Raw genomic sequence first — 57,671 nt, 5'->3', positions numbered from 1 at the left:
GTAAGGTTTTATCAGCCGGAATGCACGCAACAATATTTCCAGTTTTATCCCCAGTTAGGACGAGTGTTTTAAAAATTTGCGCGGGATTATTCCCAGTTTCTAACGCAACATGAAGCGCGTCCAATGCGTCTTCACTCCACGCATATTCACGCAATTCATAATGAACCTTCTGTTTATCTAAAATCCGACACGCATTTGTCTTTTTATTCAAGTCTTTCACCTCGGTTTATTTGAAATTATGTACATATTATGACACTTTTTGTAAAATAGTTGGCATTTTATCTCTCGTTCTGTACAATGAAATGGAATTCAAATAAGAAAGGGAGATTTAATAATGAAAAAAGGGTTATTCAGTCTGGTTCTTGTTCTTGCTATGGCACTCGTTTTAAGTGCATGTGGTGGCCCATCAAGAGTAGAACCGAAAAAAGCAGGGGAAATTACAGTTAATGCCGTAGTTTACAACAAAGATACAGATAAAATAAAAGATGTATACGGTGAAGACGGTTCAAAATTCGAGAAAGAATTTGAAAAGGGCTTTAAAGAAAGCTTTATCAACACATTTGCAGCAAGTTTTTCTAGTGATGTAAATATTGATAAGCAAGTAGATGATTTCTATAAAGCACTTCGCAAACAAGTAAACGAAAAAACTTCATACACTACTAAAGTAACAAATGACGACAAAGAAAGTCCAGAAATTCAATTTGCGGTTAAAGGACTTGATATGAAGGGCGTTCAAGCAGAACTAGTAGAAGAATTAACAAAAGCAGTAACAGCCGATCCATCTATTGCAACAGATGATCAAAAAATGGCTGAAAAAACAATGGAAATCTATACGAAAGCTGTTCAAAATGCAGGCGCAGTATCAGAACCAAAAACAGTTACACTTAAACTAAAAGCAGATCCAAAAGATGATTCTTTATGGCAAATGCAAAACGATGTGGCATTCATGCAAGAATTAACTACAGCATTTTTCATGGCTGGAATGTAAGCTTTTAAATTAGGATGCACCAGCAACTTTCGGGTTGTTGGTGTTTTTTATTTTACAAGGAAATGTTATTCAACTGGAACTAAAAAAACAGAGATTACCGTATCTCTGTTTTCCTTTTAAAAATAATAAATCCCCGTCACAATCAATGCAACAACCACAATCCCTGGAACCAAATTCGCGACCCGGATTTTCGTCAAACCGAGCAGATTCAAACCAATCGCCAAAATCATAATTCCGCCAGTGGCAGTGAGTTCTTCGATTATCAGTGCCATCAAATCGGCGGGAATGAATTGATTAATTTGTGTTGCGAACAGCGCGATAATGCCTTCAAATAAAAATACTGGAATAGCCGAGAGCATAACGCCCCAACCAAGTGTTGTACTAAGAAGCAGGGCGATAAATCCATCCATCACCGATTTCGTATAAAGGACATCATGATTTCCACGAATGCCACTATCAAGCGCACCGATAATACCCATCGCGCCAATTACGAAAATAAGCGTCGCTGTCACAAATCCCTTCGAAACATTACTTTTTCCTTTTGCTCCGACTTTACGCTCAATCCAGTGACCAAGCTGATTCAGATGAAAATCTATATTAAGCCATTCCCCAATAACGGCTCCAAAACAAATACTTAAAATGACAATGAGCGAGTTACTCGTTTTAAATGCCATTTGAATGCCAAGGACGATAACGGATAAACCCATCCCTTTCATGACAGTATCTTTCATACGTTCAGGGATATTATGTAATTTCATGCCAAGAACAGACCCAACCAAAATCCCAAGCCCATTCACTAGCGCACCAAGTAAAACCATTTTTTTCCTCCCTTTTTTAGCATATAGCCCTAGTATACAGGAATTTTCTGCCAATTGGGAGTTTTATTTCGCATAAAAAAGTCGAAGGAAGCGTTTTGCTCCTTCGACTTTAGCGTTATTTTCCAGCTACTGTAAAGCGTTCATTTAAGTGATTTGGTCGTTCGATTTCATCCAAAACAGCAATCGCGTAGTCTTCCATACTAATAAAACTATTGCCCTCGCTATCAAATAAAAGATGATCTCGACCTAATTGATAGTCGCCAGTACGTTCACCCGGCTCAAACATCGCAGAAGGGCTAATATAAGTCCAACTGAGCTCTGCTTTATGTGCTTTTAAATGTTCCAGTTGTTTCGCTTGCGCACTTGCAGTCGGATAATACGGCGCTTCCCGAAGACCTTTTGATTCTAAAAGGGTATTGCCATCTTCGTCAACTTGCAGACTAGCTGCTCCGCCAACGACAAGTAAGCGCGGCGAAACGGTTCCATTTAAAACAGAAATTAAATGATCAAGCGAAGTAACATGTTTTTCTGCTTCTTCTGGACTGACCCCGTAAGCATCGACAATGACATTTTGATCGGCTAAATCTGAAAGTGTTAAATCAAAAATATCTTTTTGTAAAATATTAATATCTTTATGTGTTTGTGTGATTTTCCCGGCGTTTCTAACAATTGCTGTGACTTCGTGACCACGGCTTTTCGCTTCTTCTAAAATTCTCGAACCAGCTCGCCCCGTAGCACCAATGATACCAATTTTCATAAAAAAAGCCCCCTATTCATTTTTATGGAATAGATTCTCGCTTGATAGAAGAATTATTCCCGAAAGAGGGGGCCGGAAAACATTTATTTTTTTGCTGCATTTGCTAGTTGTTTAATTTTGGCTGCGGAATAAATGTGGGAAATCGTGAAGATAATCAGTGCTAGCCAAATGAACATAAAGGCGAATAATTGGATATGATCGAAACTTTCTTTGAATAGTAAGACGCCGAGTGCGAGCATTAACGTTGGTCCGATATATTGCAAAAAGCCGACCATCGTGTAGCTGATTTTCTTCGCGGCTGTGGCAAATAAAAGTAGCGGGATAGCTGTGACGACACCAGCACCGACTAAAATAACATTGGTTTGCGCTGCGTATTGCATTAATCCATTTGTTGCGAAAAAGACCACATAAATGAGCGCGAATGGTGTAATAATCATCGTCTCAAGTGTTAAGCCAGTCCAGACAGAAACGGAAACAACCTTTTTAATCAGCCCGTAAAGCGAGAACGTCACGGCCATACCGATTGCCGCCCAAGGAACGGAACCAAGATGCCAAGTAAGAATCAAGACACCGATAGTTGCAGAAATAACGGCGATAATTTCCCCACGACTTAATCGCTCTTTTAAAATAACCGTTGCTAGAAGTACGTTTACAAGTGGATTTATGTAGTAACCAAGACTTGCTTCCGTTACATGACCACTATTCACCGTGTAAATGAATAAATACCAGTTTGCTGTAACTAAAAAAGCCGCCGCGATAATGGCGATAAGCGTTTTTGGTTTAAGCAACACATCTTTTGTTTCTTGAAAAACCATCGAGGCTTTTCGCAAACAAACGATCAAAAATAGCATAAAAATAAAAGACCAAATAATTCTATAGGCCAAAATCTCCATTGGTGGAACATTTGTAACTAGCTTCCAGTAAATTGGAAGAACGCCCCAACATACGTAAGCGAGAGCTCCAGCGATGATTCCGCCTAGCTGTCCATTTTGTTTATTTTCCATAGCGATGTTAGCCCCCTTTTTAAACAATAGAACTATTTTAGCTTAAAAGGGCGAATAAAGCTACAAAAAAAACTACGAATAGCTAGCCTATTCGTAGTTTTTTTTATTATTTGCTTGCTTCGATTTGGATGTTTAATTTTACTTCGTCACCGATAAGTACGCCACCAGTTTCTAACGCAGCATTGTAATTAAGGCCAAAGTCTTTGCGGTTGAATTTACCTTTTGCTTCAAAGCCAGCTACCATGTTACCAGTGTTTGGATCTTTTCCAGTTCCTTCGTAGCTTACTTCTAGTGTAAGAGGTTTAGTTACGTCGCGAATAGTTAAGTCACCAGTCACTACGTATTCATCATCACCATCAGCAGTGATTTTTGTTGCAGTGAAAGTAACGTTTGGATATTTTTCTACATTAAAGAAGTCTTCGCTTTTCAAGTGACCATCACGTTGAGCTTGGCGAGTGTCAACAGAAGCAGCTGCAACGGAGAAGTTTAATTTTGCCGATGTTAAATCTTCTGGATCCATTTCGATGTCTGCTGTGAAATCGCTAAATGCACCTTTTACTTTTGATACCATCATGTGCTTTACTTGAAATTCGATTGAACTATGCGCTGGGTCTACGTTCCATTTTTCTACTGTCATTGTTTCATTCCTCCAAATATGTTTTTTTATAAAAGCATTCTCTTATAATCTAGCCTAAATCAATTAAGCTTAAACCTTTGAAAAAATACTTTTACGCCTTAGAAAAGCAATTGCTTAACTGTTTATGAATAAACTATATCACACTTACTTTTAATAAGCAACTATTAAAACGTAATGCAAATATATTTTTTTCGTAAATATGATTGAGTTTTTCTGCCAAAGTGCGTAGAATAGGTTAAAAGAGGAGGTTGGATGATGGTAGGAATTAATACAGATACAGAAAATATTAGTGAACTATTAAAGACGTATTGGTCGATTCAACGGATTTCAGCGGGATATGCCGATCAAAACGCGGCGAGTTTAGGACTAACCATTCAGCAACTTGCGATGATAAATGTGATTTACAGCACACCAGGAATTTCGGTGGCAGATCTAACGAAACGATTAATCATCACGGGAAGCTCTGCAGCAGCGAATGTGGACGGGTTAATTAGCCTAGGTTTAGTGGTAAAATTAAATAAAACAATTCCAAGTGACAGCATGGATTTAAAATTGAAGCTCTCAAAAAAAGGAGAAGACTTATCAAAACGCTCCACTGCAAACGCTTTTATGTACAAAGCAATGATGAAAGTGTTTGAAAATCTTTCCGAAAATGAAATAGAAGACTTAATTCGCCTTAATAAAAAAGTAGAAACCTTGCTGAAAAAGAGCAAATAAAAACATCTCCTGTATCATTCAAGTAAAAATGAATGAACAAGAGATGTTTTTTTATTTTTGATCAAATTTGCAGTCTTCCAGTGGAATGACTTTTGTTTTATTGGTAAATTTATACGATAACCAGAAAACGAGGAAAATAGGGAGGCCGATATAAGAAATACCGATTTTTTGCCACCAAGCCACATTGGTAAATTCTGGTTTTAAAAACGCCGCGTAATCCTGACCAACAATAACTAAAATACATAAAATCAGCGCTAAAATTGGACCGAATGGGAAGAATTTCGCTTTATATTTTAGTTCGTTTAGGTCATGACCTTGTTTAACAAAAGCTTTTCGGAACCGGTAATGACTGACCGCGATTCCAACCCAAGCGATAAATCCAGTTAAACCGGACGCTGATAGCAACCACGTATAAATCACAGTACCATTTTCAGTGAGCGTTGTAATGAACGTCATCGCGCCAACAATCGTAGTGACGATTAAAGCCGCCATCGGAATACCACGACGGTTTACTTTTCCTAAGAAACGAGGTGCTTTTTTATCACGAGCCATTGCCCAAAGCATCCTTGTTGAAGCGTAAAGACCTGAGTTACCAGCGGATAGCACAGAAGTTAGAATAACCGCGTTCATCACCGAAGCCGCGAACGCAAGGCCAGCTTTTTCAAAAACGAGCGTAAATGGACTAATTGCCACATCCGTCGCCTCAGCACTAAGTAAATTAGGATTAGTATAAGGAATAATCATCCCGATAATGAAAATCGCGAAAATGTAAAATAACAAAATCCGCCAGAAAACTTGTTTAATCGCTTTTGGCACGCTAGTTTCTGGAGTAGCACTTTCACCAGCCGCAATCCCAACCATTTCCGTCCCTTGGAAAGAAAATCCGGCAATCAAGAACGTACCTAATATCGCGAAAAATCCACCTTTGAATGGGGCATCGCCAGCAGTAAAGTTAGAAAAACCGATGGCTTCGCCGCCAAGAATTCCGACAATCGTTAGCACACCGACGATAAGGAAAATAATGACAGTAGCTACTTTAATAATCGAGAACCAATATTCCGATTCCCCGTAAGCTTTTACCGATAGTGCATTTAAACCGAAAATCAAAATTAAGAAAATCGCGCTCCATAACCAAGCAGGGGTGTTCGGTAACCAAAATTGAACAATAATCGCCGCTGTGGAAATATCGACCGCCAGCGTAATCGCCCAGTTAAACCAATAATTCCACCCAAGTGCAAAACCGAAAGCCGGGTCAACAAACCGACTAGCATACGTACTAAACGAACCGGAAACCGGCATATACGTAGCCATTTCTCCCAAACTCGTCATTAAAAAGTACACCATAATTCCGATTGCGATATAAGCAACTAATGCTCCACCAGGTCCGGCGGTATGAATCGCATTTCCACTTGCTAAAAATAATCCTGTTCCAATCGAACCACCAATGGCTATCATGGAGAGATGCCTTGTTTTTAAGTCACGACGTATTTCGCCGTGTGTTTCTTTTTTCACTATTAATCTCCCTTTCTTTTATCAGAGGAAGTGCGCAAAAACAGCCAATCTGCAAGAAATTGGCTGTTACGTATTTTACCAACATCATTTTGTCAGATAGCACACCTATAAGAAATTTCGACAAATTCTTATAGCAGTCCAGCCCCTTTAGGAAACTGTCCCAACAACTATTTCTAAACAAAGAGAAAATAGTCACTTCGGCGATCAACCTGTTCATTTTTTGTCAGTGGCGTCTTTGTTTCGCCTCGAAAAAATTACTAGTGTGTCTCGCAACCTCTACCTCACCATTTGGATGAGGGTTTATATTTGATTATTTACCCATAATAACGGAAAATGGGCTATTTTGCAATACGTTTTAGTAAAATTGTAGTGCTTCTTTGATAGTGCTGTAAGTAGTTAGGCTGGCTAGACTTTCTTCGTAGCGAATTAAAGTCATCGCGAATTTGGGCGAAATACCGGTGATAATGAGTTCGACACCAGTTAATTTCATAAAGCCATGGAATTTCACGAGGTTCATCACGGCGTCTTCGTTAAATTCAGCTAGGCCAGAAAGATCCATAATTAAATAGTCTTCCTTACCATGATCCATATATTCGCTTACATATTCCGACATATGCTGAAAACGGTCATGTGTTAAAGAACCAATTAGTGGCAGTACACAAATATTTTCTTTAATCGGGACAATCGGTGTGGAGAGTTTCTCGATTTCACGTAACGATTTTTCGAGTTCCAGCTGATAATCATGTTCGTTCGTCACGTCTTTTTGAATACCAACAAAATACAAATGTTCATTATCATCGTAAATCGGTTCAATCGTAAGCTCATTCATAAAAGAAGTGCCATCTTTTCGGTAATTTTTTAGTAAAACATTCGCAGTGGATTTTTGGTCTATGGCTTGACGGATTTTTGCAACCTCTTCTTTGTCAGTATCATCTCCTTGCAAAAAGTGACAATTGGAGCCAATAGCTTCTTCTTTCGCATAACCAGTAATATTTTCAAACCCGTTGTTCACAAAAATGATGGGATTATCTTTTTGCTCAGGATCTGTAATAATTACTCCTACGCTAGACAAATTTAATGCTTTTAAAATAACATCGAATTTTGGATAAGCGGTCATCTGCGTGTTTCTCCCCCTTTGTACATACAAACCTATCATACCACGCAAATGAGTGAAAACCAAAATGCCAACTTGTGAAATTTATCGTGTGTGAGCAGAGGATGGGAAATCGCGCCAGGCTAGGTGTATAATAGAGTTAGAGGTGATTAGTTATGTATATAACATTTACAGAGAACGCCAAGAATCGGCTTGATGCACTACGATCGAATTTAGAAGGGCAGTTGCATTTGTATTATGATACGGAAGGCTGTTCTTGTGAAAATAGTGGTATTTTTACACTTCGATTAGTAGAAGAGAAAACCGCCGAAGACGACGAAATTGAATCCAACATTGGCCCAGTGCTTATTAAACGTTGGACGGAAATTTTTTTAGAAGAAGCGTTGATTATTGATTATGATGACACGCAAAAAACACTGATTTTAAAAAGTGATGGCCAGTATTATAACTGCAATCTGTTGCTTGTAACGGATAAAGATGAGGTCATTAGTTGCCCAGTAACTTTATAATAGAAGAGAAGCCTAGAGTAAATTTTTATTCTAGGCTTTTTTATGAAAATTTCATGAGAATGTGGTGAAACTTTAGACATATAGTTACACTGACCTCGGTTTTGTAGTAACATGGAATAGGAAGTTTATACATATGGAAGGAGTGTCATCATGGAACAACCCTCAGTTGATGAACTGAAAAACTGGCGAAATGTTATGCTACTTCACCGTTTTGCGCTAGAAGAAGTGAACACGAAACTTAAAATATTGAATGAAGAATTTCAATTTATTCATGATTATAATCCAATGGAACATTTGAAATCGCGAGTGAAATCACTGGAAAGTATCGGAGCAAAATTAGAAAAGAAGCAGGTTGATATTACACCGGAAAACGCGCTCAAATATGTACATGATATTGCGGGTATTCGGATTACTTGTTCCTTTGTATCAGATATTTTTAGAATTCACGAGATGCTTGCTGGACAAAGTGATATTACGATTAAACGAGTGAAGGATTATGTAACCAATCCGAAACCGAATGGCTATCGGAGCTTGCATTTACTTTGCGAAGTACCTGTTTTCCTGACAAATCGTTCAGAGAAAATGACGGTGGAAATTCAAATTCGGACAGTTGCGATGGATTTTTGGGCGAGCTTGGAGCATAAAATTTACTACAAATATCAGCAGGAAGCGCCTGAGGAACTCGTCAATGAATTGCAAGACGCCGCACGAATTATTACGCATTTAGATGAAAAAATGAAAAACTTAAATGATCAAATTGATAAGTACAAAAAAGAGAAAGAAAAGTAACTTCATAATTAGCTTTATTTCTTTGCGAATGGGATGGATGCAAAGAAATAAAGCTGTTTTATATTTGCGGGATAATCTATTTTGCTTCATAATAATATAGAAGAAAAAGGAGAGGGGACGATACATATTGGAGATATTTTTATATGTTTTAGCATTACTAGTTGCAATTTTTATTTCTAATTTATTAAACCGATTTGTGCCTTTTGTATCCGTACCACTGATTCAAATCGGCCTAGGTGTGATTATCGCGATTATGCCGATTACTTTTGATTTAAAACTCAATCCGGAACTTTTTCTTGTGATGTTTATTGCGCCTTTATTATTTAATGACGGAAGACAGACGGATAAAGCAGCACTTTGGGGAATGCGAATGCCGATTTTGGTCCTTGCGCTTGGCCTTGTGTTTGCAACGGTTGTGGTGATTGGTTATTTTGTTCATTGGATGATTCCGACAATTCCACTTGCGGCGGCGTTTGCTCTTGCAGCAGCTCTTGCGCCAACTGATGCAGTAGCAGTAAGCTCACTTTCCGGACGAATAAATTTGCCAAAACGGATTATGAATTTGCTTGAAGGAGAAGCGCTTATTAATGATGCTTCTGGCTTAGTTGCGTTCCAATTTGCGATAGCGGCGATGGTTACTGGTGTTTTCAGTTTAATGGACGCGAGCATTAGCTTTTTTGTGATTGCAATCGGCGGTATTTTAGTTGGGTTAGCACTAAGTTGGTTGAAATTCAGACTGTTAAAATGGGTTCGAGGCCTGGGAATGGAAGACGTTACGTTCCATATGTTAATCCAAATTTTGACGCCTTTTATTATTTATTTAGTTGCAGAGGAATTTCATGTTTCAGGCATTTTAGCGGTAGTTGCGGCTGGAATTATGCACTCAATGGAACAAAAGAAAATGGATCCGCAATTGGTAAAATTAAATGTCGTTTCGCAAAGTACTTGGTCAGTAATCATTTTCGTTTTAAATGGGTTAGTATTTTTACTGCTAGGTACGCAGCTTCCTGCAATTACAGAAGTTGTATGGAACGATTCCGGTAGCAGCAATTTACAAGTAATGGCGTATATTTTATCGATAACGGCTGCGCTGATTATACTGCGTTTTATCTGGGTGTATATCTCGTGGAGCATCGGGGCGAAACAGCGACAGAAGCAAAATAAAAAGACACAATTTCCGAAGATTAGGCCAGTAATTTTAACATCACTTTCTGGTGTTCGAGGAGCAGTTACGCTTGCCAGTGCGCTCGCGATTCCGTTTTTCTTAGATGACGGTTCACTGTTTCCGCAACGCTCACTGATTATTTTTATTGCATCTGGTGTTATTCTTTGTACGCTAGTCATTGCGACATTCATTTTACCGTTACTTGCCAAAAGTGAAGAAGTGACAACCGAGGATGAACGAGCGGAAATAGCGACACGAATTCGGATTCTTAGAAATGTTATTCGTGAATTAAAAGAACAAACATTGCCAGAAACGAAAGCAGCAACAGATGAAGTGATTGAAGACTACCGAAGACGGATTTATGACTTGCAGCAAAATAGTCAATCCAATCGGGGGATGGACGAAAGAGAGCGCGCTAAACGGTTAGAAATTATCCAGTGGGAACGCGAAAATACGCAAAAAATGACCGATGAAGGACTCATTGTTGCAACGGATAGCTACCGGTACCAGCATTATCTTAATATGATGGAACAAGCGATTAAACAACGATTCCGAACAAAAATTAAAACCGCATGGATGTTTCTTTATCGTCTAGGCATGCTTGTCATTCACCCGAAAAAATGGGGCAAAATAACCCATAAAGTGAAAAAAGGTATTTCTAAAGATAGCGAACGTTTCCAAGCGATTCGTAAATTAAGAGAAGAAAATGAAATACTGATTATTTCTAAACTCAAAGAACAATTAACAGATGAAAATGCCGATATTATTGGGCCACTAATTACCGAACATACGATGTTTTTAGAACGTGTTAGAAAAGAACATAGTCCACGAGGCAAACGCGCGAAATTCGAACAAAAGAAACGCGAAGTCCAAGTAGTGGCTTTCCAATTAGAACGCGATATTATTCAAAATATGTTTGAAAAAGGCGGAATTTCCAGAGACTTAGCCCGGGAACTACGCCAAAATTTAAATATGATAGAAACGTATTTATATGATGATTTTATAGAGTAACAGAAAATCCCTAAGAACCATGCATCGTTCTTAGGGATTTTTATTTAGGATGAAATTTTTTTCAAATCTTCAGCAAGGTTTTCTATTTCTAAATGGAAATTTTTTCTGCCATTATTTAAAACGATAGCCGCATTACGAAGCTTAATTTTTTGCTCTTGACCAGTTTCTAAGTTGAGAATGCTTATTGTGTAATAGGGCAGAAATGAAATCGTCCGACCGTGCAATTTCGTATCACATTCCAGCATATATTGGCTAAAAGGATATTTTTTATCCACAAATCCTCTTTTATAAAATAGCGAGCGATTATTAATAGAAACAGTCCCATTGAAATAAGTACTGCTGACACAGATAATATATAGACTAAAGACAACATAGATACCGATAAATGGCCAAATACGCAACGACTCAAAAGTAGCAAGAATGTAAAATCCAATGCCAATAATAGCCAAGCCAACAATGAATGTAAAAAATGTTTTGATATTCATATTATATTTGAAGAAAGGATAGTTTTTCATATTTGTGTACCACCTAAGATGTTTTAGTTAAGATTGATAGTGCTCGAGTTGATTACGTAGTTCTTCCATTTTTTCTTGCAAATGCTTTTCACCATCATTATATTTACGCGCGGCATTATAGACTCGAATAAGTTTTTCCGCACGAGTGTCTCTACTTATGATAACGATTCGATAGTAGGGTAATGCTCTCGATGCGCCTTTAAAGCGAATTAGTTTTGCATCGCATTCGATAATATATTCGCTATAGGGGTACGGTTTTTCTTTATAATAGAACGCTTCTTCACTAACAGAAATGTCACCAGGAAAAAATCGTTTGAGAAAGAAAACTGTGGTGGTGGCGAATGCGAAAAGAAAAGCAAAAAATTCCCAGCGCATATGCAGCGTAATTGCGAGAACCAAGAAAGTAATCAAAGCACAGATAAACATAACGATTAAGATGACTGTAGATAGATTGAGATTATTTTTCGAAAAGCAATATTTTTTCATGAATGTTTGTCCGCCTACGTTGATTTTATAACAAAATTCTAGCACTAAAATCAAACCATGTCTATCGTAGAAAAAATCGAAAAAACTATTGTTCATATGGCAGCTTTGTTGTATAATGTAGCTTGCTGTAAGTAAACTTTGTGTTTAATATTAGTAAACTTCTGTGACTTGAGGTTTACTATCACTAAACTTGAAAGAAAGGACATCGACATGGAAATTGGCAAACGCATAAAAAATCTGAGGCTCAGTAAGAATTTGACGCAAGAAGAATTAGGCGAACGGACGGATTTGACGAAAGGATATATTTCTCAGCTAGAACGAGATTTAAGTTCTCCTTCTATTGAAACGTTATTTGCTATTTTGGAAGTGTTAGGTTCCACTCCGAAAGATTTTTTTGATGAAGAAGAACATAATCAAAAAGTAATTTACGGAGAACTAGAGCATACTTTCTTTGAAGATGAAGAAAAAGGATACAGAATTAAGTGGCTCGTTCCAGAATCGAACGAAAAAGAAATGGAGCCAGTGCTGCTTGAAATAGAGGCAAACAGTTGTTTTAAAAGCTTCGAGCCATCACTTTCAGAAACTTTTGCCTATGTGCTAAAAGGGGAAGTGACCGTGATACTTGGTCGAAATGAGTATCTAGCCAAAAAAGGAGAAGCTATTTATTTTCACGCCGCAGATGAGCACCAAATTATTAATCGATCAAATGAACAAGCAACACTCATCTTAGTAGCGACAGATTCATATTTATAAGGGAGGTAAATGATTGTGACAGAAACAATTATTCGTTTTGAAAATGTAACAAAACAATTTGATAATGATCCACCAGTGCTTGACAATGTCAGCTTTGAAATAGAAAAAGGGAAATTTTATACTTTGCTCGGCCCATCTGGTTGCGGTAAAACAACTATTTTACGCTTAATCGCCGGTTTTTTAGAAGCTTCAGAAGGACAAATTTTCCTTGGTGAAAAAGTAATTAACCAAATTCCAGCCAACAAACGGCCGGTAAATACCGTTTTCCAAGATTATGCTTTATTTCCGCATTTAAACGTGTACGAAAATGTTGCTTTTGGACTTCGTATTAAAAAGTTGAAAAAAGAAGCAATTGACGAAAAAGTAAAAGAAGCTTTGCGCTTTGTTAACTTAAAAGGCTACGAAAAAAGAGAAATTAGCGAAATGTCTGGCGGACAAAGACAACGTGTCGCAATCGCGCGAGCAATCGTCAATGAACCAGAAGTTATTTTGCTTGATGAGCCACTATCAGCACTTGATTTAAAACTACGCACAGAAATGCAATATGAACTACGCGACTTGCAAAAACGTCTTGGAATTACATTTATCTTTGTAACGCATGACCAAGAAGAAGCACTTGCAATGAGCGATGAAATTTTTGTACTCAATAAAGGTGAAATTCAACAAAGTGGGACACCGATTGATATTTACGACGAGCCAATTAATAAATTTGTCGCAGATTTTATCGGCGAATCCAACATTGTTAATGGCAAAATGATTCAAGATTTCGAAGTGGAATTTGTGGAAAGACGTTTTGAATGTGTCGACCAAGGTTTCCGTCCAAATGAAGTCGTGGAAGTAGTTATCCGTCCAGAAGATTTAGAGATTACTTCAGCTGAAAAAGGCCAACTGCAAGTAACGGTTGATTGGATGCTGTTCCGCGGTGTGCATTATGAAGTAGGGTGTATCGATATTGATGGAAATGAATGGCTTGTTCACACAACGAGAAAAGTTCGTGTGGGTGATAAGATTGGCTTAGCGTTTGAACCAGAGGCAATTCATGTTATGCGTCTCGGGGAAACGGAGGAAGAATTCGATAAGCGGCTTGATAGCTACGATGAGGTGCAGTAATGAATAGACGCACCCGTACAGTTTATCTTGTTCCTTATGTTCTTTGGATTTTACTTTTTGTTGTTGCACCGATTTTATTGATTGTGTATTATTCGTTTTTTGATGTTGACGGCAATTTTACTGTAGATAATTATATTCACTTTTTCACCCCTGTCTATTTAAAAATGACGGCGAGTTCGTTCTGGTATGCGTTTTTAATTACGGTTTTCACACTGCTGATTTCGTACCCAACGGCTTACTTGTTAACGAAACTAAAGCATAAACAACTTTGGCTATTGCTGATTATTTTGCCGACTTGGATAAATTTGTTGCTTAAAGCGTATGCCTTTATTGGGATTTTTGGCACATACGGGGCGGCGAATCAGTTTTTAGAAATTATCGGAATTGGTTCGAAACAGATTTTATTTACCGATTTTAGTTTCTTATTTGTATCGACTTATATTTTTATTCCGTTTATGATTTTACCGATTTTTAATGCGATTGAGGAAATTAATCCAACGTTGATTCAAGCATCGCGCGACTTAGGTGCATCAAGTTTGACGACGTTTAGACGAGTAATTTTTCCACTCACTGCTGACGGCGTAAAATCAGGGTGTCAGGCTGTTTTTATTCCAGCGTTATCACTCTTTATGATTACTCGATTGATTGCGGGAAACCGTGTGATTACGCTCGGAACAGCGATTGAAGAACATTTCCTTGTCACGCAAGACTGGGGAATGGGCTCGACGATTGGCGTATTTTTAATTATCGCGATGATTTTAATAATGTTCCTAACAGGTTCGAAAAAGAAAAGAGGTGCGCGTAAATGAAGAAAAGTAAATGGGGTACAATTTATTTAGTGCTTGTTTTTGTGATTTTATATGCGCCGATTTTCTATTTGATTTTTTACTCGTTTAATAAAGGCGGCACGATGCATAACTTTAGCGGCTTCACGCTTGGATATTATAAGGAAGTTTTCCAAGATACGCGTTTACTGATTATCGTGCTAAATACGTTTGTGATTGCGCTACTTTCTTCTGTGATTGCGACTATTATTGGGGTTTGCGGGGCGTTGGCGATTAAATTTATGCCAAAACCATTCGCGAAAAACTCGCTTTTAAGTTTGAATAATGTGTTGATTGTTAGTCCGGATGTTATTATCGGTGCTAGTTTCTTGATTTTCTTCACGATTTTAGGTGTGAAATTAGGCTTTATCTCCGTACTTGTTTCGCATATTGCCTTTAGTATTCCGATTGTCGTGTTGATGATTTTGCCGAAGTTGCAAGAAATGAGCCCGACGTTAATGGATGCGGCACGCGATTTAGGTGCGAGCCAGTGGCAAGTTCTTTCAAAAGTGATTCTGCCGTATATTATGCCAGGCGTTCTAGCTGGATTTTTCATGGCGTTGACATACTCGCTAGATGATTTTGCGGTCACTTTCTTTGTAACAGGAAATGGTTTCTCGACTTTAGCCGTAGAAATTTATTCCCGTGCAAGACAAGGGATTTCGCTTTCTATCAATGCTTTATCGACACTAATTTTCCTATTCACGATTATTCTCGTGATCGGTTATTACTTTATTAACCAACGCAATACAAGTAAAAATATTCGGACGGGGGCGACGAAAGAATGAAGCAACTGCTGAAAATTTTTGTACCAGTAATTGTTGTCGCGCTCCTAATGATGCTACTTGCAACGACGATGAACCGTTCGGAGGGCTACGCTGGGAGTAATACGCTGACGATTTATAACTGGGGCGATTACATTGATCCATCGCTCATCACTAAATTTGAAGAAGAAACAGGTATCAAAGTCATTTACCAAACATTTGACTCTAATGAAGCGATGATGACAAAAATTGAACAAGGTGGAACGACCTTTGATATTGCGGTGCCAAGTGATTACGCGATCAGTAAAATGAAAGAAGAAAATTTACTAATTCCGCTTGATCATTCCAAACTACCAAATGAAAAATACCTTGATCCGCGTTTTATGGATTTGTCGTTTGATGATAATAATAAATATTCGATGCCGTATTTCTGGGGAACACTTGGAATTATTTATAATAAAGAAATGTTCCCGGATAAGAATTTCGATACGTGGAATGCATTATTTGATCCTGAGTTGAAGAACCAAATCTTGCTGATTGACGGGGCTCGTGAGGTGATGGGGCTTGGGCTGAATAGTCTAGGTTACTCGTTGAATGATACGAATAAAGCCCACTTACAAGCTGCCAGAGATAAACTAGAAACGATGACGCCGAATGTTAAAGCGATTGTTGGTGATGAGATTAAACTTCTTATGGCGGACAATGAAGCGGGAGTCGCGGTTACTTTCTCCGGAGAAGCAGCGGAAATGCTAAGCGAAAATGAAGATTTAGAATACGTTATTCCAAAAGACGGTTCCAATTTATGGTTCGATAACATGGTCATTCCTAAAACGGCGAAAAACGTCGATGGCGCGCATAAATTTATTAACTTCATGCTAAAACCAGAAAATGCCGCAATTAACGCCGAATATGTCGGCTACGCAACACCAAATGCAAAAGCGGTTAAATTGTTACCAAAAGAAATTTCCAGTGACGAACGTTTTTATCCGGATATGGACGAACTGAATAATTTAGAAGTATATGATAACCTTGGTAAACGAATGCTGTCGTATTATAATGAATTATTTTTGGAGTTTAAGATGTACCGGAAATAAAGCCACCAGTATCTTCACGCAAGTTCACACCCAAGTCAAAACACGAACATTAAGCAAATTACTTGTGGAATAGATCAGCTATCCGCTAAAATAATGTTACGCAATTTTTTTCGAAAAGGAGAAATGGTTATGACAAAGGAGAAAGTGTTATGGGGTTACGATGAAAAGACTGGACCAGAAATGTGGGGGCATATCTGTTCTGACTTTGAAATCGCACATACTGGAAAGGCTCAATCGCCAGTAAATGTTGAACAAGCTGACGTTGTAAAATTAAAACCATCAACAATGAAATTTTACTATAAAGAAACAGACTATACGATTAGAAGAATTGAGCAATCGGTACATGTTTTTCCGCATGATAAAGAACAAGGGTTACGCTTTAACGGCGAGTATTATCCGCTTGTATCGTTTCATGCGCATATTCCGGCAGAGCATTTGCTTGACGGTTATATGTATCCAATTGAATGGCATTTTGTACACGAAAAACCAGACGGCACAACGCTTGTAATGAGTGCTTGGATGGATATTGATAATACAAATAATGTCGAATTCAAAAATTTACCAACCTATTTCCCAGAAGTGTTTGCTGATTTTGAAACAGAACGGGAAATTACTTTAGATGTGAATGAATTTATGCCAGAAGAGCGTGTTTTCTATACGTACCAAGGTTCACGGACAACACCACCAACCGTGGAAGGCGTAACTTGGATTGTTTTAAAAAATGCGAAGACGCTTGGCCAAGAAGATTTCACTGAATTTGAAAAAGCAATTGGCAATACAAGTCGACCAGTGCAAGATTTGAATGGTCGTGAAATTACTTTTTACAATTAAAAAACTAGAAAGCCTCGCTCGAATCTTGTATAGTATAGACATAGATTCTGAGTGGAGGCTTCTTTTTATGTATGAAAAAGCGAGACAAATGATGATCGAAGCGCATAGTGGACAAGTTCGCAAAATTACTGGCGAGCCTTATTTTTCACACCCTTTGAATGTAGCGAGAATTTTGCGCCGTGCTGGTTTCCGTGAAGAAGTTGTTGTCGCTGGTTTGCTGCATGATGCCGTTGAGGATACGGAGATGACGGATCAAGATATTCGCGCGACTTTTGGCGATGTTGTTGCGGATTTAGTAGCTTCTCATACAGAGAATAAAACGTTATCGTGGGAAGAACGAAAAGCGCATACGATTGAACAGGTGCGCACTGGAAACTTAGAAGAAAAAGCATTAATCGTGGCGGATAAATTAGATAATTTAACCTCTGTCAAATATGCGTTAAGTTCAGAAGGAAAGTCTGTCTGGGGCTATTTTAAACGCGGATACGAGCTGCAAAAATGGTACAATGAAGGGATTAAAAATAATATGGAATACGGGATAAATCCGGCCGAAATCCCCGCTTTCTTTAATGAATATGCCCGACTAGTTAAGTGGATTTTTAAGAAGTAAAATTTTATGATTAAATATCTGTCAAATTAGGTAATTAGAATTAAATTGATAAGTTTTTAGAAAACAAGTTTCTTTTCCCGAAAAACTATTGTAAAATGAAAGCGTTATAAAACTTACGCGAAGGGAAGTTTTTTGAATGGTTTATGGAGCAATTGAAGCAGGTGGAACTAAGTTTGTCGTAGCGATTGGAGAAAAATCAGGGAAAATTATTAAACGCGCGAGCTATCCGACAACGGAACCAGCAGAAACAATGAAAGCAGTCATTCAATTTTTCAAACAGTATGAAGATGAATTAAAAGCAATCGGAATTGGCTCGTTTGGACCAATCGATATTCGGAAATCAAGTGCTACATACGGTTACATCACGCAAACACCAAAACTAGCATGGCGCAATTATGATATCGTTGGCGCTATGAAAAAAGAATTTAATGTCCCAATCGGTTTTACAACGGACGTTAATGCAGCCGCTTTAGGTGAAGTAAACCTAGGCGCAGCAGCAGGTTTGGATAGTTGTATTTACTTAACTATTGGAACTGGAATTGGTGGCGGAGCAGTTGTCGCTGGGAAAATTCTCGAAGGTTTCTCTCACCCAGAAATGGGGCATATTATGGTGCGCCGTCATAAGCGCGACCGTTTCACAGGCAGCTGTCCAAGCCATAGCGACTGTTTAGAAGGCCTTGCAGCAGGTGGCGCGATTGAAAAACGTTGGGGTCAAAAAGCAGCAGAACTCGCGGATAATGAGGAAGTTTGGAATTTAGAAGCGCATTATATCGCTCAAGCTTTAATGAATTATACGCTTATCCTATCCCCTGAAAGAATCGTCTTAGGTGGTGGCGTAATGAAACAGCGCCAACTTTTCCCACTTGTCCGTCAAAAATTAAAAGCACTCGTAAACAATTATGTGCAATTGCCAGACTTAGATGAGTATATCGTTCCACCAAAACTAGAAGATGACGCTGGAATAACTGGCTGTGTCTTACTTGCAGTGGATGCGGAAGAGTCCAATTAATGACGAAAAACAGCTCTAGTTTATAGGGCTGTTTTTTGATATACTGAAATGTGATAAAACAAACAAGAACGCAGGAGGAAAAAGATGTCCATTACGAACTTATTAAATATTAAATATCCGATTATCCAAGGTGCCATGGCGCAAATTGCTAAAGCTCCACTTGTCGCAGCTGTATCCAACGCAGGAGGTTTAGGAATTATCGCTTCAGGCGGAATGACTGCTGATATGCTTCGCGAAGAAATCCAAAAAACAAAAGCACTGACAGATAAACCATTTGGCGTTAACTTAATGCTAATGATGACCAATATTGCCGAATTAACCGAAGTAATTATTGAAGAAAAAGTAGGAATCGTTACAACCGGAGCGGGAACGCCAAAAACGTTCATGCCAATTTGGAAAGAAGTTGGAATTATCGTAATCCCTGTTGTCCCATCCGTGATGATTGCTAAACGCATGGAAAAAATGGGCGCAGATGCAGTTATCGCAGAAGGAACAGAAGCAGGCGGACATGTTGGCGAAACAACAACAATGGCGCTTCTACCTCAAATCGTGGATGCTGTTACTATCCCAGTCATTGGCGCAGGCGGAATTGCCGACGGTCGCGGAATCGCCGCAGCCCTAGCCCTAGGTGCAAAAGGTGTCCAAATCGGCACACGCTTCCTAGCAACCGATGAATGCCCAGTTCACCCAGATTTCAAAGCAGCTGTAATCAAAGCCTCTGACCGCGACACAATGGTTACCGGCCGAAAAGCAGGCGCACCAGTTCGCTCGATTAAAAACAAAATGATCAAAGAATATATCCGTTTAGAAGAAGAAAACGCCGATCGCGACACGTTAGAAGAGCTAACTTTAGGTTCTTTACGAAAAGCAGTACAAGAAGGCGACACAGACAACGGTTCTGTCATGGCCGGTCAAATCGCTGGTTTAATCACAGAAATCAAACCTTGTAAAGATGTTATCGAAGAGATGATGACAGATGCTAAGAATGTGATTGCTGGGTTAGAATTATAAACTAAAAACAGTTATTTTCTGCTTAGTAAAGTAGAGAATAGCTGTTTTTTTGTAGTTGCTATGTTGTTTGAAAGGTAAACTCAAAAAATGCACTAAGTTGTTCTTTAGTTGGCTATATTTATACAAAGAGGTTCACAAAACGCTCACAAAAGGAAAGCGTTGCTGGTGCTATAATGAAAGAGTGCAAAACTAGACATAAAGAGGAACCACCGAGATGAGAGAGATAAAAGTTAACGAAGCGATATTACAAAATTAGATGATGGAGCAACTTTAGTAATAATAAAATAAAGGTGGTAAATATGAAACAATTAACAGTAGGAGATTCATTTAATGGTTTTTTAAATAGTTTAAAAGTAAGAAAAGACATAAAAATTATGAGTGACGAAGAACTTTATAATTATATTTTTGAAGTTTTTTTAGGTGATATAGTAGCCTATTTAAGTCCTTATACGTTAGATCGATTGGAAGCTGAAGGTATAATTGATGAAGACATTTATGCTATGTCAAAGAATCTAAGAAATGAATTATTGGAAATGATAAATGGCCCTTCATGGAATATCGCTTCAGTAAAAAGTTCAGATGAATGGGCTAATACATTTGAAGGATTAAAAAAACTAGATGCTCTAGTTCACAAAAAATGGACAGAGGAAGAAATCTCCTATTTAAAAAACATGATTTAAACTTTTATAAGAAGGTGAGTTTGAAATGGATTGGTTAACTGTACTAAATGATCCAAAGAAAAGTAAACGGGATAAATTGGAAGCGATTGGTTTTATCCGAGATACTTTAGATTATGGGGATATACCAGATAATACTGCTTTAAAAATAGTCAATAACTTAGCTAAGCAAGTTGTAAAACAGAATGATTTAGACATTAAACAATCCATACTTGATGCAATGCTAGAAGGGTCAAAAGCGCCTTTTGTTGAAAAATCAATTAACTTAAGTCCTGTTGTAAAGCATTTAAATGAATTTAATGATGAGTGTTTAAGTTATATATTAAGTTTATTAGGAAATTCTGGAAAAAAAGATTACAGAACAATTATTGAGTCTTATAAAACTAATTCAAGATTAAAAGAAGATGTTGAAGAGGCGCTATTAGAATTGGATTACAGAATTACTAACAACTTATGAGTAAATTAGAATACATTTCCTATTCAAATCAAAAACCAGTTACCCACCAAACACGGCATAACTGGTTTTCTAAATCTCACCCAAAATTAAGCTGCCAAAACACCCCAAACCGGTCCGTCACTTGCGCATAGGTCGAACCCCAGAACGCTACTTGCAATTCCATTTCCACTTTTCCATCAGTACTCAAAGCTTCATAGGCATACTTAATATCATTCTCAGACTCAAAATTAATAAGAATCGTCACCCGATTGCCAATTGTAAAACCATCATAAGGCGCATCGGTAATATAAATAAATTCTTCGCCGTTTTTTGCTAAACGACTATGCATCAATCGCTCACCAAAAACAGCATCGCCATCAAAATTGTTCATCTCTTTAAAACGCTGAACGCTTGTAATTTCAGCTTGAAACACATCTGCATAAAATGTTAGCGCATCTTGACCTTCTCCGTTAAAAACTAAGTATGGAACTGCAAAAGACATCTCACCATCTCCTATACAATTAATAGCTTTAGTATAAGCCTAATCTACTGCGAAGTCATGTCTCAAATTAATAAGGATTTGTGAATAAAAACAAAATACTTGCAAACAAACGTGATATATTATACAATTTAACTAAGGAATCGGATACATTTAAATAAATATTTTTTTGTAATAAAATAAAGTAAGTACTTGCTTTTGGGAGTAGGTGCGTAGGAGGTAGATGTATGCTTTGGGTAAAAGAGTCAATCGAGCAACTTCTCAGTAAACTACACACGAATTTAGACACAGGGTTAACGAAAGAACAGGTTAAAGAAAAACATGCAGAGTTTGGGACGAATGAATTTGAAGAGGGGAAGAAAGAGTCCTTGCTTCAAAAAATTGGTCACCATTTGATTGAAATTACAACGATTGTGTTGCTTTTTGCAGCAGCAATTTCGGCCTATTTAGCAATTACAACTGGATATGGTTGGGCGAAGGTTGTTGTTATTCTAGGAATCGTCGTTTTGAATATGGTGCTGGGTATTTATCAGGAAAACAGCGCCGAGAAAGCACTTGCTGCATTACAAAGTATGAACGCGCATTTAACGACGGTTGTTCGTGATGGCGTGCGGATGCAAGTGGATGCGACGGAATTAGTACCAGGGGATATTATTGAAATCGTTGCAGGAGATATGATTCCAGCAGATGCGCGGATTATTTCCAGCAGCAGTTTACAAGTCGAGGAATCCGCATTAACTGGTGAAAGTGTTCCGGTTGAAAAAGACGCAAATGCGGTTGTTTCGGAAAAGGCGCCAATTGGAGATCGGTTGAATATGCTTTACTCGGGCTGCCTTGTAACGAATGGTCGCGCCACAGCGGTTGTCGTAGAAATTGGGATGGAAACAGAGATGGGGAAAATTGCTGGACTTTTAAATAGCACCTCGAAACTGATGACGCCACTGCAACTACGATTAAAAGAATTAGCTAAACGCCTTAGTATTGTAGCACTTTTAGCAGGTATTTTAATTTTTATTATTGATGTGTATGTGTACGGTGAAACGATTATTGAAACATTGATGATTGCGATTTCCCTAGCTGTAGCAGCGGTTCCTGAGACGTTGCCGGTTATTGTGACATTGACGCTTGCTTATGGGGTTCAAAATATGGTGCGGAAAAATACGATTATCCGCCGAATTCCTGCAGTAGAAACAATCGGAAATACTTCGGTTATTTGTTCTGATAAAACAGGGACATTAACGCAAAATAAAATGATTATCCAACAAATTTGGGCAGCTGATCATGCGCCAATAAAAGCAACAGCTGAGTTTGATGCGGCTGAGGAAAAAGTATTGGAGATGCTGAGTCTTTCTAGTAATGCGACAATTGATGTAACAGACGGCAAAGAAACCATCATTGGTGACCCAACCGAAAGCGCGATAATCCGTTTACTAGAAGAAAAAGGAACAACGAAAAAAGCATTGGAAGCCAAATATCCACGCGTGTTCGAACTTCCTTTTGATTCAGATAGAAAGCTAATGACGACGATTCACCAAGTAGAAGACGGATTTCTTTCCATTACAAAAGGTGCCTTTGACCGCATTCCGGTAGATTTTTCAGAGGAGTTTTTAGCGGAAGCAGAGCGGGTGCATGACAGTTTTGCGGAGGATGCGCTTCGGGTGCTAGTCGTTGCTTATAAAAAATATCCGGAAATGCCGACTGACTTGTCTAGTGAGGCGCTTGAGACCGACTTAACTTTTGCTGGGATGGTTGGGATGATTGATCCACCGAGACCGGAAAGTAAAACGGCTGTGTTAGCGGCGAAAAAAGCGGGTATTAAGACTGTAATGATTACTGGTGACCACATTGTAACGGCATCAGCAATTGCAAAAGAAATTGGTATTTTAACGGATGGGGACAAAGCGATTACTGGAGCAGAGCTTGCTGAAATGTCAGAAGCGGATCTGGAGAAAAACATTCGAGATTACGCGGTATATGCGCGTGTTAGTCCAGAAGATAAAATTCGAATCGTTAAAGCTTGGCAGAAAAACGGTGAAATTGTCACAATGACAGGTGATGGTGTGAATGATGCGCCAGCTCTAAAAGCGGCAGATGTTGGTGCTGCGATGGGAATCACTGGAACAGATGTATCTAAAAACGCTGCAGATATGGTTATAACAGACGATAATTTTGCAACGATTGTAGATGCAGTCAAAGAAGGGCGTACAGCCTATGAGAATATCCGCAAAACAATTTACTTCTTGTTAAGCACTAACTTTTCACAAATTTTCATTATGTTAATTGCGATTATCCTTGGCTGGGGTGCGCCGGTTGTAGCTGTTCAGTTGCTATTAATCAACGTGGTATCCGACGGGATTCCGGGATTCTTCTTGAGTCGCGAGAAAGCAGATGACTCGATTATGGAGCGGAAGCCAATTCCGAAAAATGCTGGGATTTTTGCGAATGGACTTGGGAAGAAAATGGCGACACAAGCAGTCGTCTTCACGATTGTAACACTTGCAGGATTTTATATTGGCCAATTTGTAACGATTAATCAATCGATTGGCGCAAGTTATGAAGTGGGGATGACGATGGCGTTTGTTATTTTAGCATGGTCGTCTGTCGCACATATTTTCAACGTAAGAAGTGATAAGTCGATTTTCACCATCGGGTTTTTATCCAACCGTGGCTTATTCTTTAGCGCGATTTGTTCGATGTTGATTATTCTAGGACTTGCGATTATTCCACCACTTGCGAACATGTTCTTCTTAGTAGAAATGAGCTTAACGCACTGGATTCTCGCATTTATCCTCTCGATGTTCCCACTCCTATTTGTAGAAATTCAAAAGCTTATTCAGCGAAAAAGAGCAAAAGCTTGAAGGAGGGTAACTAAATGAATGAGACAGAAAAAGTTGTAGCAGCCTTATTAGAACGTAATTTTGGTAAAAATATCGGCACGCGTTATCCGGGAAATGAAGAAGCGCAATTGCGTGCCGAGGAAGTTATTGAAGAAATTGCGATTGTGATTGCACCACTTGTTGAAAAACTAGGAATCGAAAGTAAAACAGTGAAAAAGACGATTCCATTTTTATATGAGCTTCAAAAAAATCAATTTTGCGATATGAGTGCTTATCCGTATCCGCTTTTGTTAGTTAATGGAACGAGTGCGGATACCGAAAAATATTGGCGTGATTTGCCAACATATTGGACGGATGATGCGAATAAAATCGTACTTCCATATGTGTTAGACCATATTAAAAATAATAAAGTTCGGCAAAAATTACTTGCTTTCCACGCATGGCTATTAGGCGAAGTAGTAGAGATGAACGAAGAACTTGGTGCCACTTTTCGTGTGAAATTAGTGTTTGAGTCGGATATGCGCGTTCGTTTACGAATTTATGAAGTAGAGCACATTGCGGTCGAGGTGCATTTCTTAGACAATCATGATACAGAGCAACAACATTTAGGGTATGATGTTAGTTTGGATACAGAACTGGTGGATAATGCGAGACTGCTCTTACGCCAAGGGATTTTAACAGAAAATCTCGGTTTGGAAGCATTGAAAGCTTATATTCACTCGGTTTTACCCATCGCCCACAGCGTAAAAACACTAGAAAATTTGACCGATGAAGAAGCGAAAAAGCTAACTAAATTACTCACTCAAGAAGAACCGAAAATTATGGAAGATACAGATTTATCAAGTAAAGCATTAGATTTCTTGCAAACAGTAGCACAAAACTAAGAATAAAATGCTATTTGGAGGCAATGGGTCCTAAATAGCATTTTATTTTTGCAAGAGTGATGGAAAGAATAGTAAAATGATACAATGAAAAGAGAAATGAGGATGTAAAAATTGATTCGACAAGCCAAAAAATCAGATGCGCCGAAAATTGCGCCACTTTTACTAGTAATATGGAAAGACATGGAGTTGCCCATTTTAGAAGTAGAGACGGAAGAAGCGATTACGAATGCGTTAATTGAAGCGATTCAGACAGAGAATTATCGTTATAGTTACAGACATCTGCATGTGTTTGAACAAGACGGCGATATTGCGGGCGTTTTAGCGGGGTATCCTGGCGAAATTGAACCTGAAATCGATCAACCTTGGAATGCAATCGCGAAAAAGCATGGTATTACTTACGAGGAGCCCATTTTTGCGGATAAAGAAACGTTTCCGGGCGAATGGTATTTAGATTCAATTGTTACAAACGAAAAATATCGCGGCCATGGTGTTGGAACGGCTTTGCTTGCTAAACTAACAGAAATTGCCGCAGAAGATGGCGAAAAAGTAGTTGGCTTAAATTGCGATAAAGGAAACCCGCATGCTAAACGTTTATATGAGCGCTTAGGCTTTCATGTGACCGGGGAAATTACCCTTAGCGGCCACGAATACGAACATATGCAAAAATAAGAAATGAGGCAAGCCAATGAAAAAGATAATTTTCACAGTGGTACTTAGTTTGGTTTTAGTGCTTGCAGGGTGCGCCAATGTGACCAATACGGTAAAAGTCGATAAAAAGGGCGAGGCAACTATCTCCTTTGATGTCGATATTTCAGCTGTGGCGGGAATTTTCGCGTCAAGCTATTCCGATGAAATGGTAGCGAAACTGCAAGAAGCTGGCTTTACGGTCGATAAAAAATCAAATACGAGCTATCATATCGAAAAGAAACTAGATAAGAACGATACAACGAACAGCGATATGAAACCAGAAGACTTTGGTGTGAAAATTACCAATACAAAAAGTTTCTTCACGCAAAAAATCAAAGTAGATGCGGATATCGACATCGAAAAAATTTGGAAAAAAGAAGTGGCGGATGTTCCATTTCCAAAAGAAATTCTAAGCCAAGTCGATTATACCTTTGTTTTGGATTTGCCGATTTCGACGATTGGGGATAACAATGCTAAAAGTGTCGATGGCGGGAAGCTGACTTGGGATGTTCCACTTGATAAGAAATCCGAAATGTATTTTGAGGTCACTGTGCCAAACGTGAAAAACATTGCGATTGTTGGTGGCATCTTACTTATTGTCATCATTGGTGTGCTTATTTATCTTATTAGAAGACACCGCAAAAAGAAAAAACAACGATAAAAAAAGTGTGGATCAGTTAGCTAAGCTGGTCCACACTTTTATTTACTTCTTGTTCTAATTCTTCATAGCAAGCTAATTTTTTCTCGATTTTTTTAAACGCGCGGTCAAGTTCTGCTTGTCGGCGATACATATCGGCTTGATGTTCTTTGAGTACAGCAATGCGTTCGGAGACAGTTTCATCGCCGCATTTAGTTAGTTCGACAATTTCTTTTTGTTTCGCAAGTGGCATACCAGTGACGCGCAAACATGTAAGTAATTCCAGCCAGTGCAAAGCATCGTTATCGAAAATCCGATTATTATTTTTATCACGCGCGAGAAAAGGAATCAAACCTTCACGTTCATAGTAGCGAATCGTATGGGCACTTAAACCTGTATGCGCGGAAGCTTCTTTGATTGTTTGTTGCACTAAAATCACCTCGTTTTTTCTTAATAATAGCACCTCGAAAATCGAAAAGCCAAATGTTTGCCTTTGAGTATACTCTAAGGTGTATAGTAAACGTGTTATTACTTTTAGGAGGCGGATTATATTGAACTTAAAAGATACAGTTAAACTTGCAAATGGTGTAGAAATGCCCCGTTTAGGATTTGGCGTATGGAAAGTGCAAGACGGCGATGAAGCAGTAAATTCTGTTAAATGGGCAATCGAAGCTGGTTACATTAGCATTGATACAGCAGCTGCTTACAAAAATGAAGAAGGCGTTGGTCAAGCAATCAAAGAGTCTGGCATTGCGAGAGAAGACTTATTTGTAACAACAAAACTGTGGAATGCAGAACAAGGTTACGAATCCACTTTGGCAGCGTTTGATGAAAGTTTACGCAAATTAGAACTTGATTATGTCGACTTATATTTAATTCACTGGCCAGTCAAAGGTAAATTCAAAGACACTTGGCGCGCTTTTGAAAAATTATATAAAGACAAACGCGTTCGCGCAATCGGCGTATGTAACTTCCACGAACATCACCTAAAAGAATTAATGGAAGACGCGGAAATTGCTCCAATGGTAAACCAAATCGAATTACATCCGCAATTAACACAAGAACCATTACGCAAATTCTGTGCTGACAACAATATCGTCGTAGAGGCTTGGTCTCCACTTGGTAACGGTAAATTACTTTCTAACCCAGAAATCAAAGCCATTGCAGATGCACACGGTAAATCAGTTGCGCAAGTCATTCTTCGCTGGGACTTACAAATCGGTGTCGTGACTATTCCAAAATCAGTCCACCAAGAACGTATTATCCAAAATGCCGATATTTTCGACTTCGAATTAACCGAAGAAGAGGTTGCAAAAATCAGCGGATTAAATAAAGATGAAAGAACTGGCCCAGATCCAGATAACTTTAATTTCTAATATGAAAAAAATCCCTTCCAGCTTATCGAACTGGAGGGGATTTTTATGCTACAATAAACTAAAAAAAGAGGTTAACAGATGGACGCAAAAACAATAATTGAAAACCGCTTTATTAATCAAAAATTAGTAGCATCCTCGTGGTGCGATTCCCCCGAAAAAATTGTCTCTCATTTTGGTGCCATGCAATCGCAAAATTATGGTCAATCGCTTTGGGCTGTTGGAAGTAGAATGACGGCGCCTAGTGAGCTAGCTGTGAAAGAGGCAATTGATAATGGTGAAATTATCCGAACGTGGCTTTTGCGCGGAACCATTCATCTTTTTTCAGCCAAAGATTATCACTGGATGATGGACTTAATTGCGCCTACGATAGATAAAATATGTAAACCGTATCGGGCGAAGTTAGGTTTAACAGAAGAGGTACTTGAAAAGGCTACTGAAGTTGTTGCGGCATTTATTGCGGAACAAGCAGTTACTAGAAAAAATCTGGCGGCACATTTAGCGACAATCGATTTACCAAGCGCGGGAATCCCTTTTGCACAGCTGTTGGTTTATTTAAGCTCGCGGAAAGTCATTTGTTCAGGACCGGATGAAACTTTTAGAAATACGAAACATATTCCAGCTGATACGCATCATTTCACGCGGGAGGGCGCGATAAAAGAGCTCGCGAAACGGTACCTCCAAAGCCATGCCCCGGCGACATTAAAAGATTTCTGCTTTTGGTCTGGATTAAATATGACGGATGCTAAAATTGGGTTAGTGGATATGCCTAAAATGGGTGATTATTACATAACAAATTTGGTTGAAAATAGTGAAAAACCAGCTACTATTCCACTCGCTGGTTTTGACGAATGGATTATCGGCTACCGCGACCGTTCAGTCGTTTTACCGGAAATATGGCACGATGAAATTATCACGAAAAATGGGATTTTCAGACCGGCGATTATTACAGATGGCGAAGTGGTCGGAAAATGGGACAAACCAAAAAAACGCGTCGAATTAGAAGGAGATTACTGGGACCGTTACATCCAGTTTCGAAATATGCTATAGTCAATTAGATGGATAAATTTTAATTTGAGGTGATAAAGCAATGAATGCTTTTGATAAATTTTATAAAAAAACAGTAGAAGAACGCCGCGCAATTTTGGCTGAGTATGCTGGCTTAAATGAGGAAGAACAAGCATTTTTAGCTTCTACAGGGGCACTTTCTTTTGATAAAGCGAATCATATGATTGAAAACGCAATTGGTATTTATTCGCTGCCACTTGGTTTAGGGATGAATATGCTATTAAACGGTAAATCCTACGTTGTTCCAATGGCGATGGAGGAACCATCCGTTGTTGCCGCACAAAGCTCCGGGGCCAAACTTATTGCGCAAAATGGTGGGATTACAGGCCGTGCAACGAAGCGGAAAATGATTGGACAAATCGAGTTAATTTCTGTTCCAGATATCCAACTTGCTAAAGAAAACGTAATTGCGAATCAAGCAAAGCTAATTACTATCGCTAACCAAGCGCATCCATCGTTACAAAAGCGTGGCGGTGGTGCGGTTGATCTCCAAGTTAGAACAGCGCAAACAGCCAACGACGAAACATTATTTATTGTTCATTTACTCGTAGATACACAAGAAGCAATGGGCGCCAATATGGTAAATACCATGGTCGAAACGTTAGCGCCAGAATTAGAAGCGTTAACTTCCGGAAAAGCTAATATGCGCATTTTATCCAATTTAGTAGATGAAGCGACCGCAACCGCGATGTGTCGCATAAAACCAGAAAGCTTAGCAACCAAAACCCAGAGCGGTGAATGGGTGCGTGACCGAATCATTGCTGCGTATGAATTTGCCGATGCCGACATTTACCGAGCAGCAACGCACAACAAAGGCATTATGAATGGAATTGATGCGGTAATTATGGCATTTGGAAACGATTGGCGTGCAGTTGAAGCAGCAAGTCATGCATACGCCGCCCGCACAGGAAGCTATAAACCGATGACTAAGTGGTCAAAAGATGCGGAAGGGTACTTAGTTGGCGAATTGACTTTACCGATGCCAGTCGCCTTTGTAGGAGGTTCTATCGGTATCCATCCTATCGCAACCCTTTCGAAAAAAATTGCCCGCGTCGAATCAGCGAAAGAATTAGCGATGTTAGTATGCGCTGTCGGTTTAACGCAAAATCTTGCTGCTTTAAAAGCGTTAGTAACAGAGGGAATTCAACGTGGTCACATGTCACTACAAGCAAAATCACTAGCCATGACAGCTGGTGCGAAAGCCGATGAAATCGAAAAAGTAGCCACATTTTTGCAAGAAAGCAAGCAATTAAATGTCGTAGCTGCAAAAGAATTTATCGCAAAATTACGCAGTGAAAAATAAAGTGGTTTGTTAAGCCCATCTTTACAAAAACTTAACAATACATTCGGAACGTGATAAAACCTTTAGTATCAACAACTTTCAGAGATTTACTTGGATTTCCCTTTACAAAATAAAAAAAAGTTATTTACGTTGCTTTTACTTTCTTTTATGATGAAAAAAGAGTGAAATTACAAGATTACAAACAAAAAGGAGATTTTCATGGGAGACATAAATATTCAGCAGATGATTTTTCAATTTATCGGAGGACTTGGAATTTTTCTTTTCGGTATAAAATATATGGGAGACGGACTGCAAATGGCAGCCGGCGACAGACTCCGCGATATTTTAGATAAGTACACAACGAATCCTTTTATGGGTGTACTTGCCGGGATCTTAGTTACAGTATTAATTCAAAGTAGCTCAGGTACGACTGTTTTGACGGTCGGATTAGTAAGTGCCGGATTTATGACGTTAAAACAGGCAATTGGTGTTATCATGGGGGCGAACATCGGAACGACCGTAACCGCCTTTATTATTGGTATTAAGCTATCCGAGTATTCTTTACCAATTATTGCTGTTGGTGCAGTACTTTTATTCTTCTTTAAAAATCATAAAGTGAAAAATATCGGCCAAGTATTCTTTGGTTTTGGTGCATTATTTTATGGTTTAGATTTGATGGGGCAAGGGATGAAACCTCTTGCTGGAATGGAATCTTTCCACGAATTAACTGCTCAAATGAGTACGAATCCGTTCTTAGGTTTGTTAATCGGAACGATCTTCACGGCGGTTGTACAGTCATCTAGTGCGACCATCGGGATTTTACAAGAACTATATGGTCAAGGTGCGATTGATCTTCAAGCGGCCTTACCGGTACTATTCGGGGACAACATTGGTACAACGATTACAGCTGTTCTTGCAGCAATTGGTGCGAGTGTTGCAGCGAAACGTGCAGCAGCGACACACGTAATATTTAACTTAATCGGTGCCGTCATCTTTATGCTGATCCTACCGCTATTTACCGCACTGGTTTCATACTTACAAGGACTGTTTGGCTTGAATCCAGAAATGACGATTGCCGTAGCGCACGGAACGTTTAACGTGACAAATACATTTATCCAATTCTGGTTTATCGGTGCATTTGCTTGGCTTGTAACAAAACTTATTCCAGGCGACGACTCACGAATTGATTATAAAACAAAACATTTAGATACCAATTTAATCGACCAATCACCAGGTATTGCACTTGAAATGGCTCGCGAAGAAACACTTCGTATGGCTGATTACGCAAAATTTGGTTTACAAGAAGCAAGACAATATTTGGTTAACCGGGAATCTAAACACGCAGAATCCACTATTCAAGTAGAAGAAGCCGTGAACAATTTAGACCGAAAAATCACCGAGTATTTAACGAAAATTTCTTCTGTGGCTTTAACTAATAACGAAACAGAAGAGCACGCGCTAATGCTTGATACCGTTCGTGACATTGAACGTGTTGGTGATCACATGGAGAATATCGTCGAAAACATTGATCAACTGATTAAAAATAAAGCAAAAATGTCCGATGAAGCGTCCGAACAACTGATCGAAATGTTTGAACTGACAACAGCGAATTTCGAACGTGCAGTAAAAGCAATGCATAAAAAAGATCGCTCGCTTGCGGAAGAAACAATTTTAGTTGAAAAAGATATCGACAAAGCAGAACGCAGATTACGTAAAAGTCATATCCGCCGCTTAAATGAAGGCAAATGCCAAGTAGTTAGCGGGATTTTGTATATCGATATCGTTAGTGATTTAGAACGAATCGGCGACCATGCAAACAACATTGCTGAGTCTGTTTTAGAATTAAACGAATAAAAGAAAAAAGAAACTAGCTTAATTTCCAGCTAGTTTCTTTTTTTTGTTAAAAATCTACACTTTTACTAGTCCTTGTGAAGCATTGAGTATAAGCGAATAGTGGTGTAAAATAAGAATGATTATAAAACTAGAATGACTGGAAGTGTTGAGTCTTATGCGAAATAGAAAAACAATGGATGGAAACACAGCCGCAGCTTATATTTCTTATGCATTTACTGAAGTTGCAGCAATCTATCCGATTACCCCTTCCTCCACCATGGCTGAACTCGTGGATGAATGGTCATCAAAAAACAAGAAAAATTTATTCAATGAACCTGTAAAAGTAGTAGAAATGCAGTCCGAAGCAGGGGCAGCAGGAACGGTTCACGGCTCACTTCAAGCAGGCGCGCTAACTAGTACATATACGGCGAGCCAAGGTTTACTTTTAATGATTCCAAATATGTACAAAATTGCCGGCGAACTATTACCGACTGTTTTTCACGTTTCCGCAAGAACGATTTCGGCGGCATCGCTGAATATTTTTGGCGATCATAGTGACGTCATGGCAGCGCGCCAAACAGGATTTGCGATGTTAGCAGAAGGTTCCGTCCAAGAAGTTATGGACTTATCCGCCGTTGCTCATTTGGCCTCACTAAAAGGAAGTTTGCCATTTTTAAACTTTTTTGACGGCTTCCGGACGAGCCATGAATTACAAAAAATCGAAGTACTCGAATATGATGAATTAGAAAAATTGCTCGACAAAGAGGCGTTACAACAATTCAGAAATCGCGCAATGACACCAAACAACCCTAAAACATTAGGTTCGAACCAAAACCCGGATATCTTTTTCCAGCAAAGAGAAACAGTGAACCGCTATTACGAGGAAATTCCCGGTATTGTGCAAAACTACATGCAAGAAATTAATCAGCTTCGTGGCACAGATTACGACTTAGTAAATTATTATGGTGCAGAAGATGCTACGGATGTTATTGTGGCAATGGGCTCCGTGACACCAGTTATCGAGCAAGTGATCGATTACTTAACAACCCAAGGCAAAAAAGTCGGTTTGCTAAATATTCGCTTATATCGTCCTTTCCCAGCAGAAAACTTTTTAGCAAAACTGCCGAAAACAGTAGAACGTGTGGCTGTTTTAGACCGGACAAAAGAACCCGGATCAGGCGGCGAACCACTTCTACTCGACGTGCAAAGTGTACTGTATGATAGTGAGACTCGTCCACTAGTTATTGGCGGTAGATATGGCTTAGGTTCAAAAGATGTTACACCAGACCAGATTCTCGGTGTTTATTCGCACCTAATGACCGAAAAACCAAAACCGCGCTTTACGATTGGGATTACAGATGATATTACAAATCTATCTATCGAAAATGATGGACCAAGTGACCTTACTTCTGAAAAAACATTCCAATGCAAATTCTGGGGCTTCGGCTCGGATGGCACTGTTGGCGCGAATAAAGCCGCGATTAAAATTATTGGCGATAACACCGATTTATATGCACAAGGTTACTTTTCCTATGATTCGAAAAAATCAGGCGGGCTAACCGTTTCGCATTTGCGCTTTGGAGAAAAACGGATTCGCTCGGCCTATCTAATCCAACAAGCAGATTTCGTTTCCTGCTCTACCTCGGCCTATTTACGTTCGTATGATTTATTAAAAGGTTTGAAACCGGGTGGAACATTCTTGCTTAATACCATTTGGGAAGGCGAGCAGTTAGAACGCCATTTACCAGCTGCAATGCGCGAATATATTGCGAAAAATAATATCCAATTTTATACATTAAATGCGATGAGAATTGCTGGGGAAGCAGGACTTGGTAGAAGAATTAATACCGTCATGCAAACCGCCTTTTTCCAAGTGACCGACATTTTACCGTTCGAAAAAGCACTGGCTGACTTAAAAGAATCGGCTATCGCGACTTACGGGAAAAAAGATATGGCAGTTGCGGAGAAAAATATTCTCGCAATGGACCAAACCGTTGCTAATTTGCATAAAGTAGAAGTTCCTGAAAGTTGGGCAAATCCCGTTGTCACAGCCGAAACAACTGTAACGACCGAAAAACCAGCTTACATCCAAAATATTCTTGAACCTGTGAACCGTTTAGAAGGCGACAATTTGACCGTTGGCGATTTAATTTCTAATGGAATGGTTAGTGGTGCTTATCCTCCGGGAACAGCAGCTTACGAAAAACGCGGGATTGCTCTCGAAGTTCCCGAATGGATTTCTGAAAACTGTACGATGTGTAATGAATGTGCCTTTGTATGTCCACATGCAGCGATTCGTCCAATTTTAACGGATGAGGAAGAAATGGAATCCGCTCCAGATGGCTTTATGACACGTGAAATGCGTGGAAAAGATGGTCTTCGTTACCGCATCCAAGTTTCGCCAATGGACTGTACTGGTTGTAATTTATGTGCGGAAACATGTCCGGCGAAAGAGAAAGCGCTTGTGATGAAACCATTTGAAGAAGTGGCTGCCAAAGAAAATCCGAATTGGTCGTTTGCAATTAATGTCAAACCGAAGAAAAATCCTGGTAAGAAAAATACTGTTCCAGGCAGCCAATTTGAGCAACCGCTACTTGAGTTCTCCGGAGCTTGTGCGGGTTGTGGTGAAACGCCGTATGTTAAATTATTAACGCAAATGTTTGGCGACCGGATGATGATTGCGAATGCGACTGGCTGTTCCTCGATTTGGGGCGCATCCGCACCAGCAACGCCATATACCGTCAATGACAAAGGACACGGCCCAGCGTGGGGGAACTCGCTTTTAGAAGATAATGCGGAATATGGTTACGGTATGTATTTAGCCAACCAAACGATGCGAAAAGCTTTAAACAATAAAGTGACACAAGCGCTTGCGGAAGAATCTATTTCAGAGACTTTACGTGAAGCTTTGGTCGATTGGCAAACGCAAATGGACGTTTCAGAAGATACGCGCGAACGAGCAGAAGCATTACAACTTGCACTTCTTAGTGAGATGGAAGGCAATGCGGTACTCGAATCAATTTATAATGACCGCGAATTATTTATTAAACGTTCGCAGTGGATGCTAGGTGGCGATGGCTGGGCTTATGATATTGGCTTTGGCGGAATTGATCACGTGTTAGCATCAGGTGAAGATGTGAATATTTTCGTGATGGATAATGAAGTTTACTCGAACACAGGCGGTCAGTCGTCGAAAGCCACACCAACTGCAGCTATTGCCAAATTTGCTTCAGGCGGAAAATCAGTCGGCAAAAAAGACCTTGGCATTATGGCGATGAGCTATGGAAATATTTATGTAGCCCAAATTGCGATGGGAGCGAATAAGCGCCAAACCTTAAAAGCAATTGAAGAAGCGGAAGCATATCCAGGGCCATCATTAATTATTGCTTATACGCCATGTATTAATCACGGAATTTCAAGCGGTATGAAAACGATGCTTAGTGAAACGCAAAAAGCAGTGGAATGCGGCTACTGGAGTTTGTATCGTTACAATCCAGCACTGGAAGAAAAAGGAAAAAATCCAATGACGATGGACTACAAAAAAGTCGATTTCGATCAATTTGAAGATTTCCTTAAACGTGAAACACGCTATTCGGCGCTATATAAAGCAAATCCGGAAGTGGCAACAAAACTATCCGAGAAAACCCGTTTAGACGCTGAGAAACGCTTTAAACGCTATGCTACAATGGCTGGGCTTGATTTAGAAAAAATATTAAAGAAAAAAGAAGTCACAGAAGAAGTGGCAAAAGCGCCAGTTGATGATGAACGAGCAGCAAGAAAAGCTGCACGGGAAGCTAGAAGATTAGCGCGCGAACAAGGTAAATAAAAAGAAGGTCCAGATAGCTCTGGACCTTCTTTTTTGCTTTTGATCTGTGGGAATCAGAAGCGATGTGGGAATGAATAGATATTCTCTTATGAATGTTATTAAGAAATAACTACTATTTAAATATAACTTTTTTTGAGAGAAGATGCACTAGCTAAATTAAGGACTCAGGAGATAATTAAGTGTTAGTGGTTGCGGCCCAACCCATTCGCCACTTGTGAAAGTTTTATGACAATTCCAAACACTGTACTTATCGATTTTCATGAAGCAAACCATTGCGATAAGCATCAAGTAATAATTTTAAATCCCGAGCCTGTTCACTTAGTTTTGTCCCAATGTCAGTGTCTCTAACGCGCTTACGGTTAATTTCCATTTCGATGACTTGGCGAGTGGAGAGGATATCCGTTTCATTTTTAATTGCATCCTCTTTCGTGGTGAACGGCTGGTGACTTACTAATTGCAACCCATAACTATTAAACAATAGCGTATAGCCAGCTAAGCTTGTTTCTTTATGATAAGCTTTTGCAAATCCACCATCAATCACCAGCATTTTTCCGCCAGCTTTAATCGGACTTTCGCCTTTACCTTCTTTGACTGGAGTATGCCCATTAACAATATGCCCACATTCGCCATCAAGCCCAAATTCTTCCAAAATCTGCTTACAAATTTGCTCATCATTCCGCAATTTATAGTAAGGATTTTTTTCCTCTGCGTGCGTTTCTTTTTCCGCAACAAAATAACGTTCAAAAGTAGTCATTTCACTTTTTCCGAATAACGAAGAAATAGCGCCAGTCCATAAATACCAAACGATATCACAAGCGTATTTCTTTTCTTTCGTTCCGGGAGGGCGGACGTAAGCTTCACGGGTGAGTATTTCGAATTGCTCCAAAAGTTCCCGGCCAGAAAAATTCTCTCCGCGCAGTTTCATTTCCATAAAAGACCCATCCTCATGAAGAGGAATGCAGCCATGGTACAGCAAATTGCCATTATACGTCAAAAACATATTACCTTTTGAATATAAAAATTGCACATGTTTTTGCAGTCTGCGACAATTTTTAAAAGCGGCGGTAATTTTTTCAATCAGCTCTTTTTCCGCACTAGTAAGTTTGTACGGATTTTCTGGATCAATCGTTGGGAAATGCGTATCTAGCAGCGCGTAATCTTTGCCTTTTAAATGAATGGTGCCATTTTGATAATCAATAAAATCAAGCAGTAGCCGATGCTCCATATTAAATTCTTTGCGGCGATGAATGATTTCACCTTCTAATTTAAACTGGATAATCGAAATGGCTTTATGCATCCGCGCGATTTGAGTGATTTCTGCATTGCTGTAGTCAATATTATCTTCATTTTTAGGTTGAAAATAAGTACAAGGATCATTTTGATACACGTCATCAGCAAAGAGGGCGAGTGGACGAAGCGAGATGCCATAACTATCTTCTAAAATATCTAAATTTAAATAACGAGCGGAGATGCGAATAACATTAGCCGCGCAAACCTTAGAACCACTAGCGGCGCCCATCCATAAAATATCATGATTACCCCACTGGAAATCGAGCGAATGGTAATTCATCAACGTATCCATAATTTTATCTGGGTAAGGGCCACGGTCGTAAACATCGCCAACAATATGCAAATGATCGACAACCAATTGTTGAATAAGCCGCGATAGTGCACTAATAAATTCTTCCGCACGACCAAGCGAAATAATATGTTGTAAAATTTCTTCATAATAAAGCCGTTTATCGTCTTCATTGTAATTTTCATGCAGTAATTCTTCTAGTATGTAGGCAAAATCTTCCGGCATCGCTTTTCTCACTTTAGAGCGGGTATACTTAGAGGCAACATACTGGCACAATTCAATCAGACGGAATAGCGTTGTCCGATACCAAGCATGCAAATCTTCCGTCTCACTAGCAATTAAATCCATCTTTTCTTCTGGATAATAAATCAACGTACTTAGGGAATTGATCTCAGCATCATTTAACTCAGCACCAAAAATATCACGAATTTTCCGCTTTACAACACCTGAACCATTGCGCAACACTTGCTCAAAAGCGCTGTATTCCCCGTGGACATCACTTAAAAAATGTTCGGTTCCCTTTGGAAGATTCATAATTGCTTCGAGGTTGATAATTTCTGTGGCAGTGTTTGCGATGGTAGGGTATTCTTTTGCTAACAATTGTAAATATTTCATATCAATAGTTTCCATCAGAACGTGGCCTCCTTTTTCAATTGGTATAGTTATTATATTTCTAAAAATTAAGCATAGCAAACGTTTTGTTTCATAATTGGTCTATACAAAAAAAGACGAGCCGAAGCCCGCCTTAGAAAACTGGATGTAGAAAATAGAGCACAATTGGCAAGGTAATAATACTTAAAACCGTACTAATAAAAGTGGCGCTAGAAACTAAATCTGGTTTTGTATCAAATTGAACTGCCATCAAAGTAGTGTTGGCTGCAGTTGGCATTGCCGCTAGCAAAATCATGATTTGCTTGGTCATTTCATCGACAGGGAGAATTAGCGTTAAACCGAAAGCGATAATCGGTGCAACGAGCAATTTTAGCACTAAAGCGATCCCAACTTTCGTAAGTTCAATTCGTCTAAATGAAATTACCGCCAGCTGCATTCCAAGCACAATCATAATCGTTGGAATTGCCGCATCACCGACAAGTTTCACACAAGTCATTAAAGCTGATGGAAGCGAAACATGTAGCAATTGCAAAGCGAGTCCAAGTAAGGCCCCATAAGCAATCGGCATTCGAACAACGCGCTTCATCACTGTTTTCATTCCGTTAGCATCTTTACTTCCTTTGGCAGCAAAGTAAATCCCAATTGTACTCATTGCCAGTTGTTGTAAGACCATCAAAACAACCGCGATATCAAGCCCAACAGCCCCAAAAACAAGCAGCACAACAGGCGTTCCGTAATTCCCATTATTCATAAACGCACTAGCCAAAATGAGCGCGCAACGATCTTGCAAGTTATAACCAAGTAAAAAACTAATCAAACTAACAAGCAAAATCAAACTCAAGCAAAGCGCAAAGATGTAAATCGCCAAATAAACATAATCCATCGTAAGCGGATTCGTATAAAAAGTATTAAATGCAAGAAACGGCGACATTAAATAAAGCGTGAGTTTAGATAAGTTTGGAATATCAAATTTTAACGTTTTCTGCCCAACAAACCCAATTGCAAAAATCCCAAAAACCGGTAATAAAATAAGTAGAAACTCCATAGCAGCCCTCTTTTCTATGTATATTGTAGCTTATTGTACCACAAAAGAAAAAAAGCTCTTCTATAAAACGCTTGCGGCCAAGAAATAAGCTACTAGTAGAATTGCAAATTAGCTTATTGTGATATTTATCTCCTTTGATACAAAAAGTAATCAGTAAGATGATTTTACGATTTTATATATTTAAATTAGACTAAATGGAGTAAATAATGCTATGATTCATCCATTTATTAATAGTCATCAAACACTGAAATTTACGAAAACGCTTTATTTATAAGCTTTTCGATAGATATAACAAGACAAAAAATAGGCAAAAAGTGAAATTAAAGGTGGCATTTTAGCTAATAATAAAAGACATTTTAGCCTCAAATGTGCTAATAAAGTAGTTAATGCGGCTAGAAGTTTTGCCAACGTCACGGAATAGACACGTAAAATACACTATTTAGTCATAAAATAAGATGGAAAGGTCTTTTTTTAGTATTAGAAATAGGGGGAAGTGAATTATAATTATTATGTTAGACAATAAACATTACTGTAACTGAAGTATTAGAAGTGAAATTCCCTTATAGAAAGTAGCAGTAATATTCCCACAACAAAAAAATTAATTGATTTCAGTAAAAACAACTAAATACAAACAGTTATCTGAAAACTTTACTTTAGACGAAATACGCACAGGAGAGGAACTGTTCATGCCTACTAAAAAATACACCGAAAAATTTAAAATTAGCCTCGTTTATTTACACTATAAAGGAACATCTAAACAAACATTATGTGATGACTTTGGTGTTTCAATCGCCTCCCTTTCTAGATGGATTAAAGGATACGATGTGACAACTGTAGATTTAAATGAAGCAGCCAACATCTTACAAATGTACGAACTTAAAAAACAAAAAGCGAAATTAGAAGCAGAAGTAGTAGCACTAACAAAAGCAATCAAGCTTTTTAATTCTGATTATAACGCAGTTTAATAGCAAAGAAGACTACTCAAGCAAAAACAGTGAGTAGTCTTTTTTATCACGAATGTGACATTTTTGTAAGTTTCATTTTAAAAGTAGAAGCGTTAAACTACTAAAGTAAATATGCCAGAATAGCAACAATCGCTTCTTCCAAGAATTTCAACCTATATTTTCTGAACTGGAATTTTGTGTGGAGGAGGATGAACATGGTTGCTTACGGGGAATTAATTCGAGAAGTACGGCTATCTAAAGGCTTAACGCAAAAAGAAGTCTATACCGGAATTATTTCGAAGTCCTACGCAATAGGTTTTGAAAAAGGCAAACATGATATTACATTAGTGTTATTTGAAGAGATTTTGAAACGGGTGATGCTAAGCTCGGATGAATTTTTCTTTATGAATAGAGGCTACTCGTTGGCTGAGGAGGATAATTTCTGGTACAAATTTGCTCATGCGGCGAATCAAAACAGTTTGAAGGAGTTACAAGCATTACACAACGAAGTATTACAGCAAAAAGGGGAAAGGGCGACTCTGAGGGAAGCTATCGTTCACTCAAGAATCGAAATCCAAGAACAATTCCTTTTAAATAATAAATTTGATGTGAGCATCGTTTCCAAAGCAGACAAAGAAGTTATCCAGACCTATTTGTGGAAAGTCCAATCGTGGACATTAGAAGAAATTCGTATTTTTGCAAACTCGGTCGATTATTTTGACGAAGATGTACAAATTTATTTTTTCCAATTAGTCTTGAAATCTATCGAAAAATACAAACATTATGATCGCGGCAAAAAAGTATTTTCGACCCTTTTAACGAATATAACAGAAGAATTAATTGCCCGAAATCAACTAGATTACGCCACACAATTATTAGAAATATTATACGAGCTATCGGCTTCGCATGACTGTGCTTTTTACCGAATTATGCACAATTATTATCAAGGCTTGATATGGATGAAAAGCGAGCAGGTCGAACAAGGTTACAATAAGTCTAAAGGTGCGATAGAAATTCTTGATACGCTTGGTTATGAATCACTTGCGCTACTTTACCAGACATTACTCATGCAGTTTTTAGAGAAAGAATAGATTCAAAAACTTATCAGAAATCAATCGCGAAATCTCAAGTCTGTTCGGCACAACGCAAAAACAACAGCAGATTGAATTATCGATTTTAGATGAAATTTTATATTATCCATCATAAAAACTTCTTAAAAAATATTACTTTTTAAGAAGTTTTATTTTTTTGGTCTTATATATATGACCTAATGATTTTTGCGGGCAGTTTGTTGTAATATTTGGAATGTACTAATTTTCACATGAGTGTAATGAAAGGAGTGAATGGTATTTTGACTCAGCAATACCAGTTAGTACTTCAAGATCAATATGATCCGAGAAGTGGTCAACTGATCAAAAAAGAAATAATTCCCACTAAAAACGTAGTAGAACATCTCACTTCTTATCTGTTATGTATTAAAAATCAAGCAGAGTATAGGAATTTTATTAAGTGGTACGAGCGTGAAATTCGTAAAGTATTGAAAGAGCATCCAGAGCAACATTTTATTATTAAAATTTCTTTTCAACAACTATACTTCCGAGAAACCATGCTCTTGTTAGAAAATATAAAAGCATTTAGCAAACAAATAACGATTGAATTGGTGGGAGACAGCCAAATAAGCGCAGGTGAAAGAGAGCATTTCTCTCCAGAGGACATAGATGCTTTTCTCAAGGGAAGACTAAAAATGTTGAAAAAATGGCATTATTTTATTTCCAAGCATATCGAAAGTGGCGCTATGGAACAAACACTTATTTTTACGCCTTACATCGATGAGTTAAAATACAGTTTAAAAAAAGGGGCAAAGCTACTTGATAATCAAACAGAATTAGCATTTTTTCTATCTTTTTGGAAAAGTTGGGCCAAGCTTCGGTGTGTCCATTTCGTTCTGATTGTCGATGAAATGTCTACTGATTTTCCAGAAGAAGTAGCTATAAGATGTGAAATGTAGAAGAATTTAGGAGGAATTATCCGTGTTCGTAAGTTGTAAAAAATTAGTTATAAGTATTTTAGCTGTAATAATTACCGTGAGTCTGGGGAGTGGAGCCTTTTCACCAATCCATGCGCATGCAGATGCTACTTTAAATCCAAATGGGTTTACGGTGCTTGTAAAATATATGGATGAAGCTGGGACTGAAATAGCGCCATCAGAAACTTTAACAGATTACTATTATGTATCGGTCGAAAAAAATATTCCTGGTTACAAATTAAAAGAAACACCCACTAATGCAACTGGTAGAATTACCGACTCGGGTATCGAAGTGCATTATATTTATGAAAGAGCGATTAAAGTGAGTTACGTAGATGAAACTGGGAAAGATTTGTTGCCTACTGTGGAGGTAGCAGATAGCGATGCCGCAGTACTTGAAACTATCCCTGATTATACATTTGTACGAAAAGATGTTAGCGCAGATAGTTCGCAGATTATTTTTCGTTATAAAAAGAACGTTTCTACTATTCCTGATTTTGGAAAACCGAATCAAGTAACAGTCAATTATGTTGACGAAAACAATATGCAAATAGCGCCATCGCTATATTTGAGTGGGCTTTTTGACGAAGCATACAAAGTGCCAATGAAAAAAATCAAAGGCTATACTTTACTAAAATACGATCCAGAAATTCTTGGTGTATTCACAGAAAGCGCGCAAACAATCAATATTATTTACCAGAAAAATGTGCCTGAACAAACCCCAAGTTTAGAAAATCCGCCAGAGCCAACTACCCCAGCAGAGCCTCAACTAGAAAAACCTAAAGTCGAAATTACAGAAAAACCAATTTCGACAAAAGAACAAATCACACCAACTACAGTAAAAGCTCCCAAAGTCGAAGCAAAAAAACAGCCAGCCAAAAAAACTTTACCAAAAACTGGTGATAGCTCGATAGACTTATTAATCACCTGTCTTGGTATTATCATCGTTTCTTGTGGGGTTTATTTACTCGTGCAACAAACCCAAAAACGCCGTCGTAAAGAATAAGCAAAAAAAGCAATCCGGGAAAACCGGATTGCTTTTTTTATCCTTCTCGCTTGAGCATCTTCGTATTCGCTAAAAACAGTGCGGCGACAAGTAGTAAAATCGCCCCCGAAAGTATTAGCGTGGAAGTTGCGCTAGAGTGATCGACAATAATAAATCGAATAATCGCTGTGATACCAATATAAATAAAATAGCGCAGCGGGAAATGGAAATGGGATTCGAAATATTTAACAATGAGCGCAATAAATTCAAAGTAAAGGAAAAACGTTAAAATATCTTGTGTCATATAATAGTAAGAAACGTCCGTGTCTAAGAAGAAAATATTATTGAATATCGTAAATGCCTCTCTAATTAAAAAAGCAACAAGAGTAAAGCCGACCATAATTAGCGCCAGATTTAAGGTGATTCGTAGCACGATGGGAACAATCGAAGAAATTTTTTCTAATCGTTTCATCAGTTGCCTCCTTTCCAAAAACGATATCGCTTTTTTAGTCATTTTACACTATAATGAGAAACATGACTATTTTTAAGGGGGGATTGTTATTTTAAAACGATTTTTTAGTTATTATAAACCGTATCGGACGCTTTTCATCATTGATTTTGGTTGCGCCGTTTTAGCTGCTATTTTGGAGCTGGCTTTTCCAGTTGCTGTAAACCACGTGATAGATACGCTACTTCCAGGAAAAGATTTTGGGCTGATTATTACTGCAGCACTCGCCTTATTATTCTTTTACATACTTAATACATTTATGCAGTACATTGTCACTTACTTTGGCCATATGCTTGGTCTTAACATAGAAACAGATATGCGCAGAGATTTATTCAGCCATTTGCAAAAACAACCATTTGGCTTTTACGACAATCAGAAAACAGGGAAATTGATGTCGCGAATGACAACCGATTTATTTGAAATTGGTGAAGTAGCGCATCACGGTCCAGAAGATATTTTTATTTCGATTATGTCGCTGTTTGGCGCATTTTTCTTAATGTTAAATATCAACGTCAAACTAGCGATTTCGACGTTTATCTTAGTGCCAATTTTGACTGTGTTAATTGTGTACTTCAATAAGCGAATGACGAAAGTAACGACTGGAATTTTTAAAGATTTAGGGAATTTTAACGCTGGAGTCGAAAATGCAATCAGCGGGGTGCGCGTCGTCCAAGCATTTGCTAATGAGCCACATGAAAAAGGTCGCTTCGCAGTTCTCAACCAAGCTTACCGTAAATCAAAATTAATGTTCTATAAAGTAATGGGACTAAGTTTTTCGTTCAACTATTTCCTAATGCGATTGATTAGTTTATTCGCACTTTTATTCGGGGCTTACTTTACAATCAATGGCGAAATTTCTTACGGGGAATTTGTCGGCTTCATCTTGCTAACAAACGTCTTCATCCGGCCAATCGAGAAAATTAACAACGTAATCGAAAGCTATCCAAAAGGTTTCGCGGGCTTTAAGCGATTCCTAGAAGTGATGGATACAGAGCCAACTATCCAAGACGAAAAAGATGCCAAGCCAGCTGGTGAGTTCCGCGGCGACATTGAATACAACCAAGTATCTTTTGAATATAGCGATGGAAAAAATGTGCTAAATCATATTAACCTTTCTATTAAAGCCGGCGAAACAGTCGCATTTGTCGGGCCGAGTGGTGCTGGGAAAACGACGATTTGTAATTTATTGCCACGTTTTTATGAAGTGTCAGATGGCGAGATTACGATTGATGGCGAAAATATTAAACGATTTACCTTACCATCCTTGCGCGCACAAATCGGCGTCGTGCAACAAGATGTCTTCTTGTTTTCTGGCACAGTTCGCGAAAATATCGCCTACGGAAAATTAGATGCTAGCGATGAAGAAATTGCGCATGTCGTGAAACTCGCGCACCTTTCCAAAGTAGTAGAAGAAATGCCAGATGGCCTTGATACGATCATTGGCGAGCGCGGTGTGAAACTTTCTGGCGGGCAAAAACAACGGTTAGCAATTGCGCGGATGTTTTTGAAGAATCCACCCATTTTAATTTTGGATGAGGCAACCTCGGCACTTGATACCGAAACCGAGCAAGTGATTCAAGCCTCGCTAGAAGAGTTAGCAGAAGGCAGAACGACCTTGATTATCGCGCACCGACTCGCGACAATTAAGCACGCCGACCGAATTATCGTGGTCAACGAAACAGGCATTGCAGAAACCGGCACACATGAGGAACTTTTAGCGCGAGAAAATGGCGCATACAAACGATTATATGATGCCCAATTTAATACAATTTAATGAAAAAGGGGTTCCGAGTTGGAATCCCTTTTTATATTGCCGGGCGAGTTCTTTGATAGAGAACGAAAATCGCTACGGTTATTAAGATGACGCCCATTGCGGCCGGGGCTGCGTGGCCAAGTGTGATATAAATTTGCCCACCGATAATTGGTCCAATAATGCGCGCCAACGATTGAATGGCTTGACTACCACCTTGAATTCGACCTTGCTCACTTGCACTAGCCGATTTTGAGACCATTCCATTGAAAGCAGGACCAAAAATCGAGTCACCGAATCCGAAAACGAACATTCCAATAACAAGCAGTGGAGCAAGTGTGAAAATCGAGGAAGCTGCAATTAGCGCATAGCCAATAATTTCAGCAATCATCCCCAGAATAGCAATTTGTTTATCCGTTAATTTGAGTAGCAGTTTGGGCATAACGAACGCTTGCGAAAGAATATCTTGAATCCCCATAATAGAAAACATCATCCCGATTAAAGCTGGCTTCCAACTAAAACTATCAATCGTAAATTGAGTCATAACAGCTTGCAGAGAACCATTTGGTACCCAAATCAAGAACGCTGCAATCAGCAAACGACTTAAGTTTTTTATCGTCAAAATATTAAGCAACTGGGAAAAAGGATTGAGCCGCACAAGTGGAATTCGTTTTAAGCGATGTTCTTCTTGTAAACTTTCAGGCATGTAAAAATAACCAAACATAAAGTTGAGCAAAGTGATCGCCGCTCCAAAGAAAAATGGCACAGCATAACCAAAGTGGGCGAGTAATCCGCCAAAAGCCGGTCCAAGTGCAGCGCCCGCACCAGCAGCGGCACTGACCCACCCGAAGTATTTCGTCCGTTGTTCTTGCGGTGTAATATCAGCAAAGAAGGCGAAAAGCGTACTAATGCTCCCACCAGTAATCCCTTCAATTACCCGACCAAGAAAGAGCACCCAAAGCGCCCCGCCAAGTCCGAAAACAAAGTAACCAATTGCAGAGCCAATAAAACAAATTAGTAAAACCGGACGTCTGCCAAACCGGTCACTCAAAGCGCCAAGCCCAGGCGCCGCAAAAAACACACAAAGCGCATAAACGGACGTAAGTAGCGTCACCATCAGCGCCTGCTCACTGGCACTACTCACATAAGGCGCGACTAGAAAAGGGACAACAGGCATAATAATACTAAAGCCCATCCCGCAAAGGAAAACAGATATAAGACCGAAAAGTAAGGTTTTCTTATTGATTAAAGGTTGTGTAGATTTAGATTGGAACATGTAATTCTCCTATCGAATAGTTAATTGGTGTCCTAGGAAACATAAATAGCTTAACTCGTTTTTGTTTCCTTGTCAACAAAAATAAAACGATAAAAAAAGCCCTACGTGAAAAAAGTAAGGCTGTCACTAGATTTATTCAGATTTGGCATCTAAAACTTTCTTCATTTCAACATCTAAATGCCGACTATATTTATCAACAAATTTTAAAACTTCCGCATATTGTTCATCCGACACATCTTCAAAAACAACTTTATCCCGATCGAGGAATTCTTGGTGTAAACTATCATGCACTTGGTTGATTTCGTCACCCTTAGCAGTTAAACGAAAATAGATTTCTTTTTTATTTTCCGGCTTTTGATAGCTTTCGATATAGCCTTTATCCATCAGTTTTTTCGTAATTTTGCTAATCGCACTTTTAGTCATATAAAAAGCTTCCGCTAGTTTCGTCACATTTGGATCTTCAATTTTGGCAATATATTCAATGCAGTGGACTTCGGAGGGTTTATATCCTTCCAGCGCTTTTTCCATTTTCACTTTGTTAATCCACGCGAGCTTATTAAATAAATCTCTGACACTTGCCATGACTTGTTCATTTTTATCCATGCCATGTCCTCCTAATCTACCTATCTGCTAGTAGTATAGCCGTTTTTTGTGTCCGGTTCAACTATTTAATGGGCTGGCAGAAATTAATCCTTGAAAGCGCTGTTTGTTAAGAGTGTGTAAATTTCCAGTGTTATCAATATTATTTCCCCGTAAAGATTTGTTATACTTAACACATAAATTGATTGGAAGGGGCTGACATGATTGGAGATTTACCGCAAAAGCGCGGCAGATACATTTACACAACTAGAAGCGACAGAAAAAGGCTTAACAACTAGTGAGGTAACAAAACGACAAGAAAAATACGGTTTTAACGAACTGAAGAATAAAAAGAAAGATCCACTTTGGAAGCTTTTCCTTGAAACATTTAAAGATCCAATGGTTATTGTTTTAGTCATCGCTGCCTTGGTGCAGTTGATTTTAGGCGAAGTAGTTGAATCGCTTATTATCTTTTTAGTACTGATTGTGAACTCGATAATTAGCGTAGTTCAAACGCGGAAAGCGGAAAGTTCGCTCGATGCGTTACGAGAAATGTCTGCGCCAGTCGCCAAAGTTATTCGTGATGGTTCGAAGCAAAGTATTCATGCGCGCGAACTTGTCCCGGGTGACGTCGTTATTTTGGATGCAGGTGATTTCGTCCCAGCAGACGGCCGTTTGTTCGAAAGTGGCTCCTTGAAAATTGATGAAGGGATGCTTACAGGGGAATCCGAGGCGGTTGAAAAATATATCGATACCATTCCTGATGAAGTAGGGCTTGGCGACCGTGTCAATATGGTTTTCAGTGGTTCCCTTGTTGTTTATGGCCGTGGGATGTTCGTCGTAACAGGCACTGCGAGTGAAACAGAAATCGGAAAAATTGCCGGTTTACTAGAAACAGCAGAAGCGAAACAAACACCATTACAACGAAAACTAGAATCATTTAGTAAAAAGTTAGGCATTGGTATTTTAGCACTCTGTGTACTTATTTTTGCAGTCGAAGCTGGTCGTGTGTTACTTGGCGACAATTCAGCGGATATGGCAACGGCGATTTTAAATGCCTTTATGTTTGCCGTGGCTGTAGCAGTAGCAGCAATTCCGGAAGCACTTTCTTCTATTGTAACGATTGTACTCGCAGTCGGAACGAACAAAATGGCGAAGCAACACGCGATTATTCGGAAGCTCCCAGCAGTTGAAACTCTAGGCTCCACAAGCGTTATTTGTACAGATAAAACAGGAACGCTAACACAAAATAAAATGACCGTGGTTGATTACTATTTACCAGATGGAACGAAAGAAAACTTCCCAGATAGTCCAGAAAAATGGTCCATCGGGGAGCGCCGTTTAATTCATATTGCGGTACTTTGTAACGACTCCAATATTAATAGCGAAGGCAAAGAACTAGGCGACCCAACCGAAGTGGCGCTCATTGCCTTTAGTAATAAAAATAATCAAGATTACAATGAAATTCGCGAAAAATTCATCCGTGAAGGCGAAATTCCTTTTGATTCAGATCGTAAATTAATGTCAACGCTACACACCTTCAATGACAACAAAGCAATGCTAACAAAAGGTGGACCAGATGTGATGTTCGCGCGTTGTAGCTATGTGTTCCTTGACGGCGAAGAAAAACCAATGACAGAAGAAATTTTAACGAAACTAAAAGAAACTAACGAAGAATTTTCCAATCAAGCGCTGCGTGTTCTAGCGTATGGTTATAAACGGATGCCGGCTGATACAACCGAATTAAAACTAGAAGACGAGCAAGATATCGTACTTGTTGGCTTAACTGCAATGATTGATCCGCCACGTGAAGCCGTTTATGCATCGATTGAAGAGTCGAAAAAAGCCGGCATTCGCACTGTGATGATTACCGGAGACCATAAAACAACGGCGCAAGCAATCGGCCGTGATATTGGTTTAATGGATGCCGACGATATCGCGTTAACTGGTCAAGAACTCGACGCAATGCCAGAAGAAGAACTCGACAAAAAACTTGAGCATATCGCTGTCTACGCCCGTGTATCTCCAGAAAATAAAATCAGAATCGTCAAAGCTTGGCAGAAAAAAGGCAAAATCACCGCAATGACTGGTGATGGTGTCAATGATGCGCCTGCCCTAAAACAAGCCGATATTGGTGTGGCAATGGGAAGCGGAACGGATGTTGCTAAAGACTCCGCTGCAATGATTTTAACTGATGACAATTTCGTTTCAATTGTGGACGCAGTTGGGGTAGGTAGAACCGTTTTTGATAACATTAAAAAATCAATTTCTTACCTATTTGCAGGAAATTTAGGCGCAATTATCGCGATTTTATTTGCGCTCGTGCTCGACTGGATTAACCCATTCACAGCACTACAATTACTATTTATCAACTTAGTCAATGACTCCTTACCAGCGATCGCACTAGGTATGGAAAAAGCAGAACCTGATGTAATGAAACGCAAACCAAGAGATATTAACGAAGGTATTTTTGCCGGTGGAACGATGCGCGCCGTTATTAGCCGCGGCGTCTTAATCGGTATCGCCGTTATCATTTCGCAATACATCGGAATGCAAATTTCACCAGAGATGAGTGTCGCAAAGGCATTCACTACACTTATCCTAGCGCGTACATTACAAACATTTGCAGCTCGCTCGAACGTCCAAACCGCATTTGGCGCAGGATTCTTCAGCAACAAATACGTTATCGGCGCCGTATTACTTTGTTTCGTCTTATACGGAATCACCGTACTACCAGGAGCTCGCGAAATCTTCTCAATCCCAGCAACATTCGGCTTACATGAATGGTCGATTGCAGCAGGCTTAGCACTCGGAGCAGTTGTGATGATGGAGATAATTAAAGTAGTTCAGAATAAATTTTTTAAAGAAGCGTAAAAAAACAGAAATCCCTTTTTAAAATGAGGGATTTCTGTTTTTTAATAATACATTGAGTGCTATATCTATTATATACTGAATATAGATTCTTAGATTAACAAATTTTAATTCACACGGAGGAGTTAAATGAAAAAACAACATAATTCAAAACTTGTTTTATTACAAGAAATCCATTCAACAGAAATAGAAGTCCCGCTTAAAGATTGGGAATATGACCCAGAAAAAGAACTTTATCTAGTTATTGATTTGTTTATTGGAACAAATGATGGCACGAAAAGAGGCAATTATTTTCACATTCCAGTGGTAACACCAGCAACTTTGTATAAACTTCCAAAAGGGAAACGAAAAGCAATCGTATTGGAATATTATCGTTATGATTTACTTTTGGATAAAATAGAATCCATTTTGGAAAAATGTACAAAAGAGAGCTGGGATGATTCTTGTGAAGCGCTGCAAAATTATTTCTTTTGGGAATATGAAAATTACAAAGCTTAAAATTTAATGGAGATTAATACAACCACCAAACCAAAACCCCAACAGTCCAAACCATCGCAAGCGGCACTAAAATCCGGAACTTCGGTTTTTGTGTTTTATGATGAAACAACTGCATCGACATCCAGCTACCAAATGCCCCGCCGAGAAATGCGGTGAAAAGCAGTACAGATTCAGGTATCCGATAAGCGTGTTTAATTGCTTTCCGTTTATCGATAGCGAATAATAGAAAAGAAATAAGCGTTATCGCGATTAAATATATTGTTAAAATCATCCAGAAATCCCCCTTCGTTGCTAAAACAAACTTTATTGATTAGAATAAAAGCATACCATAAAAGAAAGCAGGGATAAAATGGCAAAAGAAATTATTCAAACATCGTCAGCCCCAAAAGCACTTGGACCATACTCACAAGCTGTAAAAGTGAACGGACTTATTTTTACGTCAGGTCAACTTGGTATTAACCCGGCAACTGGAGAATTAGCAGAAGGCGCGACAAAACAAGCCGAGCAAGCTTTTAAAAATTTAGCAGCAGTGTTAGAAGAAGCAGGTTCTGGACTGGATAAAATCATCAAAGCGACCGTTTTCTTCAAAGATTTAAATGAATTTACGGCTGTAAATGAAGTTTATGCGACATTCTTTTCCAGTGATTTCCCAGCGAGAAGTGCTTTCCAAGTAGCGAAATTGCCGCTTGATGCTGAAATTGAAATCGAAGTTATCGCAGAAGCATAAATATTCAGAAATAAATTTGACAACTACGAGAAGCAAACGATATAATAAGAACCAATTACATAGTACTTATCAAGAAAGGTGGAGGGTTCTGGCCCAGCGAAGCCTTGGCAACCGGATTTTTCACGGTGCCAAATCCAGCAGGTAACACTGACAGATAAGGCACGCGAATCAGGTAAATTCACTTTCCCTTAAAAGCTGTCTTTTGAGGGAAAGTTTTTTTGTACATAAAAATAAAACGAATTGAGGCGAAGGAAATGAATCAAGTAGCACCATTTTATGCAGATCATGTTGGAAGTATTTTACGGACAAAGGCTATTAAAGACGCGCGGGAGAAGTTCCAAGCTGGCGAAATAACAGCCCAAGAGTTGCGCGAAGTTGAAAATACAGAAATTAAATACATTGTCGAAAAGCAAAAAGAAGTCGGCTTAAAATCAATCACAGATGGCGAGTTTCGCCGTGCTTGGTGGCATTTTGACTTCTTGGAGAATTTGGATGGGGTAGAAGGATACGATGCGGCTGGAGGTATTCAGTTTAGCAAAGTGCAAACAAAATCGCATTCGGTAAAAATCACGGCTCCGATCGATTTCACCACGCATCCATTTATAGAAGATTTTATTTTCCTAAAAGAAGCAGTTGGTGAAAATCATGTCGCGAAACAAACGATTCCAAGTCCAGCAATGCTTCATTATCGCGGCGACATTGAGTATCAGCCATATTTAGATGATGCCGACAAATTTGCCGCTGATTTAGCGACTGCGTATCAAAAAGCGATTCAAGCATTTTATGATGCTGGCTGTCGTTATTTACAATTAGATGATACGTCTTGGAGCTATTTATGCTCGGATGAACAACGCGAAGTCGTGCGACAAAGAGGATTTGATCCGGACACATTGCAAGAAACGTATAAAAATCTTATCAATGAATCTATCAAACATAAACCAGCTGATATGGTCATCACAATGCACATTTGCCGCGGGAATTTCCGTTCTACATGGATTGCGGAAGGCGGCTATGGACCAGTTGCGGAAACCTTATTCGGTCAATTAAACATCGATGGTTTCTTTTTAGAATATGATAACGAACGTTCTGGAGATTTTGCGCCATTAAAATATGTGACGCGCCCGGATTTGAAAATCGTTCTCGGCTTAATTACTTCGAAAACAGGTGAATTAGAAGACGAAGCGACGATTAAAGCGCGAATTGCAGAAGCGAGCGAAATCGTCCCATTAAGCCAATTACGCCTAAGTCCACAATGCGGATTCGCCTCCACAGAAGAAGGCAACATCCTGACCGAAGAAGAACAATGGAATAAATTACGCTACGTTGTCCAACTAGCAGAAGATGTTTGGGGTAAATAACTAATAAGAAGAGCTAGCCACATTTGTGCGCTAGTTCTTTTTGCGTCTTTACAAAAATGGCAAGTAGGACTAGAATAGATGTTCAAGAAGGAGGGGTGCCCCTTTGGATGACAAATTACAAACTAAATTAACCTTATTACCTGAATCACCAGGTTGTTATATTTATAGAGATGAAAATAACGAAATTCTGTATATCGGTAAATCAAAATGCTTGAAAAACCGCGTAAAATCCTATTTTCATAGCAAACAAATCGGAAAAACAGCAAGACTTGTACGGCAAATTCGCGATTTAGAATTAATCATTACTACTTCCGAAAAAGAAGCTCTACTACTCGAAATGATTTTAATTCAAAAATATCAGCCACCTTTTAATATCCAGTTAAAAGAAGGACCGAGTTACCCATATATTAAAATTACGAACGAAAAAAATCCGCATATCGAAGTCGTGTTGGAAGTAAAACAAGATGGTGCGCACTATTTTGGCCCATATCCTGGTCGCTATTCCGCTAGACAAACCGTAGAACTAATCGAAAAACTATTTCCACTCTGCAGATGCGACGGAAAGCCGGGCCGCCCGTGTTTATATTACCACCTAGGACTTTGCTTAGGGCCATGCCACGAGGAAATTGAGCCAGCTATCTATGAAAATCAAATCCGGAAAATTAGCCGTTTCCTTGAAGGCGATATTAAAGATGTAAAAGATAAGCTAACAGCCGAGATGCAAGAAGCGATAGAAAAACTCGAATTCGAACGAGCGGCGGAACTGCGCGATAAAATGCAGGCTATTAATGAAACAATTGAAAAACAGCACATTATTTTCCCGGGCTTAAAAAATCGCGATATCATCGGTTGTTATCAACAAGACAACTATCTAAGCGTCTTTGTTTTCTTCGTTCGAAACGGCGCAATTAATGGAAGCAAGTGGCATGTTTTCGAAATCGAAACATCACTCCAAGACGATTTAGCCAATTTTATCAACCATTTTTATGAAGATCCCAATAATATTCAACCAAAAGAATTACTAATCGCTGAAAAAATCGATAAAAAATTGCTACAAGAGTCACTTCGAAAAGCTTGTTTATTCCCACAAAAAGGCGGTAAAAAGAAACAAATCGACCTTGCAATCGAAAATGCAAAAAGTGCGTACATCGCTTACGCTAAGATGAAAGAATATGATTTTGAAAAAGAAATAAACAACCATTAGAAGCTAATTTCCAAGGATTAGCTTCTTTCTTTTTCGGTGTTGAAAATCTTATCACAAATAAGTATGGTCAATAATCTATCCTTATGGTAAAATCTTACGAGTACGGAAAAAAATTAGGCTACATAAAATAATTAATTAAAGTAAAACACATATAGAGGGAGGACACAACATGAAGAAATTTTCACGATTTTTACTAATGATGGCAATTGCTTGTGTTGCCGCGTTTATTTTCACAGGAAACGGGTTAAATGCAAAAGCTGCTGAAGAAACATACTTGATTGGTACAGATACAACATTTGCACCTTTTGAATTTGAGAAAGGCGGAGAACATGTTGGTATCGACATGGATATCCTAAAAGCTATTGCCAAAGACCAAAATTTTAAATACGAAATTAAAGCAATGGGATTCAATGCAGCAGTACAAGCACTAGAAGCTAACCAAGTCGACGGTGTTATCGCTGGAATGAGTATTACGGACGAACGTAAACAAAAGTTCGACTTCTCTGACCCATATTTTGATTCTGGCGTTGTTATGGGGATTTTGAAAGATAACGACGAAATCAAAACATATGAAGACTTAAAAGGTAAAAAAGTAGCCGTTAAAACAGGTACAGAAGGTTACGCATTTGCAGAAAAAATCAAAGCTAAATACGGCTTTGACATCGTTGTTTTCGACGATTCAGCTCAAATGTACGATGACGTTAAAACAAGAAATTCAGTTGCATGTTTCGATGATTATCCAGTACTAGCTTACGGTGTTCAAACAGGAAACGGCTTAAAAATTGTAACAGACAAAGAAAAAGGAAACTCATACGGTTTTGCTGTCAATAAAGGCAAAAACCAAGAACTTTTAGCTAAATTTAACGCTGGTCTTGTTAACATTAAAGCAAGCGGCGAATATGATGAAATTCTTGAAACATATTTAGGTAAAGACGCTATTAAAGAAAACACTACAGAAAAAGGCTTTATGGGGATTATTAAATCTTCCTGGCCTGCACTTTTAGCTGGAATGTGGCTAACCATTCGATTAGCAGTTGTTTCACTTATTATTGCATTCATTATTGGTATTACATTCGGCTTTATGAAAGTCAGCAATAACAAAATTTTACGCGGAATTGCTACTGTTTATGTAGATATTTTCCGAGGAACACCATTAATTGTACAGGCATTCTTCTTCTACTTCGGTATTCCAGCAGCACTTGATTTCAGGATGCCAGTATTCTTGGCCGGGGTTATCGCGTTAAGCTTAAATGCCGGTGCCTACATGGTCGAAATCGTCCGCGGCGGGATTCAATCTGTCGACAAAGGACAAATGGAAGCAGCTAGAAGTCTTGGCTTACCATATAAAAAAGCGATGATGAAAGTCGTTCTACCACAAGCAATTCGAATGATGATTCCGTCATTTATTAACCAATTCGTTATCACTTTGAAAGATACATCGATTATGTCAGCAATTGGGCTCGTCGAATTAACTCAATCTGGTAAAATCATTATGGCGCGTACATTTGAAAGTACATGGACATGGCTAATCATCGGAATTATGTACCTTATCGTTATTACTATTTTAACGAAAGTATCCGATCGTTTAGAAAGGAGATTACGAAATGACTAAACTTAAAGTAACAGGCCTTAAAAAAAGTTTTGGTGCTAATGAAGTGCTGAAAGGCATTGATATCGAAGTAAAAGAAGGCGAAGTAGTTTGTGTAATCGGACCTTCTGGCTCTGGTAAAAGTACTTTCCTTCGTTGTATGAATAATTTAGAAGATATTACTGCGGGAGACGTTATTGTTGATGATTTTAACATTACCGATAAAAAAGTTGATATTAACCAAGTTCGCGAAAATATCGGCATGGTTTTCCAACACTTTAATCTTTTTCCACATTTGTCTGTTTTAGAAAATATCACACTCGCTCCAGTTGAATTGAAAAAAATGGATAAAGAAGCTGCGAAAAGTAATGCCTTGCGTTTATTAGAACAAGTAGGCTTACAAGAAAAAGCAGAAGAATATCCAAATCAACTTTCTGGTGGACAAAAGCAACGGGTGGCGATTGCAAGAGCACTCGCGATGGATCCAGACATTATGTTGTTTGATGAGCCTACTTCCGCACTCGATCCAGAAATGGTCGGCGAAGTTCTAGGAGTTATGAAAAAATTGGCAAAAGATGGCATGACAATGATTATTGTTACCCACGAAATGGGATTTGCTCGCGAAGTTGGCGACCGCGTAATCTTTATGGATGGTGGCTATATTGTTGAAGAAGGCAAACCTGCTGAAATTTTCGATAACCCAACACATGAAAGAACAATCAGTTTCTTAGATAAAGTTTTATAAACAAAAAACACTATGTCCTCGGACATAGTGTTTTTTTTATTTTAAGTTAGGGCTTTTTCGATTTTTAGATTGTTGTTCGTAAGCATAACCCATATTTAATAAGGATGTATCGCTATTTCGTGCACTTATAAAAGTCAGGCTAATTGGTTGATTTGTTTCTGGATCGTAGCCAGCTGGAATTGTTAGTTCTGGATTTCCAGCAATCGGAGCAAGAAACATAACAGAACCGCCCATACCAATGGTAACTACTGCATCAAGTTGATCTTTTTGAAGCACAGAATCTAGTTCATTTTGCGCTGTGCCAATTAAATTACGAGCTAAAGTGTCTGCTTGTTGTTTCGTTGTTGTACTTTGCTGCGCTTTAACAAGTTCTGATTGCCCGTATTTCATATTTTTTGCGGGATTCGTTTGATTAAATTGGATAATAGATTCTAATGAAGTCATAGGCGAGTGATTCACTTGTAAAAATTGATTCAAATCGCGCTTAAAGTCAGTATTCAGTAACTGAGAAAAATCAATATCCACTTGTTCGAATTCGCCAACTGCAATACCATTAACGATAGTTGCGCCAGCATTTTGCAAATCTTGTTTTATTTTTTTGATAACAGCCGTTTCTTCATTACTTTCACCATCAGCTAAAAGGCCGATTCGTTTACCTTTGAGTGCATCTTTTGAAAGAGCTGGCTGGTTTGTTGTATTTGTTAAAATATTTGCTGTTAGGTAAGCATCTGTAACGGTTCTTGTTAGCGGTCCCGGTGTATCAAATCTGCTAGAAAGTGGGATAATACCTGCATTGTTTACTAAACCTTGCGTTGGCTTATATCCAACAGCCGATTGTGCGGAAGCTGGTGTAATAATGGAACCATTCGTTTCGGTACCAATGGCAATCGCTGCAAAATCACTTGTAGCCGCTGTAGCTGAGCCGGAACTTGAACCAGAAGGATCCAAAGCTAATGAATAAGGATTTTTACCTTGGCCTTTTTTACCTGAGTAGCCGTTCGGTACTTCGTCATCCATCCCAGCCGCCCATTCGGACATATTGGTTTTTCCGAGGATTAACGCGCCATTATTTTTAAGTTTTTCGACAATCGCCGCGTCTTTTCCAATGACCCAATCTTTCAGCGCGACGGTTCCAGCGCTGGTTGGGAGTTCTTTTGTACCAATATTATCTTTTAAAAGAACCGGCATACCGTATAAAGCGGATTTATTTGTGGCAGCTTCTTTATCTAGTTGTTCTGCTTCGGCAATAATAGTTGGATTAATTTCTGTAACGGCATTTAAAGTTAAACCGTTTTGATCATATTTTTTG

At 38.8% G+C, this 57,671-nt stretch carries 55 protein-coding genes and 2 riboswitches (2 of these 57 cut by a window edge); of the genes, 37 read left to right on the top strand and 18 right to left on the bottom strand.

Going from position 1 to position 57,671, the window contains the following annotated elements:
- Positions 1–211, bottom strand: the 5' portion of a protein-coding gene (gene ybaK, locus HCJ55_RS04820; protein WP_185517250.1) for a Cys-tRNA(Pro) deacylase. It extends 266 nt beyond the left edge of the window; 211 of the gene's 477 nt are visible here — the first part of the coding sequence; its start codon is at positions 209–211; its stop codon lies off the left edge, out of view.
- 123 nt (positions 212–334) lie between these two features.
- Between ybaK and HCJ55_RS04815 the strand changes: the two genes are divergently transcribed.
- Positions 335–988 carry a DUF5105 domain-containing protein gene (locus HCJ55_RS04815; RefSeq protein ID WP_008947192.1) on the top strand — a complete coding sequence of 218 codons (654 nt, stop codon included), beginning with the start codon at positions 335–337 and terminating at the stop codon, positions 986–988.
- Positions 989–1,104: 116 nt separating this feature from the next.
- Here HCJ55_RS04815 and HCJ55_RS04810 read toward each other — a convergent pair whose 3' ends face one another.
- The 4 genes from HCJ55_RS04810 to HCJ55_RS04795 all read right to left on the bottom strand — a co-directional run bounded on the left by HCJ55_RS04810 (position 1,105) and on the right by HCJ55_RS04795 (position 4,204).
- A complete protein-coding gene (locus tag HCJ55_RS04810) occupies positions 1,105–1,806 on the bottom strand; it encodes a DUF554 domain-containing protein (RefSeq protein ID WP_185517248.1) in 702 nt (233 codons plus the stop codon).
- A 115-nt stretch (positions 1,807–1,921) separates the two neighbouring features.
- Positions 1,922–2,563, bottom strand: coding sequence for an NAD(P)-dependent oxidoreductase (locus tag HCJ55_RS04805; RefSeq protein WP_185517246.1), 642 nt, complete (start codon positions 2,561–2,563; stop codon positions 1,922–1,924).
- Between the two features lie 83 nt (positions 2,564–2,646).
- Positions 2,647–3,567, bottom strand: a complete 921-nt coding sequence (rarD, locus tag HCJ55_RS04800; protein ID WP_008947195.1) for an EamA family transporter RarD — start codon at positions 3,565–3,567, stop codon at positions 2,647–2,649.
- 106 nt (positions 3,568–3,673) lie between these two features.
- Positions 3,674–4,204, bottom strand: coding sequence for a YceI family protein (locus tag HCJ55_RS04795; protein ID WP_185502422.1), 531 nt, complete (start codon positions 4,202–4,204; stop codon positions 3,674–3,676).
- A 255-nt stretch (positions 4,205–4,459) separates the two neighbouring features.
- Between HCJ55_RS04795 and HCJ55_RS04790 the strand changes: the two genes are divergently transcribed.
- The gene (locus tag HCJ55_RS04790) at positions 4,460–4,921 is read left to right on the top strand and encodes a MarR family winged helix-turn-helix transcriptional regulator (RefSeq protein ID WP_185502657.1); all 462 of its coding nucleotides are present in this window, start codon (positions 4,460–4,462) and stop codon (positions 4,919–4,921) included.
- Positions 4,922–4,972: 51 nt separating this feature from the next.
- On the opposite strand, the gene HCJ55_RS04785 is transcribed toward HCJ55_RS04790, so the two are convergent.
- On the bottom strand, positions 4,973–6,433 hold the full coding sequence (locus HCJ55_RS04785; protein WP_185517244.1) for an amino acid permease: 1,461 nt from the start codon (positions 6,431–6,433) through the stop codon (positions 4,973–4,975).
- 89 nt (positions 6,434–6,522) lie between these two features.
- Positions 6,523–6,720, bottom strand: a riboswitch (Lysine riboswitch).
- 68 nt (positions 6,721–6,788) lie between these two features.
- On the bottom strand, positions 6,789–7,550 hold the full coding sequence (ytvA, locus tag HCJ55_RS04780) for a YtvA family blue-light photoreceptor (protein WP_008947200.1): 762 nt from the start codon (positions 7,548–7,550) through the stop codon (positions 6,789–6,791).
- A 152-nt stretch (positions 7,551–7,702) separates the two neighbouring features.
- On the opposite strand from ytvA, the gene HCJ55_RS04775 reads away from it, so the two are divergent.
- From HCJ55_RS04775 to HCJ55_RS04765, 3 genes are all read left to right on the top strand, one after another.
- Positions 7,703–8,056, top strand: a complete 354-nt coding sequence (locus HCJ55_RS04775; protein WP_185517242.1) for an iron-sulfur cluster biosynthesis family protein — start codon at positions 7,703–7,705, stop codon at positions 8,054–8,056.
- 150 nt (positions 8,057–8,206) lie between these two features.
- Positions 8,207–8,845: a GTP pyrophosphokinase gene (locus tag HCJ55_RS04770; RefSeq protein WP_008947202.1), complete on the top strand. Its 639-nt coding sequence runs from the start codon at positions 8,207–8,209 to the stop codon at positions 8,843–8,845.
- Positions 8,846–8,972: 127 nt separating this feature from the next.
- Positions 8,973–11,021 carry a Na+/H+ antiporter gene (locus tag HCJ55_RS04765; RefSeq protein ID WP_185517240.1) on the top strand — a complete coding sequence of 683 codons (2,049 nt, stop codon included), beginning with the start codon at positions 8,973–8,975 and terminating at the stop codon, positions 11,019–11,021.
- A gap of 44 nt (positions 11,022–11,065) precedes the next feature.
- Here HCJ55_RS04765 and HCJ55_RS04760 read toward each other — a convergent pair whose 3' ends face one another.
- Positions 11,066–11,536: an isoleucine--tRNA ligase gene (locus HCJ55_RS04760; protein WP_185517238.1), complete on the bottom strand. Its 471-nt coding sequence runs from the start codon at positions 11,534–11,536 to the stop codon at positions 11,066–11,068.
- A 27-nt stretch (positions 11,537–11,563) separates the two neighbouring features.
- Positions 11,564–12,022 carry a hypothetical protein gene (locus HCJ55_RS04755; RefSeq protein ID WP_185517236.1) on the bottom strand — a complete coding sequence of 153 codons (459 nt, stop codon included), beginning with the start codon at positions 12,020–12,022 and terminating at the stop codon, positions 11,564–11,566.
- 210 nt (positions 12,023–12,232) lie between these two features.
- On the opposite strand from HCJ55_RS04755, the gene HCJ55_RS04750 reads away from it, so the two are divergent.
- From HCJ55_RS04750 to HCJ55_RS04700, 11 genes are all read left to right on the top strand, one after another.
- On the top strand, positions 12,233–12,775 hold the full coding sequence (locus tag HCJ55_RS04750; protein WP_185517234.1) for a helix-turn-helix domain-containing protein: 543 nt from the start codon (positions 12,233–12,235) through the stop codon (positions 12,773–12,775).
- 15 nt (positions 12,776–12,790) lie between these two features.
- The gene (locus tag HCJ55_RS04745) at positions 12,791–13,885 is read left to right on the top strand and encodes an ABC transporter ATP-binding protein (protein WP_077286616.1); all 1,095 of its coding nucleotides are present in this window, start codon (positions 12,791–12,793) and stop codon (positions 13,883–13,885) included.
- On the top strand, positions 13,885–14,694 hold the full coding sequence (locus HCJ55_RS04740; protein WP_003726404.1) for an ABC transporter permease: 810 nt from the start codon (positions 13,885–13,887) through the stop codon (positions 14,692–14,694). Before HCJ55_RS04745 ends, HCJ55_RS04740 begins: the two co-directional genes overlap by 1 nt.
- Positions 14,691–15,497, top strand: a complete 807-nt coding sequence (locus HCJ55_RS04735) for an ABC transporter permease (RefSeq protein WP_003721373.1) — start codon at positions 14,691–14,693, stop codon at positions 15,495–15,497. The genes HCJ55_RS04740 and HCJ55_RS04735 overlap by 4 nt, the downstream gene beginning before the upstream one ends.
- Complete coding sequence (locus HCJ55_RS04730) at positions 15,494–16,567, top strand: ABC transporter substrate-binding protein (RefSeq protein WP_185517232.1); 1,074 nt, start codon at positions 15,494–15,496, stop codon at positions 16,565–16,567. The genes HCJ55_RS04735 and HCJ55_RS04730 overlap by 4 nt, the downstream gene beginning before the upstream one ends.
- Positions 16,568–16,696: 129 nt before the next feature.
- The gene (locus tag HCJ55_RS04725) at positions 16,697–17,398 is read left to right on the top strand and encodes a carbonic anhydrase (RefSeq protein ID WP_185517230.1); all 702 of its coding nucleotides are present in this window, start codon (positions 16,697–16,699) and stop codon (positions 17,396–17,398) included.
- A gap of 67 nt (positions 17,399–17,465) precedes the next feature.
- The gene (locus tag HCJ55_RS04720; RefSeq protein ID WP_185517228.1) at positions 17,466–18,008 is read left to right on the top strand and encodes an HD domain-containing protein; all 543 of its coding nucleotides are present in this window, start codon (positions 17,466–17,468) and stop codon (positions 18,006–18,008) included.
- A gap of 136 nt (positions 18,009–18,144) precedes the next feature.
- Entirely contained in the window at positions 18,145–19,017 is an 873-nt protein-coding gene (locus tag HCJ55_RS04715) for an ROK family protein (RefSeq protein WP_008947211.1), read from the top strand.
- Between the two features lie 84 nt (positions 19,018–19,101).
- Positions 19,102–20,028 carry a nitronate monooxygenase gene (locus HCJ55_RS04710; RefSeq protein WP_185517226.1) on the top strand — a complete coding sequence of 309 codons (927 nt, stop codon included), beginning with the start codon at positions 19,102–19,104 and terminating at the stop codon, positions 20,026–20,028.
- A gap of 299 nt (positions 20,029–20,327) precedes the next feature.
- Positions 20,328–20,708, top strand: a complete 381-nt coding sequence (locus HCJ55_RS04705) for a hypothetical protein (protein WP_185502431.1) — start codon at positions 20,328–20,330, stop codon at positions 20,706–20,708.
- 25 nt (positions 20,709–20,733) lie between these two features.
- Positions 20,734–21,162, top strand: coding sequence for a hypothetical protein (locus tag HCJ55_RS04700; RefSeq protein WP_185503826.1), 429 nt, complete (start codon positions 20,734–20,736; stop codon positions 21,160–21,162).
- A gap of 76 nt (positions 21,163–21,238) precedes the next feature.
- On the opposite strand, the gene HCJ55_RS04695 is transcribed toward HCJ55_RS04700, so the two are convergent.
- A complete protein-coding gene (locus HCJ55_RS04695; protein ID WP_185517223.1) occupies positions 21,239–21,643 on the bottom strand; it encodes a VOC family protein in 405 nt (134 codons plus the stop codon).
- A 224-nt stretch (positions 21,644–21,867) separates the two neighbouring features.
- Here HCJ55_RS04695 and HCJ55_RS04690 point away from each other — a divergent pair, with 224 nt between their 5' ends.
- The 4 genes from HCJ55_RS04690 (at position 21,868) to HCJ55_RS04675 (ending at position 26,709) form a co-directional block, all read left to right on the top strand.
- On the top strand, positions 21,868–24,498 hold the full coding sequence (locus tag HCJ55_RS04690; RefSeq protein WP_185517221.1) for a cation-translocating P-type ATPase: 2,631 nt from the start codon (positions 21,868–21,870) through the stop codon (positions 24,496–24,498).
- 14 nt (positions 24,499–24,512) lie between these two features.
- Positions 24,513–25,361 (top strand): hypothetical protein, encoded by an 849-nt coding sequence (locus tag HCJ55_RS04685; protein ID WP_185517219.1) that lies wholly within the window; start codon positions 24,513–24,515, stop codon positions 25,359–25,361.
- A gap of 111 nt (positions 25,362–25,472) precedes the next feature.
- A complete protein-coding gene (locus HCJ55_RS04680) occupies positions 25,473–26,030 on the top strand; it encodes a GNAT family N-acetyltransferase (protein WP_185502436.1) in 558 nt (185 codons plus the stop codon).
- A 16-nt stretch (positions 26,031–26,046) separates the two neighbouring features.
- Entirely contained in the window at positions 26,047–26,709 is a 663-nt protein-coding gene (locus HCJ55_RS04675) for a protein with hydrophobic anchor (RefSeq protein ID WP_185517217.1), read from the top strand.
- Between the two features lie 16 nt (positions 26,710–26,725).
- Here HCJ55_RS04675 and HCJ55_RS04670 read toward each other — a convergent pair whose 3' ends face one another.
- Entirely contained in the window at positions 26,726–27,115 is a 390-nt protein-coding gene (locus HCJ55_RS04670) for a MerR family transcriptional regulator (RefSeq protein WP_008947221.1), read from the bottom strand.
- Between the two features lie 121 nt (positions 27,116–27,236).
- Here HCJ55_RS04670 and HCJ55_RS04665 point away from each other — a divergent pair, with 121 nt between their 5' ends.
- The 5 genes from HCJ55_RS04665 (at position 27,237) to nifJ (ending at position 36,067) form a co-directional block, all read left to right on the top strand.
- A complete protein-coding gene (locus HCJ55_RS04665) occupies positions 27,237–28,061 on the top strand; it encodes an aldo/keto reductase (protein ID WP_185396257.1) in 825 nt (274 codons plus the stop codon).
- Positions 28,062–28,139: 78 nt separating this feature from the next.
- Complete coding sequence (locus tag HCJ55_RS04660) at positions 28,140–29,108, top strand: winged helix DNA-binding domain-containing protein (RefSeq protein WP_185502439.1); 969 nt, start codon at positions 28,140–28,142, stop codon at positions 29,106–29,108.
- 40 nt (positions 29,109–29,148) lie between these two features.
- A complete protein-coding gene (locus HCJ55_RS04655; RefSeq protein WP_185502440.1) occupies positions 29,149–30,429 on the top strand; it encodes a hydroxymethylglutaryl-CoA reductase, degradative in 1,281 nt (426 codons plus the stop codon).
- 198 nt (positions 30,430–30,627) lie between these two features.
- A complete protein-coding gene (locus HCJ55_RS04650) occupies positions 30,628–32,262 on the top strand; it encodes a Na/Pi cotransporter family protein (RefSeq protein WP_008947225.1) in 1,635 nt (544 codons plus the stop codon).
- Positions 32,263–32,416: 154 nt separating this feature from the next.
- Positions 32,417–36,067 (top strand): pyruvate:ferredoxin (flavodoxin) oxidoreductase, encoded by a 3,651-nt coding sequence (nifJ, locus tag HCJ55_RS04645; protein ID WP_185517215.1) that lies wholly within the window; start codon positions 32,417–32,419, stop codon positions 36,065–36,067.
- A 247-nt stretch (positions 36,068–36,314) separates the two neighbouring features.
- Here the strand turns inward: nifJ and HCJ55_RS04640 are convergent, their stop codons facing one another.
- Entirely contained in the window at positions 36,315–38,276 is a 1,962-nt protein-coding gene (locus HCJ55_RS04640; RefSeq protein ID WP_185517213.1) for a fructose-1,6-bisphosphatase, read from the bottom strand.
- Positions 38,277–38,391: 115 nt separating this feature from the next.
- Positions 38,392–39,303, bottom strand: coding sequence for an AEC family transporter (locus HCJ55_RS04635; protein ID WP_185503817.1), 912 nt, complete (start codon positions 39,301–39,303; stop codon positions 38,392–38,394).
- Between the two features lie 686 nt (positions 39,304–39,989).
- On the opposite strand from HCJ55_RS04635, the gene HCJ55_RS04630 reads away from it, so the two are divergent.
- From HCJ55_RS04630 to HCJ55_RS04615, 4 genes are all read left to right on the top strand, one after another.
- Positions 39,990–40,268: a transposase gene (locus HCJ55_RS04630; protein ID WP_185502444.1), complete on the top strand. Its 279-nt coding sequence runs from the start codon at positions 39,990–39,992 to the stop codon at positions 40,266–40,268.
- 194 nt (positions 40,269–40,462) lie between these two features.
- Complete coding sequence (locus HCJ55_RS04625; RefSeq protein WP_185503816.1) at positions 40,463–41,338, top strand: Rgg/GadR/MutR family transcriptional regulator; 876 nt, start codon at positions 40,463–40,465, stop codon at positions 41,336–41,338.
- Between the two features lie 230 nt (positions 41,339–41,568).
- A complete protein-coding gene (locus HCJ55_RS04620) occupies positions 41,569–42,255 on the top strand; it encodes a diguanylate phosphodiesterase (RefSeq protein ID WP_376700417.1) in 687 nt (228 codons plus the stop codon).
- Between the two features lie 22 nt (positions 42,256–42,277).
- Positions 42,278–43,279, top strand: coding sequence for a MucBP domain-containing protein (locus HCJ55_RS04615; protein ID WP_185517211.1), 1,002 nt, complete (start codon positions 42,278–42,280; stop codon positions 43,277–43,279).
- 37 nt (positions 43,280–43,316) lie between these two features.
- Here HCJ55_RS04615 and psiE read toward each other — a convergent pair whose 3' ends face one another.
- The gene (psiE, locus tag HCJ55_RS04610) at positions 43,317–43,730 is read right to left on the bottom strand and encodes a phosphate-starvation-inducible protein PsiE (RefSeq protein WP_008947234.1); all 414 of its coding nucleotides are present in this window, start codon (positions 43,728–43,730) and stop codon (positions 43,317–43,319) included.
- Positions 43,731–43,818: 88 nt separating this feature from the next.
- Here psiE and HCJ55_RS04605 point away from each other — a divergent pair, with 88 nt between their 5' ends.
- Positions 43,819–45,540 carry an ABC transporter ATP-binding protein gene (locus tag HCJ55_RS04605; RefSeq protein ID WP_185503890.1) on the top strand — a complete coding sequence of 574 codons (1,722 nt, stop codon included), beginning with the start codon at positions 43,819–43,821 and terminating at the stop codon, positions 45,538–45,540.
- Positions 45,541–45,571: 31 nt separating this feature from the next.
- Here the strand turns inward: HCJ55_RS04605 and HCJ55_RS04600 are convergent, their stop codons facing one another.
- On the bottom strand, positions 45,572–46,792 hold the full coding sequence (locus HCJ55_RS04600) for an MFS transporter (RefSeq protein WP_185506231.1): 1,221 nt from the start codon (positions 46,790–46,792) through the stop codon (positions 45,572–45,574).
- Between the two features lie 132 nt (positions 46,793–46,924).
- Positions 46,925–47,395 (bottom strand): MarR family transcriptional regulator, encoded by a 471-nt coding sequence (locus tag HCJ55_RS04595; RefSeq protein ID WP_185506232.1) that lies wholly within the window; start codon positions 47,393–47,395, stop codon positions 46,925–46,927.
- Positions 47,396–47,596: 201 nt separating this feature from the next.
- Between HCJ55_RS04595 and HCJ55_RS04590 the strand changes: the two genes are divergently transcribed.
- Positions 47,597–50,245: a calcium-transporting ATPase gene (locus HCJ55_RS04590; protein ID WP_185517209.1), complete on the top strand. Its 2,649-nt coding sequence runs from the start codon at positions 47,597–47,599 to the stop codon at positions 50,243–50,245.
- Between the two features lie 126 nt (positions 50,246–50,371).
- Positions 50,372–50,740: an Imm8 family immunity protein gene (locus tag HCJ55_RS04585; protein WP_185502450.1), complete on the top strand. Its 369-nt coding sequence runs from the start codon at positions 50,372–50,374 to the stop codon at positions 50,738–50,740.
- A gap of 13 nt (positions 50,741–50,753) precedes the next feature.
- Here the strand turns inward: HCJ55_RS04585 and HCJ55_RS04580 are convergent, their stop codons facing one another.
- Positions 50,754–51,011: a DUF1294 domain-containing protein gene (locus HCJ55_RS04580; protein WP_003729458.1), complete on the bottom strand. Its 258-nt coding sequence runs from the start codon at positions 51,009–51,011 to the stop codon at positions 50,754–50,756.
- 78 nt (positions 51,012–51,089) lie between these two features.
- Here HCJ55_RS04580 and HCJ55_RS04575 point away from each other — a divergent pair, with 78 nt between their 5' ends.
- The 5 genes from HCJ55_RS04575 to HCJ55_RS04555 all read left to right on the top strand — a co-directional run bounded on the left by HCJ55_RS04575 (position 51,090) and on the right by HCJ55_RS04555 (position 56,362).
- Entirely contained in the window at positions 51,090–51,467 is a 378-nt protein-coding gene (locus HCJ55_RS04575) for a RidA family protein (RefSeq protein ID WP_008947240.1), read from the top strand.
- A gap of 63 nt (positions 51,468–51,530) precedes the next feature.
- Positions 51,531–51,628, top strand: a riboswitch (SAM riboswitch).
- A gap of 93 nt (positions 51,629–51,721) precedes the next feature.
- Positions 51,722–52,825: a 5-methyltetrahydropteroyltriglutamate--homocysteine S-methyltransferase gene (locus HCJ55_RS04570; protein WP_185502451.1), complete on the top strand. Its 1,104-nt coding sequence runs from the start codon at positions 51,722–51,724 to the stop codon at positions 52,823–52,825.
- A 103-nt stretch (positions 52,826–52,928) separates the two neighbouring features.
- Entirely contained in the window at positions 52,929–54,029 is a 1,101-nt protein-coding gene (uvrC, locus tag HCJ55_RS04565) for an excinuclease ABC subunit UvrC (RefSeq protein WP_185517207.1), read from the top strand.
- A gap of 169 nt (positions 54,030–54,198) precedes the next feature.
- Entirely contained in the window at positions 54,199–55,641 is a 1,443-nt protein-coding gene (locus HCJ55_RS04560; RefSeq protein WP_008947244.1) for an amino acid ABC transporter substrate-binding protein/permease, read from the top strand.
- The gene (locus tag HCJ55_RS04555) at positions 55,634–56,362 is read left to right on the top strand and encodes an amino acid ABC transporter ATP-binding protein (RefSeq protein WP_185390938.1); all 729 of its coding nucleotides are present in this window, start codon (positions 55,634–55,636) and stop codon (positions 56,360–56,362) included. The genes HCJ55_RS04560 and HCJ55_RS04555 overlap by 8 nt, the downstream gene beginning before the upstream one ends.
- Positions 56,363–56,398: 36 nt before the next feature.
- On the opposite strand, the gene HCJ55_RS04550 is transcribed toward HCJ55_RS04555, so the two are convergent.
- On the bottom strand, positions 56,399–57,671 hold the 3' portion of the coding sequence (locus HCJ55_RS04550; RefSeq protein WP_185517205.1) for an amidase family protein. 602 nt of this gene lie beyond the right edge of the window; only the last 1,273 of its 1,875 coding nucleotides appear in the window; its start codon lies beyond the right edge, outside the window; it ends in the stop codon at positions 56,399–56,401.

The sequence above is a fragment of the Listeria marthii genome (assembly GCF_014227425.1).
GTDB lineage: Bacteria > Bacillota > Bacilli > Lactobacillales > Listeriaceae > Listeria > Listeria marthii.
Note: the sequence above shows the minus strand (reverse complement) of the source record. Positions and strands in the feature narration are given on the sequence as shown.

Excerpts from the sequence above, each read along its gene's own strand:
- HCJ55_RS04815 (WP_008947192.1), top strand. The coding sequence starts at position 335 with ATGAAAAAAGGGTTATTCAGTCTGGTTCTTGTTCTTGCTATGGCACTC.
- HCJ55_RS04810 (WP_185517248.1), bottom strand. The coding sequence starts at position 1,806 with ATGGTTTTACTTGGTGCGCTAGTGAATGGGCTTGGGATTTTGGTTGGG.
- HCJ55_RS04805 (WP_185517246.1), bottom strand. The coding sequence starts at position 2,563 with ATGAAAATTGGTATCATTGGTGCTACGGGGCGAGCTGGTTCGAGAATT.
- rarD (WP_008947195.1), bottom strand. The coding sequence starts at position 3,567 with ATGGAAAATAAACAAAATGGACAGCTAGGCGGAATCATCGCTGGAGCT.
- HCJ55_RS04795 (WP_185502422.1), bottom strand. The coding sequence starts at position 4,204 with ATGACAGTAGAAAAATGGAACGTAGACCCAGCGCATAGTTCAATCGAA.
- HCJ55_RS04790 (WP_185502657.1), top strand. The coding sequence starts at position 4,460 with ATGGTAGGAATTAATACAGATACAGAAAATATTAGTGAACTATTAAAG.
- ytvA (WP_008947200.1), bottom strand. The coding sequence starts at position 7,550 with ATGACCGCTTATCCAAAATTCGATGTTATTTTAAAAGCATTAAATTTG.
- HCJ55_RS04775 (WP_185517242.1), top strand. The coding sequence starts at position 7,703 with ATGTATATAACATTTACAGAGAACGCCAAGAATCGGCTTGATGCACTA.
- HCJ55_RS04770 (WP_008947202.1), top strand. The coding sequence starts at position 8,207 with ATGGAACAACCCTCAGTTGATGAACTGAAAAACTGGCGAAATGTTATG.
- HCJ55_RS04760 (WP_185517238.1), bottom strand. The coding sequence starts at position 11,536 with ATGAAAAACTATCCTTTCTTCAAATATAATATGAATATCAAAACATTT.
- HCJ55_RS04755 (WP_185517236.1), bottom strand. The coding sequence starts at position 12,022 with ATGAAAAAATATTGCTTTTCGAAAAATAATCTCAATCTATCTACAGTC.
- HCJ55_RS04750 (WP_185517234.1), top strand. The coding sequence starts at position 12,233 with ATGGAAATTGGCAAACGCATAAAAAATCTGAGGCTCAGTAAGAATTTG.
- HCJ55_RS04740 (WP_003726404.1), top strand. The coding sequence starts at position 13,885 with ATGAATAGACGCACCCGTACAGTTTATCTTGTTCCTTATGTTCTTTGG.
- HCJ55_RS04735 (WP_003721373.1), top strand. The coding sequence starts at position 14,691 with ATGAAGAAAAGTAAATGGGGTACAATTTATTTAGTGCTTGTTTTTGTG.
- HCJ55_RS04730 (WP_185517232.1), top strand. The coding sequence starts at position 15,494 with ATGAAGCAACTGCTGAAAATTTTTGTACCAGTAATTGTTGTCGCGCTC.
- HCJ55_RS04725 (WP_185517230.1), top strand. The coding sequence starts at position 16,697 with ATGACAAAGGAGAAAGTGTTATGGGGTTACGATGAAAAGACTGGACCA.
- HCJ55_RS04720 (WP_185517228.1), top strand. The coding sequence starts at position 17,466 with ATGTATGAAAAAGCGAGACAAATGATGATCGAAGCGCATAGTGGACAA.
- HCJ55_RS04715 (WP_008947211.1), top strand. The coding sequence starts at position 18,145 with ATGGTTTATGGAGCAATTGAAGCAGGTGGAACTAAGTTTGTCGTAGCG.
- HCJ55_RS04710 (WP_185517226.1), top strand. The coding sequence starts at position 19,102 with ATGTCCATTACGAACTTATTAAATATTAAATATCCGATTATCCAAGGT.
- HCJ55_RS04705 (WP_185502431.1), top strand. The coding sequence starts at position 20,328 with ATGAAACAATTAACAGTAGGAGATTCATTTAATGGTTTTTTAAATAGT.
- HCJ55_RS04700 (WP_185503826.1), top strand. The coding sequence starts at position 20,734 with ATGGATTGGTTAACTGTACTAAATGATCCAAAGAAAAGTAAACGGGAT.
- HCJ55_RS04695 (WP_185517223.1), bottom strand. The coding sequence starts at position 21,643 with ATGTCTTTTGCAGTTCCATACTTAGTTTTTAACGGAGAAGGTCAAGAT.
- HCJ55_RS04690 (WP_185517221.1), top strand. The coding sequence starts at position 21,868 with ATGCTTTGGGTAAAAGAGTCAATCGAGCAACTTCTCAGTAAACTACAC.
- HCJ55_RS04685 (WP_185517219.1), top strand. The coding sequence starts at position 24,513 with ATGAATGAGACAGAAAAAGTTGTAGCAGCCTTATTAGAACGTAATTTT.
- HCJ55_RS04675 (WP_185517217.1), top strand. The coding sequence starts at position 26,047 with ATGAAAAAGATAATTTTCACAGTGGTACTTAGTTTGGTTTTAGTGCTT.
- HCJ55_RS04660 (WP_185502439.1), top strand. The coding sequence starts at position 28,140 with ATGGACGCAAAAACAATAATTGAAAACCGCTTTATTAATCAAAAATTA.
- HCJ55_RS04655 (WP_185502440.1), top strand. The coding sequence starts at position 29,149 with ATGAATGCTTTTGATAAATTTTATAAAAAAACAGTAGAAGAACGCCGC.
- HCJ55_RS04650 (WP_008947225.1), top strand. The coding sequence starts at position 30,628 with ATGGGAGACATAAATATTCAGCAGATGATTTTTCAATTTATCGGAGGA.
- nifJ (WP_185517215.1), top strand. The coding sequence starts at position 32,417 with ATGCGAAATAGAAAAACAATGGATGGAAACACAGCCGCAGCTTATATT.
- HCJ55_RS04640 (WP_185517213.1), bottom strand. The coding sequence starts at position 38,276 with ATGGAAACTATTGATATGAAATATTTACAATTGTTAGCAAAAGAATAC.
- HCJ55_RS04635 (WP_185503817.1), bottom strand. The coding sequence starts at position 39,303 with ATGGAGTTTCTACTTATTTTATTACCGGTTTTTGGGATTTTTGCAATT.
- HCJ55_RS04630 (WP_185502444.1), top strand. The coding sequence starts at position 39,990 with ATGCCTACTAAAAAATACACCGAAAAATTTAAAATTAGCCTCGTTTAT.
- HCJ55_RS04625 (WP_185503816.1), top strand. The coding sequence starts at position 40,463 with ATGGTTGCTTACGGGGAATTAATTCGAGAAGTACGGCTATCTAAAGGC.
- HCJ55_RS04620 (WP_376700417.1), top strand. The coding sequence starts at position 41,569 with ATGAGTGTAATGAAAGGAGTGAATGGTATTTTGACTCAGCAATACCAG.
- psiE (WP_008947234.1), bottom strand. The coding sequence starts at position 43,730 with ATGAAACGATTAGAAAAAATTTCTTCGATTGTTCCCATCGTGCTACGA.
- HCJ55_RS04600 (WP_185506231.1), bottom strand. The coding sequence starts at position 46,792 with ATGTTCCAATCTAAATCTACACAACCTTTAATCAATAAGAAAACCTTA.
- HCJ55_RS04595 (WP_185506232.1), bottom strand. The coding sequence starts at position 47,395 with ATGGATAAAAATGAACAAGTCATGGCAAGTGTCAGAGATTTATTTAAT.
- HCJ55_RS04585 (WP_185502450.1), top strand. The coding sequence starts at position 50,372 with ATGAAAAAACAACATAATTCAAAACTTGTTTTATTACAAGAAATCCAT.
- HCJ55_RS04580 (WP_003729458.1), bottom strand. The coding sequence starts at position 51,011 with ATGATTTTAACAATATATTTAATCGCGATAACGCTTATTTCTTTTCTA.
- HCJ55_RS04575 (WP_008947240.1), top strand. The coding sequence starts at position 51,090 with ATGGCAAAAGAAATTATTCAAACATCGTCAGCCCCAAAAGCACTTGGA.
- HCJ55_RS04570 (WP_185502451.1), top strand. The coding sequence starts at position 51,722 with ATGAATCAAGTAGCACCATTTTATGCAGATCATGTTGGAAGTATTTTA.
- HCJ55_RS04560 (WP_008947244.1), top strand. The coding sequence starts at position 54,199 with ATGAAGAAATTTTCACGATTTTTACTAATGATGGCAATTGCTTGTGTT.
- HCJ55_RS04555 (WP_185390938.1), top strand. The coding sequence starts at position 55,634 with ATGACTAAACTTAAAGTAACAGGCCTTAAAAAAAGTTTTGGTGCTAAT.